This is a genomic window from Streptomyces sp. NPDC012935, assembly GCF_042900345.1.
Lineage (GTDB): Bacteria > Actinomycetota > Actinomycetes > Streptomycetales > Streptomycetaceae > Streptomyces.
The window spans coordinates 282,426-338,830 of sequence record NZ_JBIBBC010000008.1 but is presented as its reverse complement, the minus strand read 5'-3'; the positions used below and the strand labels follow the sequence as shown (position 1 = coordinate 338,830).

Below are 56,405 nucleotides of genomic sequence, written 5' to 3'. Positions count from 1 at the left end.
CGTCGTCGATGATCACCTTCGTGATCAGCGGGACGACCGCCATGACGGCCATTCCGGCGAGGGAGGAGCCGAGGGCGAGGATCACGTCCTTGCGGTAGCGCCAGGCATAGCCCCACAGCCGTCGTGCCCATCCCCGTTGCACTGCCACGCCGGTGCCCTCCGTTCGTCCTGATCTACCGGAAGGCACCAACGCCGACGAGCGTCGATTTCATCCCGCCGCAACAAAGCAGGGGGCGGTGCGCTCAGATACGTACGCGCAGCTGGTAGAACCGGGTCGTCTGTACGGCGTTCTGGTTGTCGTCGCTGACCAGCAGCACCTTCAAGCGATCGCTCGTACGGCCCGCGATCGCCATCCCCTCGATGTTGTCGAGGAGCGGGTTCGGCTGGGGCTGCTTGGCGGTCGCTCCCAGTGACGGGCAGTTCACGAGGTCGGCGAGGAGCGTCTTCCTGATCAGGCGTACGCCGTCCTGGCCGGTGAGCTTCTCGACCCCGCTGGTGTCCGTGGCGCGGCGCGGGTCGGCCAGGTAGAGGCGGACCGTGTTGCCGACGCCGGCGGTGAAGCCGCGCTCCAGGACGAGGAGGCGGCCGTCGGGGGTCGCCTGGACCTCGGGGACACCGAGGCCGGTGTCGGCGCGGTAGGCGTACTGGCGGCCCGGCTCGAAGTGGCCGCCCTTGATCCGGTTCCAGGTCTGGAAGCGGACGATGTCGGCGCTGTCGCCGGTCAGGGCGTACTCCATCGACGCGAGCAGGGTGCGGCCGCCGGGGAGGAGGGTCAGGCCCTCGAAGGTGCCGTTGGGGACGGCGCGGCCGGCCGGGGCGACCCTCAGCGCGTCCGGCACGGGGAGGCGGTCCAGGATCCGGCCGTCACGGGAGTAGCGGCGGACGGAGGGCTCGGTCTCCGAGGAGATCAGCCGGGTGCCGTCCCGGTCGATGACGAGGCCCTCGGAGTCGAGGGCGGCGCCGCTCTCGTCGGCGAGCGGGACGACCCTCTGCGGCGCGAGCGTCCTGCCGTTCAGGCCGAAGAGGGAGGAGCGGTCGGAGAGGGCCGCGAGGGAGCCGTCCCGGTCCACGGCGAGCGCGGAGAAGTTGCCGACGAAGGTGCCCTCGTACGTCGTCTTGTCGAGCGCGTCCTCGAAGCGGTCGATGGAGACGGAGGGCGAGCAGGCGTGGCGGCCCGGCGAGGTGGCGTGGGCGTTCGCGGGGCCGGCGGCGGTGAGGCAGGTGGCCGCCGCCAGGCCCGCGGTGGCGGTCGCGAGTACGGTTCTCAGGCGCATGGGGGTCACCGTAGGGCGGGTCGGTGACGGTGGGGAGACGGGCAGGCGTCAACTGCCGGACGCGGTCAGATTGTTGTGGATGGCCTTGTGGATGGCCTTGGCGACGCCCTGAATGGTCGTGATGCCGTCCTTCATCGTGCTGTTGTCATGGGTGAGCACCGTGATCACATAGTCGTGGCCGGCGCCCTTGAAGGTGCCGACGCTGTGCACCCGCCAGCCGTGGGTGGCCCGTGGCAGCCAGCCGTTCTTGACCGCCACGCTGCACCCGGACGGCACTCCGTACGTGGTGCCCCAGCGCTGCGCCGGGACGACCTGCCCCATCAGCTTCAGGATGTAGGCGCGGGCGTTGTCGCTGAGCACCGTGTTCCTTGCGGTGAGGAGCTTGAGCAGCTTCATCTCGTCCGTGACCGTGATCCGGGTCAGGCCCCAGTGGCCCTTCGCGCCGGGCCTGGTCTGGTTCATGCCGGCGGCGGCGAGGAACGCCTTGATCTTCGTCATGCCGAGCTGCTTCCAGAGCGTGCTGGTCGCGGCGTTGTCCGATTTGGTGATCACGGCTTTGGCCAGGGATGCGTTGCGCGCGGAGAGGGAGCGGTTCTGCGCCTTCGCGTCCCACAGCAACACGGCGAGGACGGTGACCTTGACGACGCTGGCGGAGTCGAAGGCCGTGGCGGGCCGGAGGGTGCAGGTGGTGTCGGTGACCCGGTCGTGGAGGCCGATCGCGATGGTGCCCTTGCGGCGCACGAGTGCGGCGGTGATGTCCTCCTTCAGCTGATCGGCGAGGCCCGCCTGGGCGGACGTACAGCTGACGGTCCGCGTGCTCGCCGCGGTGGCGGGGCCGGCGCCGGCGACCGACGCCATACCGACGACGGCACTCAGCCCTGCCGCGACGACCGCTCTCGTCGCTCTGGCGCGTCCGGAAGCTCCACGCGGCTTCTCGATCGTTGTCCCGTGAGTCATGTCGTGCTGACCAACGAGCGGGCGGGCAAGCCGTACGCTCCGATTGCGCGCCCGTTCCGGAACCGATCCGGATCGGCAGCGGCTGCCTCTGCCTCTGCCTCTGCCTCTGCCTCTGCCTCTGCCTCTGCCTCTGCCGACCCTCCACGTCTCGTGGCTGCCGACTCGAAGGAACGCGCAGTTCCTCGGCGCTAACGCCGCCACCGCACCCCGTGCAGCCGCAGCCGGTGAATCTCCCACCAGGCCACCGCCGTCACCGACACCGGGCCACCGAGGAACGCACAGACCGCGAGCGGCACCGGGCCCGGCGGGAGACCGCCCGCCGACAGGCCGAGGAAGGCGAACACCCAGACCAGGACGGTGGTGACCACCGCGGGCAGGCCCACATGCAGGGCGGACAGGTTGAAGGCGTGGCGCAGCGCCGGGCCGGAGGCGAAACAGAGAAAGAAGATCACCCACCAGAACGGCGCCCAGCACACGAACATCACGAAGGCCCAGAGCAGCACGTTGGCGCCGCCGGGCAGCAGCCCCATCCCCTCGGCCGCCGCCGTGAACAGCAGCGGCACCAGCGTCCAGGCACCGAAGTACCACAGAGCCGACCGGACGGCCGGCCACAGCTGCGTCCGCATGGCCCGCCGCGTCCCGGAGCCGGCCGCCAGGAAGAGCAGCGCCACCACCGCCGCCGCAGTCAACAGCGCCAACCAGGGCGCGTACAACAGCCGTAGCAGGACCTGCGCCGGCGCCTCCTCCAGGTCCTCCCAGCCACCGAACACGGCCAGCAACACCGCCGACATGGCGAGGGCCACCCAGGCCCGCACCCGCTGCACCCGGCGCACCTGGGGGTCCTCGACGTGCCCTTCCGGGCGTACGGGGAAGACCCGGCGGGCGATACGGCGGGCCGTACGGGCCAGTTGGTAGCCGACCAGCAGCGGCACGGTCAGCCACCACAGGCACGGGAGGAACAGCACCAGCACCACCCCGGGGGACACCCGCTCCCGCCGTCCCCGCAACACCTCACCCAGCGGCGGCCATTCGTCCTCACGCAGCCGTCGCCACAGCGGCGTGTAGGGCCGCGGCGGCTCGTTCATGGGCCGCCGCCCGCCGTTCGGCGACGGCCCGGACGGGCGGCGTGCGTCGATGCTCATGGCGTCCCTTCAACGGTCCCGGTAGGGGACGTGCCCCGGCCCGGCCGCGGTTCCCGACCGGAGAGGGAGGATTCAAAGGCAAGGTCAAGGTCCCGCACAGCCCGCACCCACCCCCGCCGCACACCATGCGCGGGTGACATCAGCCACCGATCCTCACCCCCACACGACCGTGACCCCCGACGTGCCGGCCCCGCCCCCGCCCGTGGCGCCCCCGGGCAAGGCACCGCGCTGGTCACTCCCCGCGCTGATCGCGATCCTGATCCTGGCGGCGGTGCTGTATTCCTGGAACCTGTCCGGGTCGAGCCTCAACAGCTTCTACAGCGCCGCCGTGCTGAGCGGCACGCAGAGCTGGGAGGCGTGGTTCTTCGGCTCGCTGGACGCGGGCAACTTCCTCACCGTCGACAAGCCGCCGTTCGCCCTGATGGTCATGGGCCTGTCGTGCCGCGTGTTCGGTTACGGCACCTGGCAGATGATGCTGCCGATGGTCCTGGTCGCGCTGGCGACGATCTGGATCGTGCACGCCTCGGTGAAGCGGGTGTGGGGCCACGGCGCGGCGACGGTGGCCGCGCTGGTCCTGGCCCTGACCCCGATCACGGTCGCCATCAACCGTGACAACAACCCCGACACCCTGCTGGTGTTCCTGATGGCCGGCGGCGCGGCGCTCGCCCTGCGGGCCGTCCACAACGGCAGGCTGCTGCCGCTCGTCGGCTCCGCGGTCTGCTTCGGCCTCGCCTTCAACACGAAGATGCTCCAGGGGTACATCGCGCTGCCCGCCGTCTTCGCGGTCTACCTGTACGCGGCGAAGCCGAAGCTCGTGAAGCGGGTCGTCAACCTCCTCGTCGCGGGCGTCGCTCTCGCGGTCTCCAGCTTCTGGTGGGCGGCGGCGGTGTCGCTCGTCCCGGCCGACGACCGCCCCTACATCGGCGGTTCGACGGACGGGACGGCCTGGGACCTGATCATGGGCTACAACGGCCTGGGCCGGATCCTCGGCGGCGAGGGCAACGGCGGAGGCGGCGGTGGCGGCGGAGGTGGCGGCTTCTCCGGTACCGCAGGGCTCGGCCGCCTCTTCAACGACATCCTCGGCGGCCAGATCTCCTGGCTGATCCCGTTCGCGGCCATCGCCTGCATCGGCGGCCTGGTGCTGTGCGGCCGCGCCCCGCGCACCGACCTCACCCGTGCCGCGCTGCTGCTGTGGGGCGGCTGGACGGCCCTGCACTACCTGACCTTCGCTCTGGCCGAGGGCACGATGCACCCGTACTACACGACCGCGCTCGCCCCCGGCATCGCGGCCCTGTGCGGGGGCGGCGGTGTGATGCTGCTGCGCTCGTTCCGCGCCGACAAGCGGTGGGCGTGGGTGCTGCCGGCGGGGCTGGGCATCACGGCGCTCTGGGCTGTCGTACTCCTGAGGCGGGCCTCCGGCTGGAACACCTGGCTGTGGCCGGCGATCGCCGTCGTCATGGCGCTGGCGATCGTGGGACTGCTCGTCTTCCGGTCCGCGTCCGGGACACGGGCACGGCTGCTGGCGGCATCCGTGGTGGCGGCGGTCGTCGCGGCCGTGGCGGGCCCGGCGGCGTACGCCTGGTCGGTGCCGTCCGGTTCGGGCGGCGGCATGGGCGGCACGAACCCGACGGCCGGGCCCTCGACGGGGAGCGGCTTCGGCGGTGGTCCCGGTGGCGGCGGTGGCGGCGGTGGCGGCGGCCGGGGTGGCTTCCCGGGCGGCGGGACCGACGTGCCGGGGGGCGCGCTGCAGGGCCAGAACGGCCAGGCCGGTGCGCGCCAGGGCCAGAACGGCGAGATGCCGGGCGGCGGGGGCGGCCAACTCCCCGGCGGACAGGGCGGGCAGAGCGGGCAGGGCTCCGGCGGCAACGCCGGGGCGGCCGGTGCGCCACCGGGGGGCACCGGCGGCAATGCGGGTACGGCCGACGGCGGTACCGGAACCGGCAACGGCACGGGCGGCCGACCAGGCGCCACGGCCGGTGGCGGCGGCATGGGCGGCGGTAGGGGCGGCGGCGCGAGCAGTGAGCTCATCGCCTATCTCGAGAAGCACCGGGACGGCGCCAAGTGGCTGCTGGCGGTGTCGAGTTCGCAGAGCGCGGCCCAGCTGATCGTCAGCAGCGGTGAGCCCGTCATCTCCATGTGGGGCTGGTCCGGCAGCGACAAGGCGATGACCCTGGCCAAGCTCAAGGAGCTGGTGAAGAAGGGTGAGCTGCACTACATCCAGCTCGGTGGCGGCGGCATGGGCGGCGGTCCCGGCGGCGGCTCGACCCTCTCCACCGAGGTGACGGAGTGGGTGCAGAAGAACGGCACGGCGGTGAAGGAGAGCGAGTACAGCAAGAGCTCGACCTCCGACTCCGATTCGGACGACAGCAGTACGTCCACGGAGTCGTCGATCTACCGTCTGGACCCGTCGGACGTCAGCTGACCCCGACCCGCTCCGCACTCAACGGCCCCCGGCCCACCCGCCGGGGGCCGTTCCGGCGCGTCAACTCGCGTAGACAAGCCCCGATTTGCCGTTTCACGTCACCCAATGGACACGTGCAAGCCCTCGACATGACCACATGTCCATGTCACTCTCCCGTTTGCCGCCTCCATTCAACCCGCGTAGATGGGACCCCCACATGTCGGCGACACACATAAGCCGCAGCCGCTGGAAGTCCGTGGCGCTCACCACGGCCGCCGTTCTGGTCGGCCTCACCACCCCGGCACTCACCGCCGCTCCGGCCGCCGCGACGACGACGGAGTACGACGACACGTACTACGCCGACGCGATCGGCAAGACCGGCACGGCCCTGAAGGACTCGCTGCACGAGATCATCAGCGACCAGACCACGCTCTCGTACTCGGCCGTCTGGAACGCCCTGAAGGTCACCGACCAGGACCCGAACAACAGCAACAACGTGGTCCTGCTCTACAGCGGCATCTCCCGCAGCAAGTCCCTCAACGGCGGCAACACCGGGAACTGGAACCGCGAGCACGTGTGGGCCCAGTCCCACGGCGACTTCGGCACCTCCGCCGGACCCGGCACCGACCTGCACCACCTGCGCCCCGAGGACGTGCAGGTCAACAGCATCCGCGGCAACAAGGACTTCGACAACGGCGGCAGCAGCTTCACCAACTCCGGCGGCAGCCTGACCGACTCGAACTCCTTCGAGCCGCGCGACGCCGTCAAGGGCGACGTGGCCCGCATGATCCTCTACATGGCCGTCCGCTACGAGGGTGACGACAGCTGGCCCGACCTGGAGGCCAACGACTCCATCAACGGCAGCGTTCCCTACCACGGCCGCCTCTCGGTCCTGAAGCAGTGGAACGACGAGGACCCGCCGAACGCCTCGGAGGAGCGCCGCAACGAGGTCATCTACGACAGCTACCAGGGCAACCGCAACCCGTTCATCGACCACCCGGAGTGGGTCGAGTCGATCTGGTAGGCCACCGGGCGTACCACCTGTGCAGCGGAGTGACCTGCGCCGATCCGATGCCGTTGACCCGGCCATGAAGAAGATCAGCGCGCTCGCCGCGCTCACCATGGCAGCCCTCGTACTCGCCGCCCCGGCCCACGCCGACGACGGCGACCGGGGACGTATCACCCTCGCCGGCTACTCCAGCGCCGGCCTCTGCAAGAAGGCGCTCGCGCTCGTCCCCTGGGCCGTACCGTTGACCGGCCCCGCGGTGGACGACGCCTGCTCCAACCGCGACCACGTCTACGATTCGCGCGACGACCGCTGAGGCGTCACGTCGCCAGGTGCGTGGGCGCGAACATCCGCAGGACCGCCGGGAGTACGACCACCGACGGGCCAGGGGTCTGAAGCGCCTTCGTCAGATCCGCCTCCAGTGTCTCCGGGGTCGTACGGACCCCGGGGACGCCGAAGGACTCGGCCAGGGCCACGTAGTCGGGGCGGGTCAGCTCCGTCGCCGTGGCCTCGCCGAAGGCGTCCGTCATGTACTCGCGCAGGATGCCGTAGCCGCCGTCGTCGACGATCAGCCAGGTGACCGGCAGGTCGTACTGCCTGGCCGTCGCCAGCTCGGCGATCGAGTACAGGGCCCCGCCGTCGCCGGACACCGCGAGCACCGGGAGGGTCGGGTCCGCGGCGGCCGCGCCGAGTGCCGCCGGGAAGCCGTAGCCGAGGCCGCCGGCGCCCTGGGCGGTGTGCATGTGATTGGGGCCCTTGGCGTCGAAGGCCGACCAGGCCCAGTAGGCCAGGATCGTCATGTCCCAGAAGGACGGGGAGTCGGCGGGGAGCGCCTTGCGGACGGACGCCAGCACGTCCTGTTCCAGGGTGAGTTCCTGGGCGGCGATGCGGTCGGCGACCTTCGCGAGGACGGCTCGTACCCGCTCGGACGCGGTGGGGTCCGTGCGCTCCGTCACCGTCTCCAGCAGCGCCTGCAACGCGAGCCGCGCGTCCGCGTGGATGCCCAGTGCGGGATGGTTGGACTCCAGCTTGCCGAGGTCCGCCTCGATCTGGATGACCCGACCCCGCGGCTTGAACGTGTGGTAGTTCGAGGAGAGTTCGCCCAGCCCCGAGCCGACGACAAGCAGTACGTCGGCGTCCTCCAGGAAGTCCGTCGTGTGCCGGTCCTCGATCCAGGACTGGAGGGACAGCGGGTGCGTCCAGGGGAACGCGCCCTTGCCGCCGGGGGTCGCGACGACGGGCGCCTGAAGCGTTTCCGCCAGCTGCCGCAGCTTGCCCGAGGCGTCCGCCCGCACCACTCCCCCGCCCGCGATGATCGCCGGGCGCTCGGCGTGGGACAGCAGGTGGGCGGCCACCGCCGTCAGTTCGGGGCGGGGCGGCAGCTCCTCGGGGAAGGCGTCGCCACCCGTCACCACCGGGACCGACGTCTCGGCGAGCAGCACGTCCTGCGGGATCTCCACCCACACCGGGCCGTGCGGGGCCGTCAGCGCCGACTTCCAGGCCGCCTCGATCGCGGAGGGGATCTGGGACTGGGTGCGGACCGTGTGGACCGACTTCACCACGCCCCTGAACGAGGCCGCCTGGTCCGGGAGTTCGTGCAGATAGCCGTGCCTGCCGCCACCCAGCCCCGCCGTCGGGATCTGGCTGCTGATCGCCAGCACGGGCGCCGACGCCGCGGCCGCCTCCTGCAGCGCGGCCAGCGAGGTCAGCGCACCCGGGCCCGTCGACAGCAGCAGCGGGGCCGCCTCGCCCGTGATCCGGCCGTACGCGTCGGCCGCGAACCCGGCGTTGTTCTCCACCCGCAGCCCGATGTACCGCAGGTCGGAGCGGCGCAACGCGTCGAACATGCCGAGCGCGTGCTGGCCGGGCAGCCCGAAGACCGTCGTCGTGCCGAGCGCCGCCAGCGTCTCCACGACCAGGTCCCCGCCGTTGCGCCCGGCGGGAGGATTCAGTGCAGCGTCGATCTGCGCCTGAGTCGGGCGGAGTACCAGGTCGTGGTCGTGAGTCACTTCGCTTCCGAGTCCTTCCGGGCCGCCGCGATCTGGCGGGACATGATCGTGGTGAGCTCGTACGCCGTGTGGGACGCGGCCACCGACGTGATCTCGGCGTGATCGTACGCGGGCGCCACCTCGACGACGTCCGCCGAGACCAGGTTGCAGGACGCGAGGCCCCGCAGGATCTCCAGCAGCTCGCGCGAGGTCATGCCGCCGGCCTCGGGGGTGCCGGTGCCGGGCGCATGGGCCGGGTCGAGGCAGTCGATGTCGATGGAGATGTACAGCGGGCGGTCGCCGATGCGCTGGCGCAGCTGGTCGGCCACCTCGTCGGCGCCGCGGCGGTAGACGTCCGCCGAGGTGACGATGCCGAAGCCCATCTTCTCGTCGTCGGTCAGGTCCTGCTTGCCGTACAGCGGACCGCGGATGCCGACGTGGGAGAGCGCCTCGGTGTCGAGGATGCCCTCCTCCACCGCCCGCCGGAACGGGGTGCCGTGGGTGTACTCCGCACCGAAGTACGTGTCCCAGGTGTCGAGGTGGGCGTCGAAGTGGAGCAGGGCGACCGGGCCGTGCTTCTTGGCGACCGAGCGCAGCAGCGGCAGCGCGATGGTGTGGTCGCCGCCGAGCGTCATCAGGCGGGCGCCGCTGCCGAGCAGGTCGTCGGCGGCCGCCTCGACGGTCTCCACGGCCTCGTTGATGTTGAACGGGTTCACGGCGATGTCGCCGCCGTCCGCCACCTGCGCGAGGGCGAAGGGGGAGGCGTCCTGCGCCGGGTTGTACGGGCGCAGCAGCCGGGACGCCTCGCGGATCGCGTTGCCGCCGAAGCGGGCGCCCGGCCGGTACGAGACGCCCGAGTCGAACGGTACGCCGACCACGGCGACGTCGGCGCGGCCGACCTCGTCGAGGCGCGGGAGCCGGGCGAAGGTCGCGGGACCGGCGTACCGCGGGATGCGGGAGGAGTCGACGGGGCCGCGGGGCGTCTCGTTGCTGCTCATGAGGAAATGCCTTCTTTCCTACGCTTCATCGCGTATGCGGGATATCTGCCTATGACTCTACTGGTGAGCCGGCACAGGTTCGGACACGAGTTCGGGATCCCGCCCGGCGAGGCGCTCACGCCAGGCGTCGAGTACGGCCGCGTCGGTCGGCTTTGTCATCAAGGAGACGGCGATGTACACGGCGAGGGAAGACAGCAGGCCGTAGTAGACGGGCTCGTTGGCGAGAATGCCGTAGGTCGCCATCAGGGCGATGACGGCGAGACCGCCGACCGCGACGGCGGCGAGCGCACCCTGGGCCGTACCCCGCTTCCACAGCAGTCCGCCGAGGATCGGGACGAGGAGTCCGCCGACGAGCAGGTTGTACGCCACCGTCAGCGCCTCGACGACGTTGTTGAGCGCGATGGCCGTACCGATCACGGCGAGGCCCATGATGAGGATGAAGACGCGGTTGCCCTGCACCTCGTCCCGCTCACCGGTCGTGATTCTCCCCCGCAGCCGTGACCAGATGTCGTTGTTGGCGACGGTCGCGCAGGCGATGAGCGCCCCGGAGGAGGTGGACATTACGGCCGCGAGGGCGGCGGCCAGCACCAACCCGCGCACGCCGACCGGGAGTTCGTCCTTGACGATGGTCGCGAAGGCGTCGTCCGGGCTGCCGAGCTTGGGATAGAGCACCTTGGCCGCGGTACCGATGACGGCGCCGGCGAGGGCGTAGGCGAGACAGTAGGTGCCCGCGACGGTGCCGCCCCACTTGGCGGTCTTGTCGCTGCGGGCGGTGAACACGCGCTGCCAGATGTCCTGCCCGATCAGCATGCCGAAGGTGTAGATCAGGACGTAGGTGAAGATCGTCTCGCCGCCGATGCCGAGCGGGTCGAAGTACTCGGTGGGCAGCTGGGCCTTCATCTCGCTGAACCCGCCGGCCTTGACCACGGCGATGGGCAGGAGCAGCAGGAGCACGCCGACGGTCTTCACCACGAACTGCACCATGTCGGTGAGCGTGATCGACCACATGCCACCGAGCGTCGAGTAGGCGACGACGATCGAGCCGCCCAGGATGATCGCGACGGTGCGGTTCATGTCGAACAGGACGTCGAAGATCGTGGCGTACGCGATGGTCGACGTGGTCGCGAGCATGAGGGTGTACGCCCACATGACGACGCCGGAGATGACGCCGGCCCGGCCGCCGTAGCGCAGGTCGAGCATCTCGGAGACGGTGTACACCTTCAGGCGGGCGATGCGCGCCGAGAAGAACACGGAGAGCGCGAGCAGCCCGAGGCCGATGGTGAACACCATCCAGGCGCCGGAGAGGCCGTACTGGTAGCCGAGCCCGACACCGCCGATGGTGGACGCGCCGCCGAGGACGATCGCGGCCATGGTGCCGGAGTACATCGTCGGCCCGAGCCGGCGGCCTGCGACCAGGAACTCGCTCTTGGACTTGGCACGGCGCATGCCCCACCAGCCCATGGCCAGCATGCCGGCCAGATAGACGACGATGACTGCGTAGTCGACGGCCACAGAGACCTCCCTCAATCGGACACTCGAAATTCGGACACTCGAAGTCGCCGGCGGGTGACAGGGGTCGACACTAGGTGGCCGGAAAGCGACTGCGAAGTGTACGTTTCATCCATCTGCGGTTGCGCGACTGAAGGAAACATCCACATGCCGGAGCCGGCCGTTCCGCCCACTCCTCCCGTGCCGCTCTCCGCGCTGCTGGCCAGAGAGGATCTGGCCCTGCGCCGGATCGCCGGACCGGCCGACGCGGACACGGTGATCCACTGGGCGCACACCTCGGAAATGGCCGATCCCTTTCCCTACCTTCTGGGCGGCGAGCTGCTGCTGACGGCGGGCGTCCACGTCCCGGAGGCGGCGGGCTCGGGCACGTACTTCGACGACTACGTGTCGCGGATCGTCGCGGCGGGCGGCGCGGCCCTCGGCTTCGGGCTCGCCCCCGTGCACGACACGGTCCCGCGTGCCCTGGTGGCGGCGTGCGACGCCTACGACCTCCCGCTCCTGGAGGTCCCGCCGCAGACCACCTTCTCCGGCGTGGCCCGCGCGGTCTGGCAACTCATGGCCCAGGCCCGCCACGCCGAACTGCGCCGCGTGACGGAGGCCCAGCAGAGCCTTGCGGCAGCGGCGTCCCGCCCGGACCCGGTACGCGCCGTCCTGCGGCAGCTGGCCCAGCGCGTGGGCGGCTGGGCAGTGCTGTACGGGCCGGAGGGGGCGGTGATCGGGGAGGCGGGGCGCTCGGCGCCGGGGGGTGCGGTGCGAGGGGCCCTGGCGGAGCTGGCGGGGGTGGTACGGCCGGTGGCGCCGACATCGGGCGGCGAAACCGCGCGGCAGCCGTCCGCCACGCAGGTCACGCGAGCGACGCCGTACCCGCAACCCACGACCACCGGCCCGGACTCCCCCCGATCAACCAGCGACCCGCAAGCCACCCGACCGACCGGCACCCCGGACACCGCGCGAGCGTCCGCAGGCCCGCAAGCCACCCAGCCGACCACCGGCCCGCGAGCCGCCCCGACCACCGCCGGCCCGCAAGCCACCCGGCCGCCCGGAGCCCCGGACGCCGGGCGGGCGGGCGGTCGCGGTTCCGTAGGGCAGGCCGGCCGCCTCGAAGCCCCGCGTCCGGGCTCCGGGTCACCCGCCACCCCCTCCTCCGCCTCGGACACCATCGCGGGCACCCACCTCTCCGCCTACGCCCTCGGTACCGGGCAGGGCTTCGTTCTCGGTGTCGCCGCCCCGCGCCGGGACTCCGGCGATCACACCATCGCCTCCGTCGCCGCCGTGCTCCTCTCCCTCCTCACCGGCGAGCACCAGAGCGGCTCGGGAGCGGCCCGCTCGTCCGCGCTGGTACGGCTGCTGCTGGGGGCCGAGCCGGAGGCGGTGGCTCCGCTGCTGGGTGCGGAGCGCTGGCTGGTGGTTCACGGCAGTCCGGACACCCAGCCCTGCGACCCCGTGGCCGCCTCCGCGCTGGGCGCGGCCCTGGGCTCCCCGCTGGTCGACCTGGCGCCGGACGTCGTACGCGTCCTCGCCCCGGCGGACCGCGAACCGGCCCCGCAGCCGGGCTGGACCCTGGGCGTCAGCGCCCCGGCGACCGCGCAGGACTGGCCGGCTGCAGACACCCAGGCGGCGCGGGCCCTGTCCAGGGCGAGGGCCACGCGTACGCCCCTGTTCCGGCACGGCACCCAACGCCCGGCCCTCACCGACCTGCTCGCCCCCGACGAGGCCGAGGCCCACGCCCGCGACCTCCTCGCGCCGCTCACCGCCCCGCTCACGGAGACCCTGCGCACCTGGCTCTCCCTGCACGGCAGCTGGGACCGCACGGCCGTTGCCCTGTCCGTCCACCGCAACACCGTCCGGCAGCGGATCGCCCGGTGCGCGGCGCTGCTGGAGACGGACCTGGACGACCCGGACGTACGGATGGAACTGTGGTTCGCCCTACGCCGGATCGAGCCATGATCCGCAAGTGACCCGCGTCGCACGCGCCCCGGACGCGGCCGTTCCAGCAGTTGTCTGCCTCACAATGGGAACCATGCCGATACCCGGGACACCCAGCCGCGCCGAGCTTGTCGACCACCTCGTCAGAACCCGAATCGCGGGCGACGTCGCCACTCCCCGCGAGAACAACCTCTCCCACTACCGCAAGCTGGCGAACGGCGACCGCCACTACTGGCTCGGCCTGGAGCTCGGCGACCGCTGGTCCGACGAGCAGGACGTGCTCGCGGTGATGGCGGAGCGCGTCGGCGTGAACGACGACGCGGAGCACCGCCACGGGCAGGACACCATCGACCCCGAGCTGACGGTGGCCGCGCTGGAGCGCATGGCGGCCCGGCTGCGCAAGGCGGCGGACGGCGGCCAGCGGGTCCTGTTCGCGACCGGCCACCCGGGCGGCCTGCTGGACGTCCACCGCGCGACGGCGGACGCCCTGCGCACGGCGGGCTGCGAGATCGTCGTGATCCCGGACGGCCTGCAGACCGACGAGGGTTACGTCATGCAGTTCGCGGACGTCGCGGTCCTGGAACACGGCGCCACCCTCTGGCACACCCACTCCGGGGAGCCGATGAAGGCCATCCTGAGGGGACTTGAGCGCGAGGGCCGTCCGCTGCCGGACCTGGTCGTCGCCGACCACGGCTGGGCGGGCTACGCCGGACAGCACGGGGTGGACTCCATGGGCTACGCGGACTGCAACGACCCGGCGCTGTTCCTCGCGGAGGCGGAGGGGACGGTTCAGGTGGTGGTACCGCTGGACGACCATGTGGTGAGCCCGCGCTACTACGACCCGATGACTGCGTTCCTGCTGGCGGAGGCGGGGCTCGGCTAGAACGGGCAGGGGGCCTCGTGCTGTTGCGCAACGTCACACCGGACGACGTCGACGCCTACGTCCGCATGCGCTGCGATCCCGTCATGATGGCGGACCTCGGCGGACCCCTTCCGCGCGAGGGCATCCGGGACAAGGTCCTGCGGGACGCCCGGGAGGCGGCGGCGGATCTCGCCTGGATCAAGATGATCGTGCCGGCGCCGGACGTGCCCGACGTGGTGGCGGGGAACGTGACCCTCTGGTCGTACGACACGGACGACGGGCCCGTCTCCGAGATCGGCTGGATGGTCCTGCCGGAGTTCCAGGGCCGGGGACTGGGAAAGCGTGCTGTCCGGGCCCTCCTCGAACAGGCCCGGGACGAGGACCGCTGGGGTGTCGTGCACGCCTTCCCGGCCACGGGGAACGGAGCCTCGAACGGCATCTGTCGCTCGCTCGGCTTCCGGTTGCTCGGCGAACGCGAGGTGACGTTCGCCGACCGGGTCCTGCGAAGCAACCACTGGACCGTCGACCCTCGCGTCGATCTGGCCTGACGTCAGGGCTGCCGGGCGGGGCGCGGGCGGGTCACCGCGGGATGCGGACCACGCCCTCCTGGATGACCGACACCGCCAACTGCCCGTCCTGGGTGTAGATGCGGGCCTGCCCGAGGCCGCGCCCGCCGTGCGCCGACGGCGACTCCTGGTCGTACAACAGCCACTCGTCCGCGCGGAACGGGCGGTGGAACCACATCGCGTGGTCCAGTGAGGCGCCGACCACGTCACCGACCGCCCAGCCGCCCCGCCCGTGCGCGAGCAGCACGGAGTCGAGGAGGGTCATGTCGGAGACGTACGTGGCGAGTACGACGTGGAGCAGGGGGTCGTCGGCCAGTTTGCCGTTGGTGCGGAACCACACCTGGGAGTGCGGTTCGCGGGGCTCGCCGAACCTGCCGTACGGCGGCTCGTCGACATAGCGCAGGTCGACCGCCTCGCGCGCCTCCAGGAACTTCTCCACCACCGCCGGATCGAGGTGGCCGTAGTCCCGCAGCCGCTCCTTCGAGGTGGGCAGCGTCGCCGGGTCGGGCGCGGGGGGCATGGGGGCCTGGTGGTCCATCCCCTCCTCGTACAGCTGGAAGGAGGCGGACAGCGCGAAGATCGGCTTGCCGTGCTGCACCGCGACCACCCTGCGGGTGGTGAAGGAGCGGCCGTCACGCATCCGGTCGACGTTGTAGACGATGGGCGCGCCCGGGTCCCCGGCGCGCAGGAAGTACGCGTGCAGCGAGTGGGCGTGGCGGTCCTCGGGGACCGTACGCCCGGCCGCGACGAGCGCCTGGGCCGCGACCTGTCCGCCGAACACGCGCGGGACGACGGCGGACCGGGACTGGCCGCGGAATATGTCCTCCTCGATCTGCTCCAGGTCGAGCAGATCGAGGAGTCCCTGTAGTGCCTGGTTCATGGCACCTTTTCTACTGGCAGGTAATTGCGCGGACTTTGCGAGTCCGTGTCCTACAGGCCCATGTCCTTCGCGATGATCGACTTCATGATCTCGCTGGTGCCGCCGTAGATCCGGTTGACGCGGTTGTCCGCGTACAGGCGGGCGATCGGGTACTCGTTCATGAAGCCGTAGCCGCCGTGCAGCTGGAGGCAGCGGTCGATCACGCGGTGCGCGACCTCGGTGCAGAAGAGCTTCGCGGAGGCGGCCTCGGCGGGCGTCAGCTCGCCGGCGTCCAGGGCCTCCAGCGCGCGGTCGGCGACCGCCTCGGCGGCGTCGACCTCGGCCTGGCAGGCGGCCAGCTCGAACTTGGTGTTCTGGAAGGACGCGACGGACTTGCCGAAGACGGTGCGGTCCTGCACGTACTCCTTGGCGAACCGGACGGCGGCCTTGGCCTGCGCGTAGGCACCGAAGGCGATGCCCCAGCGCTCGGAGGCGAGGTTGTGGCCGAGGTAGTAGAAGCCCTTGTTCTCCTCGCCGAGGAGGTCCTCGACCGGGACCTTCACGTCGACGAACGCCAGCTCGGCGGTGTCGGAGGTCTTCAGGCCGAGCTTGTCCAGCTTGCGGCCGACGGAGTAGCCCTCGGACTTGGTGTCGACGGCGAACAGGGAGATGCCGTGGCGGCGGTCCTCGGCGCTGGGCGCGTCGGTGCGGGCGCAGACGATCACGCGGTCGGCGTGGACGCCGCCGGTGATGAAGGTCTTGGCGCCGTTGAGGACGTAGTGCGTGCCGTCCTCGCTCAGCTTGGCGGTGGTCTTCATGCCCGCGAGGTCGGAGCCGGTGCCCGGCTCGGTCATCGCCAGCGCCCACATCTCCTCACCGGAGACGAACTTCGGCAGGAACCGCTTCTTCTGCTCGTCGGAGGCGAGCATCTTGATGTACGGCAGGCCGAGCAGCACGTGCACGCCGGAGCCGCCGAACTGGACGCCCGCGCGGGCGGTCTCCTCGTACATCACGGCTTCGAACTTGTACGAGTCGATGCCGGCGCCGCCGTACTCCTCGTCGACGCGGATGCCGAAGACGCCGAGCTCGGCGAGCTTGTAGTAGAAGTCGCGGGGCGCCTGGCCCGCCGCGAACCACTCGTCGTAGACCGGGACGACCTCGGCCTCGATGAAGGCGCGGATGGTCTCCCGGAACGCCTCGTGATCCTCGCTGAACACCGTACGGCGCACCGCCGCCACCTCCACACGTCCATGTCTAAGCGCTTGCTCACTCAACCGTACCGGCGGGTATCCACAGGCGTCCAGGGGTCAAGGTCCGTAACGCTCGTCACTCCAGGACCGCCCTAGGGGCGCTTCCCGAAACCGGACCCGGCCGGCCGCCGCCGCTGTCCCCGCCCGGCCCGCAGCAGCCGTACGCCCACGAACCCCAGGGCCGCCACGGCCACGATCACCAGGATCGCCTTGGAGTACAGGCCGACCAGGTCGGTGACCTCGTGCCAGCGGGCGCCGAGGGCGTAGCCGGCGGCGATGAAGGCGGTGTTCCAGATGAAGCTGCCGGCCGTGGTCAGGGCGAGGAACACAGGGAGCCGCATGCGTTCGACTCCCGCCGGGATCGAGATCAGACTGCGGAAGACGGGCACGAAACGGCCGAAGAACACGGCCTTGGTGCCGTGCCGGAGGAACCAGGCCTCGGTCCGTTCCACGTCGGCGGCCTTCACCAGCGGCAGCCTCGCCGCCACCGCGATCAGCCGGTCCCGGCCCAGGAGGGCGCCCAGCAGGTAGAGGGCCAGTGCGCCCGCCACCGAACCTGCCGTCGTCCAGGCGACGGCGCCGACGACGCCCATCCGGCCCTGGCTCGCCGTGAACCCCGCCAGCGGCAGGATCACCTCGCTCGGCAGCGGCGGGAAGAGGTTCTCCAGGGCGATGGCCAGTCCGGCGCCGGGGCCGCCCAGCTTCTCCATCAGGTCGGCGGCCCAGCCGGCGACTCCACCGACGGCCGCCTCGGACGCAGCAGCAATGATCATGCGGGCCACTTTACGAACTCTTGACCTAAGGGCGGTATGAGGAGGGCCTCATATCCGGCTGTGGGGACCCGCACAGAAGGGGACCCGCCGCACAGAAAGAGTGCGGTTGTCCGCAGGGCGCCGCCCCGGCCGCCTTGGCCAGCCCGACCCGTCGTGACCGGATTCACCGAGCGCCGGCTCCACCTCGCCGCCGGGCTGCTGCTGGGCGGCCTGACGGCGATGGCCGAGCTCGCCTGCGCAGGCCGATGGCCCGGCGCCCTTCCTCCGTCCCCGCGAGCGCGCTGCGCCTCGCCGCCCCGGAGCGGCGCCGCCTCGCGGTCCCCGACCCGCCGCACGGGCTCACGCCGCGGGAGCGCGACGTCCTGACGCCGACGGCGCAGGGCTGCACCAACGCGGCCATCGCACAGCAGCTCCATGTCTCACAGATCGCCGTCGAGAAGCACCACCACGCGACCTTCGACAAGTGCGGCCTGGCCGGCACGACCGGATACAGCCGCCGCGTCCTCGCCGTACTGCGTCACCTGAGCGCCCCGGCCGAGGGGTGGCGCAGGCAGCCGTACGGCTCACTCCACCCCGGCCGCCCCGAACGCCCCTCGCGCCATCCGGTGCAGCAGCACCGCCGTGACCCCGCGCCCCGGCAGCGCCCCCGGCCGCCCCAGGTGCGGCGTCGAGTTCAGCAGCCCGAACACCGAGTGCACGGCCGACCGGGCAGTCGGCTCCGTGAGGTCCGGGTACACCTTGCGCACCACCTCGACCCACAGCTCGACGTACTGGCGCTGGAGCTGGCGTACGAGCTTGCGGTCGCTGTCGCGCAGGCGGTCCAGCTCGCGGTCGTGCAGGGTGATGAGGGGACGGTCGTCGAGGGCGAAGTCGATGTGGCCCTCGATGAGCGAGTCGAGCACCGCCTCCGGCGGCACGCCGTCGGCCTCCGTGAGGCGCCGCTTCGCGCCGGTCAGCAGCTGGCCGCTGATGCCGACCAGCAACTCGGCGAGCATCGCGTCCTTGCCGGCGAAGTGCCGGTAGAGACCGGGGCCGCTGATGCCCACGGCGGCGCCTATCTCGTCGACACCGACGCCGTGGAATCCACGCTCGGCGAAGAGCCGCGCGGCCTCCTTGAGGATCTGTTCGCGGCGGGTCGGGGCGTCGGTTCTGGTGGCCATGGAAGCAATTCTAGACAGGGAGGTTAGCGGTCGTTAACCTGAAGGAAATGCGTTAACGCTCATTAACTGGTCGACCACTGGGTGAGGGGACCGCACGATGCACGAGGCACCGGAGCTTGCGAGCGCGGCAGATCCCGCGTCTCAGGCCTGGCAAGCCAATGAGGAGGCCCACCGGGCGCTCGTGGAGGAGCTGCGCGGCAAGCTCGCCGCCGCCCGTCTGGGAGGCGGCGAGAAGGCCCGCGTCCGGCACACCACGCGCGGGAAGCTGCTGCCGCGCGACCGCGTCGACGCCCTCCTCGACCCCGGCTCGCCCTTCCTGGAGCTCGCTCCGCTCGCGGCCGACGGCATGTACGACGGGCAGGCCCCGGCCGCCGGCGTCATCGCCGGTATCGGGCGGGTCAGCGGGCGCGAGTGCGTGATCGTCGCCAACGACGCCACGGTCAAGGGCGGGACGTACTACCCGATGACCGTGAAGAAGCACCTGCGCGCGCAGGAGGTGGCCCTGGAGAACCGCCTGCCGTGCCTCTACCTCGTCGACTCCGGCGGCGCCTTCCTGCCCATGCAGGACGAGGTCTTCCCGGACCGGGAGCACTTCGGGCGGATCTTCTACAACCAGGCCCGGATGTCGGGCGCCGGCATCCCGCAGATCGCCGCCGTGCTGGGCTCGTGCACCGCGGGCGGCGCCTACGTGCCCGCCATGAGCGACGAGGCCGTCATCGTCCGCAACCAGGGCACGATCTTCCTCGGCGGCCCCCCGCTGGTGAAGGCCGCCACCGGTGAGGTCGTCACGGCGGAGGAGCTGGGCGGCGGCGAGGTCCACTCCCGGGTGTCCGGCGTGACCGACCACCTCGCCGAGGACGACCCGCACGCGCTGCGGATCGTGCGGAACATCGTCGCGACGCTCCCCGCGCGCGGCAGCCTGCCCTGGGAGGTCACTCCCGCCACGGAACCGAAGGTCGACCCCTACGGCCTCTACGGCGCGGTCCCCGTCGACTCCCGCACCCCCTACGACGTACGCGAGATCATCGCGCGCGTGGTCGACGGCTCCCGCTTCTCGGAGTTCAAGTCCGAGTTCGGCCAGACCCTCGTCACCGGCTTCGCCCGTATCCACGGCCACCCGGTCGGCATCGTCGCCAACAACGGCATCCTGTTCTCCGAGTCCGCCCAGAAGGGCGCCCACTTCATCGAGCTGTGCGACCAGCGCGGCATCCCGCTGGTCTTCCTGCAGAACATCTCCGGCTTCATGGTCGGCAAGGACTACGAGGCGGGCGGCATCGCCAAGCACGGCGCCAAGATGGTCACGGCGGTGGCCTGCACCCGCGTGCCGAAGCTGACGGTCGTGGTCGGCGGGTCGTACGGCGCCGGGAACTACTCGATGTGCGGCCGCGCGTACTCCCCCCGCTTCCTGTGGATGTGGCCGGGCGCCAAGATCTCCGTCATGGGCGGCGAACAGGCCGCCTCCGTCCTCGCGACCGTCAAGCGGGACCAGTTGGAGGCACGGGGCGAGGACTGGCAGGCCGCGGACGAGGACGCGTTCAAGGCGCCGATCCGGGAGCAGTACGAGCGCCAGGGCAACGCCTACTACGCGACGGCCCGCCTCTGGGACGACGGCGTGATCGACCCGCTCGAGACCCGTCAGGTGCTGGGCCTCGCCCTGACCGCCTGTGCCAACGCGCCCCTGGGTGACCCCCAGTTCGGCGTCTTCCGGATGTGAGGGGGACTGTGCAGATGACGCAGACCATGTTCGACACGGTCCTCGTGGCCAACCGCGGCGAGATCGCCGTGCGCGTGATCCGTACGCTCCGCTCGCTGGGCGTGCGCTCGGTGGCCGTCTTCTCCGACGCGGACGCCGACGCCCGGCATGTCCGGGAGGCCGACACGGCGGTACGGATCGGTCCGGCGCCGGCCGCAGAGAGCTATCTGTCGGTGGAGCGGCTGCTGGAGGCGGCGGCCCGCTCCGGCGCCCAGGCCGTCCACCCCGGATACGGCTTCCTCGCGGAGAACGCCGGCTTCGCGCGCGCCTGCGCCGACGCCGGGCTGGTCTTCATCGGACCGCCCGCAGACGCCATCTCGCTGATGGGCGACAAGATCCGGGCCAAGGAGACGGTGAAGGCGGCCGGCGTCCCGGTCGTCCCGGGTTCCAGCGGCAGCGGGCTGACGGACGCCCAGCTCGCCGACGCCGCCCGCGAGATCGGCATGCCCGTGCTGCTCAAGCCGTCGGCCGGCGGTGGCGGCAAGGGCATGCGGCTGGTGCGGGACGCGGCCGTGCTGGGCGACGAGATCGCCGCCGCCCGCCGTGAGGCCCGCGCCTCCTTCGGTGACGACACGCTTCTCGTGGAGCGGTGGATCGACCGGCCCCGGCACATCGAGATCCAGGTCCTGGCCGACGGCCACGGGAACGTGGTCCACCTCGGGGAGCGCGAGTGCTCCCTGCAGCGGCGGCACCAGAAGATCATCGAGGAGGCGCCCAGTGTGCTGCTCGACGAGACGACCCGGGCCGCGATGGGCGAGGCGGCCGTACAGGCGGCGCGCTCCTGCGGGTACCGGGGCGCGGGCACGGTGGAGTTCATCGTGCCGGGCAGCGACCCCTCCTCGTACTACTTCATGGAGATGAACACCCGCCTCCAGGTCGAGCACCCGGTCACCGAGCTGATCACCGGACTCGACCTGGTGGAGTGGCAGCTGCGGGTGGCGGCGGGCGAGCCGCTGGCCTTCGCGCAGGAGGACGTACGGCTCACCGGGCACGCGGTCGAGGCCCGGATCTGCGCCGAGGACCCCGCGCGCGGGTTCCTCCCCTCGGGCGGCACGGTCCTCAGGCTGCGTGAGCCCCAGGGCGACGGCATCCGCACCGACTCCGGGCTCAGCGAGGGAACCGAGGTCGGCAGCCTGTACGACCCGATGCTGTCCAAGGTGATCGCGTACGGCCCCGACCGGGCCACGGCGCTGCGCAAGCTCCGGGCGGCTCTCGCGGAGACGGTGACGCTGGGCGTGCAGACGAACGCCGGGTTCCTGCGGCGGCTGCTCGCGCATCCGGCGGTCGTCGCGGGCGAGTTGGACACCGGGCTGGTCGAGCGCGTGGTGGACGACCTGGTCACCGCGGACGTACCCGACGAGGTCTACGAGGCGGCGGCGGCCGTACGGCTGGAGGCGCTGCGGCCGACGGGCGGCGGCTGGACGGACCCGTTCTCGGTGCCGAGCGGCTGGCGGCTCGGCGGGACCCCGAAGCCCGTCGGCTTCCCCCTGCGGGTGCAGGAGCCGGTGGAGTACGCCCCGCGCGGCTCCGCCACCGTTGCCGGAGACCGCGTGTCGGTGACCCTGGACGGCGTCCGGCACACCTTCGACCTCGCCGCCCTGCCGGACGGCACCTGGCTGGGCCGGGAGGGCGACGCCTGGCACGTGCGCGACCACGACCCGGTCGCCGCGTCCCTCACCGGAGCCGCGCACTCCGGCGCCGACTCCCTCACCGCGCCGATGCCGGGGACGGTCACCGTCGTGAAGGTGGCCGTCGGGGACGAAGTGGCCGCCGGGCAGAGCCTGCTGGTCGTCGAGGCGATGAAGATGGAGCACGTCATCTCCGCCCCGCATGCCGGCACGGTCGCCGAACTGGACGTCACACCCGGCACGACGGTCGCCATGGACCAGGTCCTGGCGGTCATCACCCCGGCGGAGGAGGACCGATGACGCTGCCGATGACGGTGCCTGCCGCGGACCTGCCCGCCCGGGTCCGCATCCACGAGGTCGGGGCGCGCGACGGCCTGCAGAACGAGAAGTCGACCGTGCCGACCGAGGTCAAGGCGGAGTTCGTGCGCCGCCTCGCCGAGGCGGGGCTGACGACGATCGAGGCCACCAGCTTCGTCCACCCCAAGTGGGTGCCCCAACTGGCCGACGCGGAGCAGCTGTTCCCGCTCGTCAGCGACCTCCCGGTGGCGCTCCCCGTCCTGGTCCCCAACGACCGCGGCCTGGACCGCGCCCTGGCCCTCGGCGCCCGCCGGGTCGCCGTCTTCGCCAGCGCCACGGAGTCCTTCGCCAAGGCCAACCTCAACCGGACGCTCGACGAGTCCCTGGCGGTCTTCGAGCCGGTCGTGGCCCGCGCCAAGGCCGAGGACATCCATGTCCGCGGCTATGTCTCCATGTGCTTCGGCGACCCCTGGGAGGGCGCGGTCCCGGTCCACCAGGTGGTCCGCGTGTGCAGGGCGCTGCGGGACATGGGCTGCGACGAGCTCAGCCTGGGCGACACGATCGGCGTCGCCACGCCCGGGCATGTGCGGGAACTGCTCTCCATGCTCAACGAGGAGGGTGTTCCCACGAACGTCATCGGCGTCCACTTCCACGACACCTACGGCCAGGCGCTCGCCAACACCTACGCCGCCCTGGAGCACGGCGTCACGACCGTCGACGCCTCGGCCGGCGGCCTCGGCGGCTGCCCCTACGCCAAGTCCGCCACCGGCAACCTCGCCACCGAAGACCTCGTGTGGATGCTGCGGGGCCTCGGCATCGACACCGGAGTCGACCTCGACCGCCTAGTCGCCACGAGCGCGTGGATGGCCGAGCAACTGGGCCGACCCAGCCCTTCCCGCACCGTACGAGCCCTGTCCCACAAGGAGCAGTGAACAGCCATGGACCACCGTCTCTCCCCCGAACTGGAGGAACTCCGCCGCACGGTGGAGGCGTTCGCCCACGATGTCGTGGCGCCCAAGATCGGCGACTTCTACGAGCGTCATGAGTTCCCGTACGAGATCGTGCGGGAGATGGGCCGCATGGGCCTGTTCGGCCTGCCGTTCCCCGAGGAGTACGGCGGCATGGGCGGTGACTACCTGGCGCTCGGCATCGCGCTGGAGGAGCTGGCCCGCGTGGACTCCTCGGTCGCCATCACCCTCGAGGCGGGCGTCTCTCTCGGCGCGATGCCGATCCACCTGTTCGGCACGGACGCCCAGAAGCGGGAGTGGCTGCCCCGCCTCTGCTCCGGCGAGATGCTCGGCGCCTTCGGCCTGACCGAGCCCGACGGCGGCTCGGACGCGGGCGCGACGCGCACCACGGCCCGCCTGGACGAGTCGACGAACGAGTGGGTGATCAACGGCACCAAGTGCTTCATCACCAACTCCGGTACGGACGTCACCGGCCTGGTCACGGTCACGGCGGTGACGGGCCGCAAGCCGGACGGCAAGCCGCTCATCTCGTCCATCATCGTCCCGTCCGGGACGCCCGGCTTCACGGTCGCGGCCCCCTACTCCAAGGTCGGTTGGAACGCCTCCGACACCCGTGAGCTGTCCTTTGCGGACGTCCGCGTCCCGGCGGCCAACCTCCTGGGCGAGGAGGGCCGTGGCTACGCCCAGTTCCTGCGCATCCTGGACGAGGGCCGCATCGCCATCGCGGCGCTCGCGACCGGCCTGGCGCAGGGCTGTGTGGACGAGTCGGTGAAGTACGCCAAGGAACGCCACGCCTTCGGCCGCCCCATCGGCGCCAACCAGGCCATCCAGTTCAAGATCGCCGACATGGAGATGAAGGCCCACACGGCCCGCCTGGCGTGGCGCGACGCGGCGAGCCGCCTGGTCGCAGGCGAGCCCTTCAAGAAGGAGGCGGCGCTCGCGAAGCTGTACTCCTCCACGATCGCCGTGGACAACGCCCGTGACGCCACCCAGGTCCACGGCGGCTACGGCTTCATGAACGAGTACCCGGTGGCCCGGATGTGGCGCGACTCCAAGATCCTGGAGATCGGCGAGGGCACGAGCGAGGTGCAGCGGATGCTGATCGCGCGGGAGTTGGGGCTGGTGGGCTGAGTCCCACCGCCGGACGGGCCCGCTGCCCCGGGAGCCTCAGCTCTCTTCGACGATCCAGCGGGCCCCGTCCGGGGAGGACACGCACGGTGTGCCGGGAAGCCGGACCGTGACGAGCAGACCGCCGGCGGGGCGCGGGGCGAGGTCGAGGGTCCCGTCGTGGGCGCGGACGATGCTGTGCACGATGGCCAGGCCGAGGCCGACGCCGGGGTGTTCGTCGGTGCGTACGCGTTCCGTGCCGCGCCGGAAGGGTTCGGTGAGGGTCGGGAGCAGTTCCGGTGGGAGCGGCGGGCCCGTGTTCTCGACCCGCAGCACGCTCGTGTCGCCGTGTGCCTCGGTGTGGACCGTCACGGTGCCGCTGGCGGGGAGGTTGTGGACGACGGCGTTCTGGACGAGGTTCGTCACCATCCGCAGCAGGAGCTCCGCGGAGCCGCCGGTCCGTGCCGCCCCGCCGGTGACGTCGAGCGTGGTCCCGCGCTGTTCGGCGAGGGGGAGCAGCGTTTCGGCGGCCTCTTCGGCGACGAGGGAGAGGTCGACGCTCTCGCGGCCGACGTTCCCCCGGTCGCTGCGGCTGAGCAGCAGCAGGGCCTCGGTGAGATCGATCGCCCGCGTATTGGCCGCGTGCAGGCGTTCGATGAGTTCGCCCCGGTCCCGGGTGGGGTCCTTGCGGGCGACGTCGAGGAGCGTGCGCGAGATGGCCAGCGGGGTGCGCAGTTCATGGGAGGCGTTCGCGGCGAACCTCTGCTGCTCGGCGACGTGCGACTCGAGTTGTCCGAGCATCGAGTCGAACACGTCGGAGAGTTCACGGAACTCGTCCCGGCGTCCCTTCATGCGGATCCGGTGGGACAGCGACCCGTTCCCGGCCCTCCGTGCCGCGTCCGTGATCTGGGTGAGCGGTGCCAGCATCCGGCCGGCGAGGATCCATCCGCCTACGAGGCCGAACACGAGCAGGAGGCCCATCGCCACGGCCGCGGCGGGGGCGAACGTGCGCACAAGCAGGTAGCGGTTGGGCGAGGCCCCCAGTAGGCCCTGGGAGTTGTCGGGCACGTAGCGCAACAGGAACCCCCACACCACGGCCAGCAGGAGAGCGCCGGCGACGGCGAGGAACCCGGCGTAGCTGAGGGTGAGTTTCAGTCGGGCGCTGAGCCCTGGGCGCCTATTCATGCGGGGGACTGCTGTCGATCCGGTAGCCGACGCCGGGCACCGTGGCGATGATCCACGGTTCGCCGAGCCGTTTGCGCAGTGCGGAGACGGTGATGCGCACGGCGTTGGTGAGGGGGTCGGCGTTCTCGTCCCAGGCCCGTTCGAGCAGCTCTTCGGCACTGACGACCCCGCCCTCGGCGGCCACGAGGACTTCGAGGACGGCGAACTGTTTGCGGGTGAGCGCGACGTAGCGTCCGTCGCGGAAGACCTCCCGGCGGAAGGGATCGACCCGCAGGCCCGCCATCTCGCGGACCGGGGGCCGGGCGTACGCGCGCCTGCGGTCGAGCGCCCGCAGCCGCAGGACGAGTTCCCGGAGCTCGAACGGTTTGGTGAGGTAGTCGTCGGCGCCGATCCCGAACCCGGAGGCCTTGTCGTCGATCCGGTCGGCAGCGGTGAGCATGAGGATCGGGATGCCGCTGCCGGAGGCGACGATGCGCCGGGCGACCTCGTCGCCGGAGGGACCGGGGATGTCGCGGTCGAGGACCGCGAGGTCGTAGGAGTTGACGCCGAGCAGTTCCAGGGCGGTGCCGCCGTCGCCTGCGATGTCGGCGGCGATCGCCTCCAGCCGTAGACCGTCACGGACGGCTTCGGCCAGGTCGGGCTCGTCCTCCACGATCAGTACGCGCATGTGCGGAGCCTAGGCAGCGGAACGTATCGCCGACGTATGGTCCGGCGGCGTCTGTGCCGAAGTGCGCCACCAGCGGCGCGAGGCCAGCGCGGCCAGCACGGCGCCGGCGGCGTTGACGAGGACGTCGTCCACGGACGACACCCGGTCCAGGCGCAGCACGTACTGTGCGGTCTCGACCAGGACCGAGCAGCCCGCCCCGAGCGCCAGGATCCGCGGCACGGACGCCAGCGCCGCGAACCGCATCGGGGCGAAGAACCCCAGTGACGCGAAGACCAGCAGGTTGCCGACGATCCCGAGCGGCCCCATCGTGACCAGGTCCCGCAGCGGTACCAGGCTCACCCGGGCGGGGGCGATGCCGGGCGCGGCGCCCGGCATCATGGTCAGCCACAGGAACGGCACGGTCCCGTGGACCATGCCCACCTCGGCCAGCGACTTCCGCCAGGCCGACGTGACCCCGGCGGCACGCCGAAGGCGCGTCAGCGCCCACGCCACCAGCATGGCCAACGGCAGCGCGACCAACGTCATGAGCACCACACCGTTGAACGTGTCGAAGCAGCCATGCCACCGCCCCGCCATGCACCTCGGAGCGGACATCATGAGCGGCCCCCGCACGACGAACAGGGCGCCCGCGACGCCGAGGACCGCCAGACCGAGGGACACGATGCTGCGGGTGCGGCGAGGGGGTGCCGACAGGGTTGCGTTGGAGTCCATGCCCCCATTGGAGACGGAGGGCCCGTTGCCATGGCGTATGCGATTTTCGATACGCCCGCGATACCCGCGATCGGGTTTCAACAAGCCCTCAATGCAAGGAGGTTGAGGCCTGTTGAGTTAGGTACGCATCTCTCAGCACACGCACAGCTTCGATCACAAGGCCCCCACCCCTGGGAGATCAGCTCAGGTTAGGCTAACCTACCTTCGAATTGTCCGGCCGGTGATCAACCCTGTTCGAAAGCAGCGTACCCATGTCCAACGCAAGAGCCACCCACCTCACCCGTCGCGGCATCCTCGCCGCGGGCGGCGCCCTCGGCCTGGGCGCCGTGCTCGCAGCCTGCGGGGACGACGACGCGAAAAACGGTGGCTCGGACGAGGCCACGACCGCTGCCAAGTCCGGCCCCTGGGCGTTCAAGGACGACCGCGGCACCACCGTGAAGCTCGACAAGGTCCCCACCAAGATCGTGGCCTTCGTCGGTGTCGCCGCCGCCCTCCACGACTACGGCATCGAGGTCAAGGGCGTCTTCGGCCCGACCAAGACGCAGGACGGCAAGGCCGACGTCCAGGCCGGCGACATGGACGTCAGCAAGCTGACCGTCTTCGGCAACGTCTGGGACCAGTTCAACGTCGAGGAGTACGCGGCGTTCGCCCCCGAGGTCCTCATCTCCACGACCTTCGACAACGCGGGCACCCTCTGGTACGTCCCTGAGGCCTCCAAGGACAAGATCGCCAAGCTCGCTCCGAGCGCCGCGATCTCCGTCTACGACCGTCCGATCACCCAGCCGCTGCAGAAGATGTGGGAGCTGGCGGAGTCCCTCGGCGCGGACATGAAGGCCGACAAGGTCACCCAGGCCAAGAAGGACTTCGAGGCCGCCGCGGAGCGTCTGCGCAAGGCCGCCAAGGCCCGCCCCGAGATCAAGGTGATGGCCGGTTCCGCGAGCCAGGACATCTTCTACGTCTCCGGCACGAACCTCTCCATCGACCTCGAGTACTTCAAGTCCCTCGGCGTGAAGTTCGTCGAGCCGCCGGAGAGCGCCAAGAAGGAGGGCGGCGGCTGGTTCGAGAGCCTCAGCTGGGAGAACGTCGACAAGTACCCGGCCGACATCATCATGATGGACGACCGCTCCTCGACGATCCAGCCGGCCGACATCTCCGAGGCCACCTGGAAGAAGCTGCCCGCGGTGAAGGCCGGCCAGGTCATCGCCCGCTCCCCCGAGCCGATCCTGTCCTACGACAAGTGCACGCCGCTGCTGACGAGCCTTGCCGAGGCGATCGAAAAGGCGAAGAAGGTCGCCTAGCCAAGGGCCCCTTGAGGTTGCGGGGCGACTGCGGGTCCGTTGTGGCTGGTCGCGCAGTTCCCCGCGCCCCTAAAAGCAGGTCGGATCCCCTGACGTCGATTCGGGAGTTACCCCCATGACCACCGCTGTCGCCGCCCCGTTCCGTTTCTTTTCCCTTCAGGTCGTACGGACGCGGCGGCTCGGGCCGTCCATGGTCCGGGTCACCTTCGCCGGGAGCGATCTGCACGCCTTCCACTCCGACGGGCACGACCAGTCCCTGTCGCTGTTCCTGCCGCACCCGGGCCAGAGCGAGCCGCAGGTTCCCCTCGAGCTCGGCGACGGCTGGTGGCAGGGATGGCGTGAACTCCCTGACGACGTCCGCGCCGTGATGCGGTCGTACACCCTGCGCGCGCTTCGCCGGGACCCCGACGAGATCGACATCGACTTCGTCCTGCACACCCCCGCCGGGCCCGCCTCGCACTGGGCCGCCCGCGCCACCGCCGGTGACCGGGTCCTGCTGCTCGGTCCCGCCATCGCCGACAACCGCGCGATCCGGTTCCGGCCGCCGCAGGACACCGACCTGGTCGTCATCTGGGGCGACGACACCGCCGTACCCGCCGTCTCCGCCATCCTCGAAACCCTGCCCGCCGGCACCCGCGCCCGGGTGTGGCTGGAGGTGCACGACGCCGGGGACGTCCAGGACCTGGCGACCGAGGCCGACGCCGAGATCACCTGGCTGGTGCAGGAGGACGGCCTCGCTGCCGTCCGCACCGGCGAACTGCCGCCCGCCGAGCGTCCGTACGTCTGGATCGCCGGTGAGTCCGGCCGTGTGAAGGCGTTGCGCCGGCACTTCGTCGGTGAGCGCGGGATCGACCGGCGCCGGGTGACGTTCGTCGGCTACTGGCGCCAGGGGATGACCGAGGAACAGCTGCGCGCCGCCGAGTAGTTACCGCTGGGAGCCACGTGATCACAGTCACGGTCGAGGCTGCCCTGAGTTCGCGTCACTTAGGTTAGGCTAACCTAAGTTCACACACGCATCCCCCGCACCCCGCACCACACGGCCCGTCCCCACCGGAGGACCTCCCCATGCGCTCGCACCTGCTCAATGACACGACCGCGGAGCAGTACCGCCGCTCCGTGACCGAAGGTATAGAGCGGGTGGCAGCCAAACTCGCCGCCACCGACCGTCCGTTCACCGGTGTCACCGTCGACGCCCTCGCCCCGACCATCGACGCGATCGACCTCGACCAGCCGCTGCACGACCCCGCCGCGGTCCTCGACGAGCTGGAGGACGTCTACCTCCGGGACGCGATCTACTTCCACCACCCCCGCTACCTCGCCCACCTCAACTGCCCGGTCGTCATCCCGGCCGTGCTCGGCGAGGCGATCCTCTCCGCCGTCAACTCCTCCCTGGACACCTGGGACCAGTCGGCCGGCGGCACCCTCATCGAGCGCAAGCTCATCGACTGGACGACCGCCCGAATAGGCCTCGGCGAGAACGCCGACGGTGTCTTCACCTCCGGCGGCACGCAGTCCAACCTCCAGGCACTGCTGCTGGCCCGCGAGGAGGCGAAGACCGACTCCTTCGCCAAACTGCGTATCTTCGCCTCCGAGGTCAGCCACTTCAGCGTGAAGAAGTCGGCGAAACTGCTCGGCCTCGGCCAGGACGCGGTGGTCTCCATCCCCGTCGACCACGACAAGCGCATGCAGACCGTCGCGCTCGCCCATGAGCTGGAGCGCTGCAAGAAGGACGGCCTGGTCCCGATGGCCGTCGTCGCCACCGCCGGCACCACCGACTTCGGCTCCATCGACCCGCTGCCCGAGATCGCCGAGCTGTGCGAGCAGTTCGGCACCTGGATGCACGTCGACGCCGCCTACGGCTGCGGTCTGCTCGCCTCCGTGAAGTACCGGGGCCGAATCGACGGCATCGAGCGCGCCGACTCCGTCACCGTCGACTACCACAAGTCCTTCTTCCAGCCGGTCAGTTCCTCGGCCGTGCTGGTCCGGGACGCCTCGACGCTGCGCCACGCCACCTACCACGCGGAGTACCTCAACCCGCGCCGTATGGTCACCGAGCGCATCCCCAACCAGGTCGACAAGTCCCTGCAGACGACCCGCCGTTTCGACGCCCTCAAGCTGTGGATGACCCTGCGCACCATGGGCGCCGACGGCATCGGGCAGCTCTTCGACGAGGTCTGCGACCTGGCGGTGGAGGGCTGGAAGCTGCTGGCCGCCGACCCGCGCTTCGACGTCGTGGTCGAGCCGACCCTGTCCACCCTGGTCTACCGCTACATCCCGGCGGCCGTCACCGACCCCGCCGAGATCGACCGCGCCAACCTGTACGCCCGCAAGGCCCTGTTCGCCTCCGGCGACGCGGTGGTAGCGGGCACCAAGGTGGGCGGCCGCCACTACCTGAAGTTCACCCTGCTCAACCCCGAGACGACGACCGACGACATCGCCGCCGTCCTCGACCTGATCGCCGGCCACGCCGAGCAGTACCTGGGAGAGTCCCTTGACCGCGCGTCCTGAAAACCCGACCAGAACCCATGACTTCGTGGGGATCGGGCTCGGCCCGTTCAACCTCGGCCTCGCCTGCCTGACCGAGCCGATCGACGAGCTCGACGGCGTCTTCCTGGAGTCGAAGCCGGACTTCGAATGGCACGCGGGCATGTTCCTGGACGGTGCCCACCTCCAGACCCCGTTCATGTCGGACCTGGTCACGCTGGCCGACCCGACCTCGCCGTACTCCTTCCTGAACTACCTCAAGGAGAAGGGCCGGCTGTACTCGTTCTACATCCGGGAGAACTTCTACCCGCTGCGGGTCGAGTACGACGACTACTGCCGCTGGGCCGCGAACAAGCTGAGCAGCATCCGCTTCAGCACGACGGTCGCCGAGGTGACGTACGAGGAAGACCTGTACGTCGTGACGACGACCGCCGGTGACACCTACCGCGCCCGTCACCTGGTCCTCGGCACCGGCACCCCGCCCTTCATACCGGAGGCCTGCCAGGGCCTGGGCGGTGACTTCATCCACAACTCCCGCTATCTGCAGAACAAGGCGGAGCTGCAGAAGAAGGAGTCGATCACGCTGGTCGGCTCCGGGCAGTCCGCCGCGGAGATCTACTACGACCTGCTCAGCGAGATCGACGTCCACGGCTACCGGCTGAACTGGGTCACCCGCTCCCCGCGCTTCTTCCCGCTGGAGTACACCAAGCTCACGCTGGAGATGACCTCCCCGGAGTACGTCGACTACTTCCGCGAGCTGCCGGAGGCGACCCGCTACCGCCTCACCGCCGAGCAGAAGGGCCTGTTCAAGGGCATCGACGGCGACCTGATCAACGAGATCTTCGACCTGCTCTACCAGAAGAACCTCGGCGGCCCGGTCCCCACCCGGCTGCTCACCAACTCCTCGCTGAACGGCGCGGCGTACGAGAACGGTACGTACACCCTGTCCTTCCGCCAGGAGGAGCAGCAGAAGGACTTCGACCTCCAGTCCCAGGGCCTGGTCCTGGCCACCGGCTACAAGTACGCCGAGCCGGAGTTCCTCGCGCCCGTCAAGGACCGGCTGGTCTACGACTCCCGGGGCAACTTCGACGTCGCCCGCAACTACGCCGTCGACGTCACCGGCCGCGGCGTCTTCCTGCAGAACGCCGGCGTCCACACGCACAGCATCACGAGCCCGGACCTGGGCATGGGCCCGTACCGCAACGCCTACATCATCCGCGAGCTGCTCGGCACCGAGTACTACCCGGTCGAGAAGACGATCGCGTTCCAGGAGTTCTCCGTATGAGCACCACAGACATCGGCACGTTCACCGTCCGCCCGCTCGACCCCCTGAAGGACGCCGAGCTGCTGCACCGCTGGGTCACCGACCCCAAGGCGGCCTTCTGGATGATGCAGGACGCGAAACTCCAGGACGTCGAGCGCGAGTACATGCGCATCGCGGCGCACGAGCACCACCACGCGTACCTCGGCCTGCACGACGGCGAACCGGCCTTCCTGATGGAGAAGTACGACCCCCGGTACGTCGAGCTGGTCGGCCTGTACGACCCCGAGCCCGGCGACGTCGGCATGCACTTCCTGGTCGCCCCCACCGACCGCCCGATCAGCGGCTTCACCAGGGCCGTCATCACCGCCGTGATGGACGAGCTGTTCGCCGACCCGCACACCCGCCGGATCGTCGTGGAACCCGACGTGGGCAACAAGGCCGTGCACGCGCTGAACGAGGCCGTCGGCTTCGTGCCCGAACGTGAGATCGACAAGCCGGAGAAGCGCGCGCTGCTGAGCTTCTGCACACGCGCACAGTTCCTGGCCGCCCGAGGAGTAGCTGTATGACCCTGTCCGACGCCGTAGCGCATCTGTCCCCCCACCGCTGGGCGCGGGCCAACCGCCTCCTGATCCGCAAGGGCCTCGCCGAGTTCGCCCACGAGCGGCTCATCACGCCGGAGGCCACCGGCGCCGGCGAGTACGTCGTGCGCAGCGACGACGGTCTGACGCGGTACACCTTCAAGGCGGTGATCCGGGCCCTCGACCACTGGCAGGTCGACGCCGACTCGATCACCCGCCACCGGGACGGCGCCGAACTCCCGCTCGCCGCCCTGGACTTCTTCATCGAGCTGCAGAAGTCGCTGGGCCTGAGCGACGAGGTCCTGCCGGTCTACCTGGAGGAGATCTCCTCCACCCTCTCCGGCACCTGCTACAAGCTCACCAAGCCGCAGGTCCCGGTCGCCGAGCTGGTGAAGAGCGGCTTCCAGGCCATCGAGACCGGCATGACCGAGGGCCACCCCTGCTTCGTGGCCAACAACGGGCGGCTCGGCTTCGGCATCCACGAGTACCTGTCGTACGCCCCCGAGACCGCGAGCCCCGTCCGGCTGGTCTGGCTGGCGGCGCACCGCGACCGGGCGGCCTTCACGGCCGGTGTCGGCATCGAGTACGAGTCCTTCGTCCGGCAGGAGCTGGGCGAGGAGACCGTCGAGCGCTTCAACGGCGTCCTGCGCGACCAGGACCTCGACCCCGCCGACTACCTCCTGATCCCCGTCCACCCCTGGCAGTGGTGGAACAAGCTCACCGTCACCTTCGCCGCCGAGGTCGCCCGCAGGCACCTCGTCTGCGTCGGCGAGGGCGACGACGAGTACCTGGCCCAGCAGTCGATCCGGACCTTCTTCAACCGGTCCAGCCCCGAGAAGCACTACGTGAAGACGGCCCTGTCCGTCATCAACATGGGCTTCATGCGCGGCCTCTCGGCGGCGTACATGGAGGCGACCCCGGCCATCAACGACTGGCTCGCCCAGCTCATCGACAACGACCCGGTGCTGCGGGACACCGGCCTGTCGATCATCCGCGAGCGCGCCGCCGTCGGCTACCGGCATCTGGAGTACGAGGCGGCGACGGACCGCTACTCGCCGTACCGCAAGATGCTGGCGGCCCTGTGGCGCGAGAGCCCGGTCGCGTCCCTGAAGGAGGGGGAGTCGCTGGCCACGATGGCCTCCCTCGTCCACGTCGACGACGAGGGCGCGTCCTTCGCGGGTGCGCTGATCGCGCAGTCGGGGCTGACGCCGGTGGAGTGGCTGCGCCGCTACCTGAAGGCGTACTACACCCCGCTGCTGCACAGCTTCTACGCCTACGACCTCGTCTTCATGCCGCACGGCGAGAACGTCATCCTGGCCCTGAAGGACGGCGTCGTCGAGCGCGCGATCTACAAGGACATCGCCGAGGAGATCGCGGTCATGGACCCGGACGCGGTGCTGCCGCCGACGGTCGAGCGGCTGCGCGTGGAGGTCCCCGAGGACAAGAAGCTCCTGTCCATCTTCACGGACGTCTTCGACTGCTTCTTCCGCTTCCTCGCCGCGAACCTCGCGGCCGAGGGAATCCTGGCGGAGGACGACTTCTGGCGTACGGTCGCCGAGGTCACCCGGGACTACCAGCACTCGGTGCCCGAACTCGCCGACAAGTTCAAGCAGTACGACATGTTCGCCCCCGAGTTCGCGCTGTCCTGCCTCAACCGCCTCCAGCTGCGCAACAACAAGCAGATGGTGGACCTGGCGGACCCGGCGGGCGCCCTCCAGCTGGTGGGCAACCTGAAGAACCCGATAGCGGGCCTGTAGCCCACGGCCCCACAAGGACAGACGGGCACCCCGGGGTACGGTCCCCCGGGGTGCCCGTCGGCGCATCTAAGGGGCCTCGGCGGCGACGCCCTCAAGGGGCGCGGGGAACTGCGCGACCAGCCCCCGCCGGGCCCGCAGACGAAGAACCACCCTCACGCCGAAGGCCAAGGCACCTGAGGCGACCGATAGAACCCGATCCCCAACGCCTCCCACCGCTCAGCCTGCGCAGCAAGCCGCCCCTTGTAGGCATCCCAGTCATGCGTGGAAGCCGGCGACCAGCCCAGCTCGGCCACCCCGGGCAGCCTCGGGAAGGCCATGTACTCGAGGTCCGCGGACTTGGTGAGCGTCTCCGTCCACATCGGCGCCTCGACACCCCGGATCGCCGAAGCGGGCGCCCCGGGAAGGTAGGTGCCGGGATCCCAGTCGTACGACCGCTTCACCTCGACCAGACCGGCCCAGTCCAGCCCCAGCGGGGTGTCCGCCGTGTACTTCATGTCGAGGTAGATCCGGTCGGCCGGGGACAGCACGATCCCCGTCCCGTTCTGCGCGGCCTTGGCGACCTGCGCCTTCTCCTCGGCACTCGTACCGTCCAGCCCCCAGTACTGCGCCACCGCCCCCCGCGAGGGGGTCGCCCCGGTCAGCTGGTGCCAGCCGACCACCGTCTTGCCGTACTTGGCGACGAGCGGCTGCACGCGGTCCATGAACTTCACATAGTCCTCGTGGCTGGTCGAGTGCGCCTCGTCCCCGCCGATGTGGAGGTACTTGCCCGGCGTGAGCGCGGCGAGCTCGCGGATCACGTCGTCCACGAAGTCGTACGTGATGTCCTTGCCCACGCACAGCGAGCTGAAGCCGACCTCGGTACCGGTGTAGAGCGGGGGCGCGACGCCGTCGCAGTTCAGCTCGGCGTACGAGGCGAGGGCGGCGTTGGTGTGGCCCGGCATGTCGATCTCGGGGACGACCTCCAGGTAGCGGGAGGACGCGTACCGGACGATCTCCTTGTAGTCGGCCTTGGTGTAGTGGCCGCCGGGGCCGCCGCCGACCTGGGTCGAGCCGCCGTACGTCGCCAGTCGCGGCCAGGAGTCGATGGCGATGCGCCAGCCCTGGTCGTCGCTGAGGTGCAGATGCAGTTTGTTGATCTTGTAGAGGGCGAGCTGGTCGATGTAGCGCTTGACCTGGTCGACGGTGAAGAAGTGCCGGGAGACGTCCAGCATCGCGCCGCGCCATCCGTAACGCGGGGTGTCCTGGATCGTGCCGCCCGCGACCAGCCAGGGGCCGGGCTGCACGGAGTCCTTCTCGACGGCCGCCGGGAGTAGCTGGCGCAAGGTCTGCACGCCGTGGAAGAGACCTGCGGGCGCCGCGGCGGTGATGGTGACGCCGCCCCGGTCGCTGTCCAGCCGGTAGCCCTCGGCGCCGAACGAGCCCTTGGCCAGGCGCAGTCGGATACCGCCGCCGCCCTGGGCGGTGACCGGGAGGCTGTAGCCGGTGGAGGGGCGCAGGACGGACGCGAGGTACTCGCCGATGCGGCGGCTCTCACGGGAGTCGTCCACGCGGATACGGGTGCCGCGGGTGATCTTGTAGGGCGATCCGCCCGGGGCGACCGAGGCGGGCGCGGGGACCACCCGGTCGAGCGGGGTGGACGATGCGGCCGGCGCGGGCGCGGCCCCGGTGACGCAGACGCCCATCGCGACCAGCAGCAGGGAACCGAGAAGGCGCAGTGTTCTGTGTCTCACCAAACCGTGTCTCACAAAACCGTCCCTTCCATGAGCCGTTGAGCTCCAAGAGGTCTGGACCACTCTCTCGTGAGACTGGTGGAACAATCCACCCCATGGCGGAAATCATCCAGAAGGACGGCACGTGGGTCTTCGACGGCGACGCACTGCGGCTGACTCCCGGGCGGGACAAGAACGTCAGCCTGTTCCGCAAGACGCTGGGTGAACTGGTCGTCCCCCTCGGGGCGTTGGCGGGGGTCTCCTTCGAGCAGGGCAAGAAGGCCGGACGACTGCGACTGCGGCTGCGCGACGGCGCCGACCCGCTGCTGCACGCCACCGGCGGCCGGCTCACCGAGCCCCACGACCCGTATCAGCTGATCGTCGAGTCCGACCGCTACGGCGTCGCCGAGTACTTCGTGGACGAGGTGCGCAACGCCCTGCTGCTCGACCAGGTCCCGGCCGACCCGGTCGACGCCTATCTGCTGCCGGGCCCCGCCGTGCCCCTGTCGGTCTCCGCCGGGGACGGCACCGCGACCTTCGACGGCGAGAACATCCGCCTGGAGTGGAACTGGAAGACGGAGGACGCCAAGGCCGCCGCCGGCAGCCGCTCCCTCACGGTCACCGACATCACGGCCGTGGAGTGGCATCCGGCGGCAGGCCTGGAGAACGGCCACCTCCGTTTCACCGTCCGGAACGCGCCCACCAAGGCCCCGCCCAAGTACGACCCGAACGCGGTGGAGCTGTGGGGCTTCAAGAAGGACCCGCTGATGGCCCTGGTCGCGGCGGCGGTCCAGGCACGCCTCCCGCATCCGGCCAGGGCCACCGGCACGGAGGTGGCGGACGCCCGACCGGAGCTGCCTTCCCCTCCGGTCGCAGCCGCCGAGGACGATCACGACGCCCTCCTGCGCCGCCTGCGCGAACTCGGCGAGCTCCATCGCACGGGCGTGCTGACGGACGAGGAGTTCACCTTGGCCAAACAGGCGGTTCTCAAGCGGATGTAGCGGACCTGCCGGGCCCTACGCGGGCCTACTTGGCCCGGCGGGCCACCGTGAAGTGGTCGATCCGGTCACCGGTCTCGGCGATGCCCTGGACCTTCAGGGTGGCGTAACGGCCCCGCGGGGCGGGCTGGACGTCCACCCGCAGGAACGAGTAGTTGAGGTAGCGCACCCGCGACCAGGCGACCGTCTCGTTCTGCTTGCCCTCCTTGAGGTTCACGAAGGACGCAACGGAGTCGACCTCGTTCTCGTGCCCCTCGTAGGAGTCCGGAGCGCTGAACGCGTACAGGCTGCGGCCCGCCGCACCCGCGGTCACGTACACCACGCCCTCGGTCTCGGGGTACGCCGTGCCGCCGATCTCCAGCTTCTTCGTGACCTTGTCGCCCTTGATCACGTCCGTGCGCTCGTACTGGTGGTTGTGGCCGTTGATGACCAGGTCCACCTGGTACTTCTCGAACAGCGGCACCCACTCCTGGCGCACACCCCCCTCCGAGGCGTGCGCGGTGGAGGTGCAGTACGCGCAGTGGTGGAAGAACACGACGACGAAGTCGATGTCGTGGGCCGCCCGGAACTTCTTCAGCTGCGCCTCGAACCACTTGGTCTGCGTGCCGCCGGAGATACCGAGGTTGGCGGGGATCTCGTACGACACGTCGTTCGGGTCGAGCGAGATGACCGCGGTGTTGCCGTGGACGAAGGAGTACACGCCCGGCAGGTTCTTCCGATCCGGCCCGTTGTCGGGGAGCGTGAAGCGGGCCTCCTCGCCGCCGTAGCCGTTGGGCGAGTACCAGGCCTCCATGTCGTGGTTGCCGTAACTGACCATCCACGGGACCGACTTGGCGACCGACTCGGTCTGGGCCAGGAACTGGTCCCACACCCGCGAGTCGAAGCCGGTGTCGGCCGGCTTGCCCTGGCCGGCCGGGTCCGCGTACGCGATGTCACCGGCGTGCAGGTGGAACGCCGGGTTCTGGCCCAGGAGCAGACTGTCGTTGGCGAGACCGTGGTAGCTGACGCCCTGGTCGCCGAAGGCCGTGAAGGTGAACGGCTCCTTGCGGTCGGGCGCGGTGGTGAAGGTGCCGAGGGTGCCGAGCAGGTGCGACTCGGCGGGGTCGAAGCCCTGGTGGCCGACGCCGTAGTAGTACGTGCGGCCCGGGCGCAGGTGACTGAGCCTGGCGTGGACGTAGTACTGCGTGTGGTCGGCACTCGCCCCGACGCCGGCCGGGGTGTGGAGAGTGCGGACCTCGGCCTCGATCTTGCGGGAGAGGTCCCAGGGGTGGGGGCCGATCCGGACGAACGGCTTCTTCACGGCGACCGGGACCTGCCACGAGACGGTCATCTCGGTGCGCGCGTCGTTGCCGTAGGCGAGGTGGCGGCCGAAGGGGGCGACGAGGGCGCCGTCGACGGTCTCGGTGCGCGGGGCCGTCCGCGTCGGCACGGCGGCCTGGGCGGTGGCGCCGGGTACGAACGCGCCACCCGCGACGGCGCCCAGCGTGACGGCGCCGCCTCTGATCATCGTGCGCCGCGAGAACTTGGCGCGCAGGTACTCGTGCTGCTCGGCCATGCTCATGCGCTCGGCCAGCTGCTGGGGTACTCCCATGCGAGGAATGTCCATGGCGTCCGAAACTCGTCCCCTCAGGCAACGAGATACGGGCCGCGGTATGGACGGCTCCGGAACAGGCCCCCATGAGACCCTCAATGTTCTTCCAAGGAGCTTCAACAGGAGATTGCCAGCCGATTACCAGGCAGCTGCCCGAAATCGGGCAGGATTCTTGCGAAGCGCTCCCTCATACCCCAGGATCTACCGAGTGCACGACGACCTTGTTGATCACCTGACCCGCAGCACGCCCCTCAGCCGGGGCGAGGCACTGCGGGTGATCCAGGACGTGCTCGCCTACTTCGACGAGACGACCGAGGAGGTCGTCCGTCGCCGCCACCGCGAGCTCCAGGCCCAGGGCCTGGTGAACGCGGAGATCTTCGAACGGATCGAGGCGGACCTGAAATACCGGGCGGTGGCACCACCGGAGCTCACGCTCCGCCAGCTGCGCCGCATCGTCTACGGCTAGGGATACCTATATATATGTGCGGAATCGTCGGATACATCGGGAAGCGTGACGTGGCGCCCCTGCTGCTGGAGGGCCTGCAGCGCCTGGAGTACCGCGGCTACGACTCGGCCGGCGTGGTCGTCTCCTCCCCGAAGGCGCCCGCCCTGAAGATGGTCAAGGCCAAGGGCCGGGTGCGCGACCTGGAGGCCAAGGTCCCGGCGCGCTTCAAGGGCACGACCGGCATCGCCCACACCCGCTGGGCCACCCACGGCGCCCCTTCCGACGTGAACGCCCACCCGCACCTGGACGCCGAGGGCAAGGTCGCCGTCGTCCACAACGGCATCATCGACAACGCCTCCGACCTGCGCCGCAAGCTGGAGGCGGACGGCGTCGAGTTCCTCTCCGAGACCGACACCGAGGTCCTCGTCCACCTGATCTCCCGCTCGCAGGCGGAGAAGCTGGAGGACAGGGTCCGCGAGACGCTGCGCCTCATCGAGGGCACCTACGGCATCGCGGTCCTGCACGCCGACTTCCCGGACCGCATCGTCGTCGCCCGCAACGGCTCCCCGGTCGTCCTCGGCATCGGCGAGAAGGAGATGTTCGTCGCCTCGGACATCGCGGCCCTGGTCGCCCACACCCGGCAGATAGTGACGCTGGACGACGGCGAGATGGCCACCCTCAAGGCCGACGACTTCCGCACCTACACGACGGAGGGCACCCGTACGACGGCCGAGCCCACGACCGTCGAGTGGGAGGCCGCCTCCTACGACATGGGCGGCCACGACACGTACATGCACAAGGAGATCCACGAACAGGCCGAGGCCGTGGACCGCGTCCTGCGCGGCCGCATCGACGACCGCTTCTCCACCGTGCACCTCGGCGGTCTCAACCTGGACGCCCGCGAGGCCCGCAAGATCCGCCGCGTGAAGATCCTCGGCTGTGGCACCTCGTACCACGCCGGCATGATCGGCGGCCAGATGATCGAGGAGCTGGCCCGCATCCCCGCGGACGCCGAGCCCGCCTCGGAGTTCCGCTACCGCAACGCGGTGGTGGACCCCGACACCCTCTACATCGCGGTCTCCCAGTCCGGCGAGACCTACGACGTCCTCGCCGCCGTCCAGGAGCTGAAGCGCAAGGGCGCGCGGGTCCTGGGCATCGTGAACGTGGTCGGCTCCGCGATCGCCCGCGAGGCCGACGGCGGCATCTATGTGCACGCCGGCCCCGAGGTCTGCGTGGTCTCGACGAAGTGCTTCACCAACACGACGGTCGCTTTCGCCCTGCTGGCCCTGCACCTGGGCCGCACCCGCGACCTCTCCGTCCGCGACGGCAAGCGCATCATCGAGGGCCTGCGCAAGCTGCCCGCCCAGATCGCCGAGATCATGGAGCAGGAGGGCGAGATCGAGAAGCTGGCCCAGCAGTACGCCGAGGCCCGCTCGATGCTCTTCATCGGCCGCGTCCGCGGCTACCCGGTCGCCCGCGAGGCCTCCCTCAAGCTCAAGGAGGTCTCCTACATCCACGCCGAGGCCTACCCGGCCTCCGAGCTCAAGCACGGCCCGCTGGCCCTGATCGAGCCGGCCCTCCCCACGGTCGCGATCGTCCCCGACGACGACCTCCTGGAGAAGAACCGCGCCGCCATGGAGGAGATCAAGGCCCGCAGCGGCAAGATCCTCGCGGTGGCCCACCAGCCCCAGGAGAAGGCCGACCAGACGATCGTCGTCCCCAAGAACGAGGACGAACTCGACCCCATCCTGATGGGCATCCCCCTCCAACTCCTCGCCTACCACACGGCCCTGACCCTGGGCCGAGACATCGACAAGCCGCGCAACCTCGCCAAGTCGGTAACGGTCGAATAGCCGGCCCAGGGGCGCGGGGAACTGCGCGACCAGCCCCCACGCACCCGCAGAGGCCAACGAAACAGCGACGAACCCCCCGTGATGCCACCACTAACGGGGGGTCCGTCATTTCGCCGGGGAGCCGCCCAACTCCCCAGCCGGCGCAGCTAACCGGCGGCCGTCACGCCCCGGCCCGCAGCGCGTCGAGGAACTACGGTCGGCCAGTGCGCGAGAGCCGCAGTCGCGGCGTACCAGGCCACCGCACCCGCGGCGACGGCGAACCAGCCGCCCACCTTGGTGAGCCCGTCGTTGTCCGCGAAGCCGGCGATGGCCATGAGCAGCAGGGACACGAAGAACAACCCGTACGCGGCCTGACCGAGCTGGTCGCCCCCGGCGAGGGTCAGCGTCAGCGCCACGAGGGCGAACAGCAGCAGGAACAACCCGGCCGCGTTGGCGGACACCTGATTGTCGGCAGAGACGGCCCACGTGAACCACAGGGCGCCGAGCGCCACGAACGCGGTCCCGTTCGCGGCGTCACGGTCGCGCAGGGCCATCAGGCCGGCGACGAAGAGGGCAATGCCGCCCACGTACTGGGCGATTGATACGGCGTCAGCAGCCGACACGCCGTCGATCACATCGGCGTACCCCAGGCCGAAGGCCAACAGGGTGACGCCGAGGGCGAGTCGGCCGACCACGGTGGTTATTCCGCTTCCCGCAGAGACGTCGTTGTCCACGGCGGGCTCCCTTCATGCATGTGCGGTTGTGCAGTGAGCGATATATGCCCTTCACAAAGGCACAAACACCTCTACGCGCGAGTAAGTTCACGCATTGCAAGAAGGTGACCGACGTCCCGAACGGCTCATCTCACCTGGGACAACGGCGAGTTACGGAATGACAACGACGGGACGCTTGGCCCGCTTCGCGAGCCGCCCGGCGACGGAGCCGAAGATCCGTCCGACGATGCCGTGCGTGGAACCGACGACGATCGCGTCCGCCTCGTACTCCCGCCCGACCTCTTCGAGCTCGTGGCAGATGTCCCCGCCGCGCTCCACGAGGATCCAGGGCACCTCGGCGAGATACTCCGCGCACGCGAGTTCGAGGCCGAGCACCTCGGTGCGGTGGTCCGGCACATCGACGAAGACCGGCGGCTCGCAGCCCGCCCACACCGTGGTGGGCAGCCGGTTGGCGACGTGGACGATGATCAGGCCCGACCCGGAGCGGTGAGCCATACCGATGGCGTACGCGAGGGCGCGCTCACTGGAGGTGGAGCCGTCGAAGCCGACGACGACGCCGTGCTTGAAAGCGGGATCGCAGGAATGGCGTGACTCTTCCGCCGCCAGGGGCTCGGCCGCCGTGGGGTCGGCGACGGGCCGCTTGCGGTCCGCGGGTTCGAAGAATTCGTGACCGGCCATGGCTGTCTCGGCGTATTGATCCTTTATGGGTGGGCCCGCGAGCGGAGCTCGTTGACGGATGCAGCATGTGCGGCGGAGCTGTGTCCGGGAATGGTCTTCCCAACCCCATACCCCAAGGGTACGGCGGCACGCCTCCTTAGCCCAGATCCCCGCTCTCGGTCCGTGCGGGTTCCAGGGAGCATGCACGAGGGTGCGCCCGTAACGCAATGGTTGCTGCGGTGTACAGGCGGTTTGCACAGGGTTCAACTTCATCCGTCACCGGACGGCCGCCTACCGGCGCGTACCAGTGACCGACCGCTCGCACCCGCGTTGATCACCACGAGCCACCGCCCAGGGAGCCCAGGGAGCACGCACCCAATGTCCGCACCCCGCACACCCACCGAGGACAGCGTCACCGACGTGGTCCGCTGGGCGGCCTTCAGCTGCGTCCTCGTCCCCGTGGTGCTCCTCTGGTACGGCACCTCGCTCGCCGGCGCCGCCGGCACCGCCTTCGGTCTGGCCGCCGTGACGGCCGTGTGCCGCCTGCTGCTGCGCCAGTCGGAACGCGGCGCGGCACGCCTGAAGGCCGGGGAACAGTTCGGCCCGACGCCCCGGCGCCGCGGACGTCATCACAGGACCGGAACAGGGGCACATAGAGGCGGACGTCACACTGGGGGAAATACACCGGTCGGTTGACCGGTTTCCGCGCACAGGCACGTTGCTTTTCAGCCAACTTCTGGCGCGCATGCATCCCCCACCCAGAACACCCCCCAACCCCCGTTCCACCTGCACGGAAAGGGCCTCAGGGGCCCTGCGCACCCTACGTGGATTGGCCACTGCGACAAGGCGCACTTCCCTGCACGGCCCGTGAGTGCAACGCTTCGTGATCGAATGCTTCACGCCAAGTTGCCAAGTCGACAATCTACCGAGTGCCGAACCGGCCACTCAGGCGTGACGCGACACAGTAGATTCGATCTTGACTGTCTACGGCGGGGGACTCGTGCAGGACCGAGGGGAAACGTGCAGGAGCGACACAACCGAGGAGCCGCGACCACCGAGGGGGGCTTAGCAGTATGAGCCACGACTCCACTGCCGCGCCGGAAGCCGCGGCCCGGAAACTTTCCGGGCGACGCCGCAAGGAGATCGTCGCGGTGCTGCTGTTCAGCGGCGGCCCCATCTTCGAGAGTTCCATACCACTGTCGGTGTTCGGTATAGACCGCCAGGACGCCGGCGTGCCGCGCTACCGCTTGCTGGTGTGCGGCGGCGAGGAAGGCCCACTGCGGACCACAGGGGGCCTGGAACTCACCGCACCACATGGCCTGGAGGCGATCTCGAGGGCGGGCACGGTCGTAGTACCGGCCTGGCGCTCGATCACTTCGCCACCGCCCGAGGACGCGCTCGACGCACTGCGCCGGGCACATGAGGAAGGCGCCCGCATAGTCGGGCTGTGCACCGGCGCCTTCGTCCTCGCCGCGGCGGGCCTGCTGGACGGCCGCCCCGCGACGACACACTGGATGTACGCACCGACGCTGGCCAAGCGCTATCCGTCGGTGCACGTGGATCCGCGAGAACTCTTCGTGGACGACGGCGACGTACTGACGTCGGCGGGCACGGCGGCCGGCATCGACCTCTGTCTCCACATCGTGCGGACGGACCACGGCAACGAGGCGGCCGGGGCCCTGGCCCGCCGCCTGGTGGTCCCGCCGCGCCGGACCGGCGGTCAGGAGCGCTACCTCGATCGATCTTTACCAGAGGAGATCGGCGCCGACCCGCTGGCCGAGGTGGTCGCCTGGGCGCTGGAGCACCTGCACGAGCAGTTCGACGTCGAGACGCTGGCGGCCCGCGCGTACATGAGCCGCCGCACCTTCGACCGCCGCTTCCGCTCGCTGACCGGGAGCGCACCACTGCAGTGGCTGATCACCCAACGGGTGCTGCAGGCACAGCGGCTGCTGGAGACGTCGGACTACTCGGTGGACGAGGTGGCGGGCCGCTGCGGCTTCCGCTCCCCGGTGGCACTGCGCGGCCACTTCCGCCGCCAGCTCGGTTCGTCGCCGGCCGCGTACCGGGCGGCGTACCGTGCGCGCCGTCCGCAGAGTGACCGGCCGACGGACACGGAGCACACGGTCGGCCCGGGCGCGGCGTCCTCGGGCCCGCCGCCCGGCCCGTACGCGGAGGGCGGCCCGGTTCCGCCCCAGACCCGCCGCACCCCGGCGCCCGTAGGCCCGCCCGCTCCTTCGGAGAACGGGCGCGAGCTGTACATCGGAGGCCGGGCGACCCTGCCGGGCCAGCGCAGCGGAGCGTGACCTCACGACGCCGGACGGGCATCTCAGCCCGTCCGGCGTTCGCGCACGCCCACTGCGACGCGGGGCACCCAAAGGCGGACGTCAGCCTTAGGGTGGTCGCATGAACGATCGCATGGTGTGGATCGACTGCGAGATGACCGGCCTCTCGCTGTCCGACGACGCGCTCATCGAGGTTGCCGCCCTCGTCACCGACTCCGAGCTGAACGTCCTCGGCGAGGGAGTGGACATCGTCATCCGCCCGCCGGACGCGGCGCTGGAGACGATGCCGGAGGTGGTGCGTCAGATGCACACCGCGTCCGGACTGCTCGACGAACTCGCCGGCGGCACGACGCTGGCGGAGGCCGAGGAGCAGGTCCTGACGTATGTCCGCGAGCATGTGAAGGAGCCCGGCAAGGCGCCTCTGTGCGGCAACTCCGTCGGCACTGACCGCGGCTTCCTGCTGCGCGACATGCCGACGCTGGAGGACTACCTCCACTACCGGATCGTCGACGTCTCGTCGGTCAAGGAGCTGGCCCGGCGCTGGTACCCGCGCGCCTACTTCAACAGTCCCGAGAAGAACGGCAACCACCGCGCCCTCGCCGACATCCGCGAGTCGATCGCCGAACTCCGCTACTACCGCGAGGCCGTCTTCGTACCGCAGCCCGGCCCGGACTCGGACACCGCGAAGTCGATCGCCGCGAAGCACGTTCTGCCTGCTCAGTAGGAGTCCAGGAGGGGTGCGAGGGGGCGGCTCGGGGACGCCACGAAAAGCTGTGCGCGAGCACCCCTTCGGACCCTGTACACTTTTTCTCGGCCGGTCGGGGATTCCACGGAAGACATCGCCGGTCATGGTGGGTGTAGCTCAGCTGGTAGAGCACCTGGTTGTGGTCCAGGATGCCGCGGGTTCGAGTCCCGTCACTCACCCTGAGCAGTCAGCCGGTGACCTCGACACAGAGGTCACCGGCTGATCGCGTTCTGCGGCACCGACAGGACCCGGCACGCTGAGGCGAGTTGAGAGGACCCCCGTGCTGACCGAACCGATCCGCACGCCCCGCATGGATCTCCTCCCCCTCCGGGCCGACCACGCGGCGGAATTGGCCCCGGCCCTGTCCGACCCGGCCCTGCACACCTTCATCGGCGGCTCGCCGCTCTCACCCGAGGCCCTGCGAGCCCGCTACGAACGCCTGGTCGCCGGCTCCCCGGACCCCTCCATCTCCTGGTGCAACTGGGTCCTGCGCCTGCGCACGGACTCCCGCCTCATCGGCACGGTCCAGGCCACGATCAGCGATTCGACCGCGGAGATCGCCTGGGTGGTGGGCACCCGGTGGCAGGGTCGCGGTTACGCCCGCGAGGCGGCGCAAGGGCTGGTGGCGTGGCTGCGGCAGCGGGCCGCCATGCCCTGCGCACATACCGCCGCACCTCGGATCCGCACGGTCGTGGCCCACATCCACCCCGACCACCTCGCCTCCGCCGCCGTGGCCAGGGCCGCGGGGCTGATCCCGACGGACGAGGAGCAGGACGGCGAGACCAGATGGCGACGGGTGCTACGCCCCTGAGGTCACCAGCGCGTGCCGTCACCCGCCTCTGACGTCGCCATGCGCGTGCCGTCACCGGCCCCTGACGTCACCATGCGCGTGCCGTCACCGGGCCCCTGATGTCACCACGCCCCCGACATCGGCGCACCACCGGACCGCCCGCTACGACGAGGCCCGCGCCACCAGTTCCGTGGCCAGCACCACCTGTCTCCTCTCCAACCCCCGTGACACCGCCGGACGGCGGTCCGCGATCTCGGCGAGGAGGAGGTCGATCATGCGGCGGCCCATCTCCTCGATGGGCTGGCGGACGCTGGTGAGGGGCGGGTCCATGTGGCGGGCGATGGCGGAGTCGTCGTAGCCGACGAGGGCGACGTCGTCGGGGATGCGGCGGCCCATCTCACGCAGGGCATGACGGGCGCCCGCCGCCGTCACGTCCGACCCCGCGAAGACCGCGTCCAGGTCGGGGCAGCGCGCGAGAAGGGCCTCCATCGCGCGCCGGCCGCCCTCCTCCGTGAAGTCCCCGGGCTCGATCAGCTGCTCGTCCACGCCGGCCCCCGCGTCACGCAGGGCGTCGCGGTAGCCGTCGACGCGGCGCTGGGCGCCGTAGACGTCGAGGCGGCCGGTGATGTGGGCGATCCGGGTGCGGCCGTGGGCCACCAGGTGCTCCACGGCCGAGCGGGCACCGCCGTAGTTGTCCGAGTCCACCGAGGTCAGGGTCTCGGCGGCCGAGCGCGGGCCGCTGATCACGGCCGGGATCTCCAGCTGGGACAGCAGGTCCGGCAGGGGGTCGTTCGCGTGGACCGAGACCAGCAGGACGCCGTCGACGCGGTGCGCCGCCAGGTACTGGGCCAGGCGGCGGCGCTCCTTGTCGCTGCCCGCGAAGATCAGCAGCAACTGCATCTCGGTGTCGGCGAGTTCGGCGCCGACGCCCTTCAGCATGTCCGAGAAGTACGGTTCCGCGAAGAAGCGAGTCTCCGGCTCGGGCACGACCAGGGCGATCGCGTCCGTGCGGTTCGCGGCCAGGGCGCGGGCCGCCGTGTTGGGGACGTAGCCGAGTTCCGCCACCGCCGCTTCCACCGCCGCGCGGGTCGCGTCGCTGACCCGGGGCGAGCCGTTGATCACCCGGGAGACGGTGCCGCGGCCCACCCCTGCGCGGGCCGCCACCTCTTCGAGGGTGGGCCGCCCGCCGCTCCGGCCCCGCGCTCCGTGGGTTGCCATGGGCTCCGCCTTCCCGCCGTTGTCTTTGCGCCGGCCTGGAATTTAACAGTCCTGCCAGGGAGAGTGACCGTTGCTGCGGGTCGGCGCCCACAGACTCCGGACGGGCTCAACTTGGTCCAGTTAACGGCCCGATAACTGAACGCAGAACTCCGCGTCCGCTCCCTTGACACCCCCGCCCGGACCGACGACCCTTCAACACATCACCTGTGGGAGCGCTCCCACAGTACCTGACACATACACATCCCGCACGTTCCCCGCCCGAGCCGCAGCGAGAACAATGAACGGGCCCAACAGTGCAGTTGGCCGGGGGGTCGGCACGTCAGGCAACAGGAGGACGCAATGCGCACGAGTACCCGCGGGTCCCGCCGGGTGATGGCCCTCGCGGTCGCAGCCGCGCTGACGACAGGGCTGCTCGCCGGCTGCGCCGAGGACTCGGACGACGGCTCTTCGGGCGAAGGGGGAGGCAACGGCGGCGGCGGCAAGACCACGCTCACCATCGGCACCTTCGGTGTCTTCGGCTACAAGCAGGCCGGCCTCTACGACGAGTACATGAAGCTCAACCCCGACATCACCATCAAGGAGAACGTCACCACCCGTACCGACGTCTACTGGCCCAAGACCCTGACGCGCCTCCAGGCCGGTTCCGGCACCGACGACATCCAGGCGATCGAGGTCGGCAACATCACCGAGGCCGTGCAGACGCAGGCCGGCAAGTTCGTGGACCTCGGCAAGGAGGTCGACAAGTCGCAGTGGCTGGACTGGAAGAACGCCCAGGCCACCACCAAGGACGGCAAGCTGATCGGGCTCGGGACGGACATCGGCCCCATGGCGATCTGCTACCGCAAGGACCTCTTCGAGAAGGCCGGTCTGGAGACCGACCGCACCAAGCTCGCCGAGCAGTGGAAGGGCGACTGGGGCAAGTACGTCGACCTCGGCAAGGAGTACATGAAGAAGGCGCCCAGCGGCACCAAGTTCGTGGACTCCGCCTCCTCCGTCTACAACGCGGCCCTCGGCGGCGAGGTCGAGCGGTACTACGACAAGGACGGCAACGTCGTCTGGGACAAGTCCGCGGGTGTGAAGAAGGCCTGGAACGTCGCCATGGAGGTGGCGACCAGCGACATGTCGGCGAAGCTGAAGCAGTTCGACAAGCCGTGGGACCAGGGCTACGCCAACGGCACCTTCGCGACGGTGGCCTGCCCGGCCTGGATGATCGGTTATATCCAGGAGAAGTCCGGTGATTCGGGCAAGGGCAAGTGGGATGTGGCGGCGGCGCCGACCGCGGCCAACTGGGGCGGTTCGTTCGTCGGCGTGCCGACGGCGAGCAAGAACCAGAAGGAAGCCATCAAGCTGGCGAAGTGGCTGACCGCGCCCGAGCAGCAGGCGAAGGTCTTCGCCAAGCAGGCCAGCTTCCCGTCGACCCCGTCGGCGTACTCCGGTCTGAAGCCGGCGACCGCGACGCAGGCGTACTTCTCCAACGCCCCGATCACCGACATCTTCTCCGCCTCCGCCGAGACCATCCCGACCCAGTACCTGGGCGCCAAGGACCAGCCGATCGGCACCGCGATCACCGACATCGGCATCCTTCAGGTCGAGCAGAAGGGCAAGTCCGCCGACGAGGGCTGGGACGCGGCCACCGCGGAGATCAAGGACGTGCTCGGCCAGTGACCAGCTCCAAAGAGGCCCTCGCGCATCCCGCGTCGAGCGCCGACGCCGCGCCCGGTGACCAGCCGGGCGCGGCCGGCCGCGCGCACGGTCGCGGTACGCCGCCGCCGGGGAGCAGTTCCTGGCGGAGCAGGCTGTACCGCTGGGACATGAAGGCGTCGCCGTACGCGTTCATCGCCCCCTTCTTCATCGTCTTCGGGGCGTTCTCGCTGATCCCGCTCCTGTATACGGCCTGGTACTCGCTGCACAACGTGCAGCTGGCGAACCTGGACGGCCAGTCCTGGGCGGGCCTGGACAACTACCAGAACCTGCTGTCCTCGGACTTCTTCTGGAACGCCCTGTGGAACACCTTCACCATCGGTGTGATCTCCACGGTGCCCCAGCTGCTGATGGCGATCGGCCTGGCGCACATGCTCAACTACAAGCTGCGCGGCTCGACCGTGTGGCGGGTCGTGATGCTCACCCCGTACGCCACGTCGGTGGCAGCGGCGACGCTGGTGTTCGTGCTGCTGTACTCGTGGGACGGCGGCATGATCAACTGGCTGCTGGAGTTCGTCGGTATCGACCCGGTGAACTGGCGTGAGTCCGACTGGGGTTCACAGTTCGCGGTGTCGTCGATCGTGATCTGGCGCTGGACCGGCTACAACGCGCTGATCTACCTCGCCGCCATGCAGGCGATCCCGGCCGACCTGTACGAGTCGGCGGCCATCGACGGCGCCAACCGCTGGCAGCAGTTCATCCATGTGACGATCCCGCAGCTGCGGCCGACGATCCTGTTCACGGTCGTCGTCTCGACGATCGGCGCGACCCAGCTCTTCGGTGAGCCCCTGCTGTTCGGCGGGGTGAGCGGCTCGAAGGGCGGCTCCGAGCACCAGTACCAGACGCTCGGTCTGTACATGTACGACCAGGGCTGGATCATCGGCAACCTCGGCAAGGCGTCCGCGATCGCCTGGTCGATGTTCCTGATCCTGCTGATCGTCGCCGTGATCCAACTGCTGGTGTCCCGACGGCTGAGGAAGTCCCAATGACAACAAGTGAACTGACGACTCCTCAGGCAGCGACGCGAAAGGTACGACAGCCCCGGAGCCCCCGAGTGATGGGCGCGGGCAAGCAGCTGCACGCCGGCCCGCTCACCTACGTCGTCCTGGCCGTCTTCGCACTCGTCTCGCTGGCCCCGCTGGTGTGGACGGCGATCGCGGCCTCGCGCACGGACCGACGGCTCGCGGAGACGCCGCCGCCGCTGTGGTTCGGCGGGAACCTGTTCAAGAACATGGACCGGGCGTGGGAGGAGGCCGGGCTCGGCAAGGCGATGTTCAACACCATGTTCGTCGCGGGCACCATCACCATCAGCACGGTGCTGTTCGCCACGCTGGCCGGTTTCGCCTTCGCCAAGCTCCGCTTCCGGTTCTCCGGCGTCCTGCTGCTGCTGACGATCGGCACGATGATGATCCCGCCGCAGCTGGCGGTCGTACCGCTGTATCTGTGGATGGCGGACCTCGGCTGGTCCAACCAGCTCCAGACGGTCATCCTGCCGACGCTGTGCACGGCCTTCGGTACGTTCTTCATGCGGCAGTACCTGGTGCAGGCGCTGCCGAGCGAGCTGATCGAGGCCGCGCGAGTGGACGGCGCGAGCAGTCTGCGGGTCGTCTGGCACGTGGTGTTCCCGGCCGCCCGGCCCGCGATGGCCGTCCTCGGCCTGCTGACCTTCGTGTTCGCCTGGAACGACTTCCTGTGGCCGATCATCGCCCTGAACCAGGAGAACCCGACCGTCCAGGTCGCCCTCAACTCCCTCGGCACCGGCTACGTCCCCGACCAGGCGGTGATCATGGCGGGCGCCCTGCTCGGCACGCTGCCACTGCTGATCGCCTTCCTGCTGTTCGGGAAGCAGATCGTGGGCGGCATCATGCAGGGCGCGATCAAGGGCTGACGTCCGGTCAGATCGCCTGCGACGTACGTCTCCTGGGGCCGGGTCATCGCCGCCTCGGCCCCTCTCCCCTTCTCCTTGTCACCTCCCCTCTCCACATCTCCCCCCTCCTCATCCCCCTCCCCTCCTACCCGTCGGTCTCCACGACCCCCTATGGGAGCGCTTCCATGCCTGAACCCATGACCTCCGTGTCGTTTCCGCCCGCCTTCCTCTGGGGCGCCGCGACGTCCGCGTACCAGATCGAGGGGGCGGTGCGGGAGGACGGCCGTACCCCGTCGATCTGGGACACCTTCAGCCATACGCCGGGGCGCACCGCCGGCGGCGAGCACGGTGACATCGCTGTCGACCACTACCACCGCTACCGCGACGACGTGGCGCTGATGGCCGAGCTCGGCCTCACCGCGTACCGCTTCTCGATCTCATGGTCGCGCGTGCAGCCCACGGGCCGGGGCCCGGCGGTCCAGCGGGGTCTGGACTTCTACCGCCGACTTGTGGACGAGCTGCTCGCGCACGGCATCAAGCCGGCCCTCACCCTTTACCACTGGGATCTGCCGCAGGAGCTGGAGGACGCGGGCGGCTGGCCGGAGCGCGACACGGCGTACCGGTTCGCCGAGTACGCGCAGATCGTCGGCGAGGCGCTCGGTGACCGCGTGGAGCAGTGGATCACGCTGAACGAGCCGTGGTGCAGCGCGTTCCTGGGCTACGGGTCGGGCGTGCACGCGCCGGGCCGTACGGAACCTGCGGCCTCGCTGCGGGCGGCCCACCACCTCAACCTCGCGCACGGCCTGGGAACCTCGGCCCTGCGTTCGGTGATGCCGGCCCGCAACTCGGTGGCGCTCAGCCTCAACTCCTCCGTGGTCCGGCCGCTTTCACAGGATCCGGCGGATCTGGTGGCGGCCCGGAAGATCGAGGACCTGGCCAACGGGATCTTCCACGGCCCGATCCTGCACGGTGTCTACCCCGAGACGCTCTACGCTGCGACGGAGCTGGTGACGGACTGGTCGTACGTCCTCGACGGTGACCTCGCGGCGATCAACCAGCCGCTCGACGCCCTGGGCCTGAACTACTACACCCCGGCGCTGGTGTCGGCGGCCGAGACCGACGTCAGCGGCCCGCGGGCGGACGGCCACGGGGCGAGCGAGCACTCGCCGTGGCCGGGCGCCGACGACGTGCTGTTCCACCAGACTCCCGGTGACCGCACGGAGATGGGCTGGACCATCGACCCGACCGGCCTGCACGAGCTGATCATGCGCTACTCCCGGGAGGCCCCGGGCCTTCCCCTCTACATCACCGAGAACGGCGCCGCCTACGACGACAAGCCCGACCCCGACGGCCGCGTGCACGACCCCGAGCGCATCGCCTACCTCCACGGCCACCTCTCCGCGGTCCGCCGCGCGATCGCCGACGGCGCCGATGTCCGCGGCTACTACCTGTGGTCCCTGATGGACAACTTCGAGTGGGCGTACGGGTACAGCAAGCGGTTCGGGGCGGTGTACGTCGACTATTCGACGCTCGCCCGGACGCCGAAGTCCAGTGCGTACTGGTACGGGGAGGCTGCTCGGACGGGGACGTTGCCGGCGGTGGAACCGGAGATCTAGACGGATGAGCCCCGGCCGGGTGGGGGGGAAGACCGGCCGGGGCGCGCCCCCGTGGGCTCGATGGAGCTGCGTGGTGGGTCAGTCGTGGGCGTCAGTTGTAGGCCGCGAACGCCTTCGAGAACGCGAACTTCTCCTGGAGGATCGAGCTGCACGTCGCGTCCGCCGCCGGCTTCTCGCCGCCCGCGCACTGCTTGTCCCGGGTCGCCGACCACATCGACAGCCAGCCGAGGCCCTTGGACTTGGCGAAGTTCACCAGCTGGGTGGCGTCGTCGACCTTGAAGATCTCGGTGACGACGTCGTTGACGCCGATCATCGGGGTGACGGCGACCGTCTTCCAGGCGGCGCTGTCGGAGAGCCCGAGCACGCTCTTGACCTGGGCCTGGGTGGCGGTGGCCGCCTGCTCGGCGTAGGTGCCCATGTCGTCGCTGTACGCGGGGCCGTAGTCCATCGCCATGATGTTGACGGTGTCGATCTGCACGCCGTTCTTCTTGGCGTCGGCGAGGAGGTCGACGCCGGGCTGGGTCAGGCCCTCGGGCATGACGGGGAGGGTGAAGGAGACGTCCAGGTCGGGGTGGTCCGCCTGGAGCTTGGCTATCGCCTGGGCGCGGCGGGTGTTGGCCGCCTTGTCCGGCAGGGCGCCGCCCTCGACGTCGAAGTCGACCTTGGTCAGCTTGTACGCGCTCACGACCTTCTCGTACGCCGCCGCCAGCGCGTCCGCCGAGGAGCAGGTCGTCGCCAGCTCGCTGCCGGCCGCGCCGCCGAAGGACACGCGGACGTCGCCGCCCTTGGCACGCAGGTCACCGATCTGCGCGGCCACCGCGTCGGTGCCGAGGTCGGTGACGCCGCCCCACTTCGGGGTGCAGCCGCCGCCGTCGGTGACGAAGGCGAGGTTGTAGTTCCTCACGCCGGTCGCCTCGGCGCTCGCGGCCATGTCGAAGGCCGGGTAGAGCGAGGTGTCGATGTACGGGGCGAAGCCGGCCGTGGCGGCATTTCCGGAGCCGGGGGTCTGCGAGGGCTTGGCGGTGGGCGTCGCGGACTGGGTGGGCGGCGCGCTCTGGGTAGGAGTGGCCGTCGGCTTCGGCGGGGCGGATTCGGTCGCCGTCGGGCGGCCGCTCGGCTCGGGTGTGGCGCTGTCGTCCGCGGAGCACTTCGCGTCGTCGATCAGACAGCCCGCCGGGGCGCCCGTGCCGTTGACGACGAAGCCGACCGTCACCGACTCGCCGGCGGCCAGGCCGTCCTTGTCCCACTTCGGCGGCGTCGCGGTGACGTGCTGCCCGCTCACGCTCGACTCGGCGTTCCACAGCGAGCTCAGCTTCGAGCCCGACGGCAGGTCGAACTCCAGCTTCCAGTCCTGCTGCGCCTGCCCGCTGTTGTTCGTGACGACGTACTGCGCGGTGTAACCCGTCGACCAGTCACTGGTCTTCGTGTACGCCGCCCCGATCCCGGCGGCCTGCGCGGTGCCGGTGAACACGAACGCGGCGCCGCCGACCACAGCCGCGGCGACGAGACCGCCGATCGCCTTGTTCCTGCCGCTGACCTTGCGCCGGTGCGTACTCATCGCGTGTCTGCCTTTGCTGTTCGGGGTGGGGGTGCGGCAGCACGCTAGCGATCTCGAATCGGGCAAAGCGCCTGATCCGGGCGGAGGTTGGGGACCTTAGGGTGCGCTTAAGGAAGGGATCGGGGACGGTTAAAGGTCGAGACCAATCTGCCCGGCCGGCGACGGCGAACCGAACCGCGGTGACCCCTGCGCACCGGCGCCCGCGCGTCCAGCTGGATCCAGATCCGCACCTCGGTCCCGCCGAGCACCGAAGAGCCGATCCGTACGTCCCCGCCCGTCGACTCCGCGAGCTGCCGCACGATGTCCAGCCCGAGCCCGGTCGACCCGGCGCTGCCCGAGCCGCGCCCGCGCGCCATCGCCGCTTCGGGGTCGGATATGCCGGGCCCGGCGTCCGAGACGAGCACGATCACCGCGTCCTCGCCGTTGTGCACGTCGACCGCGAACGCCGTGCCCTCGGCGGTGTGCCGGAAGACGTTGCCGAGCAGGGCGTCCAGCGCGGCCGCCAGATCCGCCCGGGCCACGGGTATCCGCACCGGCCGGTCCACGCCGGCCACCCGCACCTTGCGGCCCTCGTCCTCCGCCAGCGCCGACCAGAACGCCATACGCTCGCGCACCACCTCGGCCGCGTCGCACCCGGCGCCCGGACCCGCCGCCACCGTCTGCGGCTTGGCCTCCCGGGCCGTACGGATGATCGTGTCGACCTCGCGCTCCAGCTGGGCGACGGCGGCCCGGGTCTGCTCGGCGGCCGGGCCGTCCCCGAGCGAGGCCGCGTTCAGCCGCAGCACCGTCAGCGGTGTCCGCAGGCGATGGGACAGGTCGGCCGCCAGCTCACGCTCGTTCGCGAGGAGTTGTACGACCTGGTCGGCCATCGAGTTGAACGCGACGGCCGCCAGCCGCAGTTCGTTCGGCCCTTCCTCGGGCACCCGGGCGCCCAGTTTCCCCTCCCCCAGCTCGTGCGCGCCCTCGACCAGGCGCTGCGCGGGCCGCACCATCCGTACGCCGAGCCGGTCGGCGACCGCGACCGACCCGACGATCAGGGCGAGGCCGACCCCGGCGAGTACGGCCCAGGCCGTGGTGAGGCCGTTGGTGACCTCCGCCTCGGGGACGTACACCTCGACGACGGCGATCTCACCGGAGCTCAGCGCGACGGGCTGGAGCAGCGTGGACCCGCCCGCGACCTCGGTGGTCGAGGCGCGGCCCAGCCGTCGTACGGTCGCGATGTCCTCGGCGGCGGCGCGCTGCCGGCCGAGGTCGACGGCGGCCGCGTCACCGGAGGCCGGTATGTGCACGGCCATGCCCGCGTCCGAACCGGCCGATGCGACGACGCGCTCCAGCTGGTCCCGGTCGGTGGTGATGGACAGCGCCGGGGCGACGGCGGCGGCCTCGCGCTCTGCGTTGGAGAAGGCGCGGTCGCGGGCCATCTCCCTGATGACCAGACCCAGCGGGACGGCGAACGCGACCACGACCATGACGGTGACCGCCAGACAGACCTTGACCAGTGCCCATCTCATCGCGGCGGCTCCAGCTTCACGCCGACGCCCCGCAGGGTGTGCAGATAGCGGGGGCTGGCGGCCGTTTCGCCCAGTTTGCGGCGCAGCCAGGACAGATGGACGTCGATGGTCTGGTCGTCGCCGTACGACTGCTGCCACACCTCGGCGAGCAGTTCCTTGCGCGGGACGACGACCCCGGGCCGTCCGGCCAGGAAGGCGAGCAGGTCGAACTCGCGGCGGGTGAGGTCGAGGCTCGCGCCGTCCAACTCAGCCTGGCGGCGCAGCGGGTCGACGGTCAGGCCGCCTACGCGCAGCACGCTCGAGGGGGCCGCCTCGCCGCCGCTCGACCGGGCCCGGCGCAGGACCGCGGACATCCGGGCCGACAGGTGCTCCACCGAGAACGGCTTGGTCAGATAGTCGTCCGCCCCCGCGTTCAGCAGCCGGACGATCTCCGCCTCGTCGTCCCGTGCGGTGGCGATGATCACAGGTACGTCCGTGATGCCGCGCAGCATCTTCAGCGCCTCGGAGCCGTCCAGATCGGGCAGACCGAGGTCCAGGATGACCACGTCGAAACGGAAATGGGCGACCTCGCGCAGCGCCTCCAGTGCCGTACCGACGCTGCGCACCGTGTGGGTCGCGTCGGTCAGGTGCCGGATCAGCGCCGAGCGTACGAACTGGTCGTCCTCGACCACGAGCACACTTGCCATGCGCCGCACCGTACGCCATGCGCCCGAGCCCGGTCCGGGCCTGTGGACAACTCGCCCCCTGTGGACAACTCGGCATCCAGGGGCGCCCGTGCAGCAA

At 70.4% G+C, this 56,405-nt stretch carries 49 protein-coding genes, 1 tRNA gene and 1 pseudogene (1 of these 51 only partly in view); 29 read left to right on the top strand and 22 right to left on the bottom strand.

What is annotated here, in order from left to right; all coding sequences use genetic code 11:
- The 4 genes from ACFY5C_RS21885 to ACFY5C_RS21870 form a co-directional block, all read right to left on the bottom strand.
- A protein-coding gene (locus ACFY5C_RS21885; protein WP_389446578.1) for an ABC transporter ATP-binding protein crosses the window boundary here: on the bottom strand, positions 1-148 show its start. Its footprint begins 3,572 nt before the window's first position; the window shows 148 of its 3,720 coding nt (coding positions 1-148); the start codon lies at positions 146-148; the stop codon falls past the left edge of the window.
- A 94-nt stretch (positions 149-242) separates the two neighbouring features.
- Positions 243-1,274, bottom strand: a complete 1,032-nt coding sequence (locus tag ACFY5C_RS21880; RefSeq protein WP_389446576.1) for an esterase-like activity of phytase family protein — start codon at positions 1,272-1,274, stop codon at positions 243-245.
- 48 nt (positions 1,275-1,322) lie between these two features.
- Positions 1,323-2,132 carry a serine hydrolase gene (locus ACFY5C_RS21875; protein ID WP_389446575.1) on the bottom strand — a complete coding sequence of 270 codons (810 nt, stop codon included), beginning with the start codon at positions 2,130-2,132 and terminating at the stop codon, positions 1,323-1,325.
- Positions 2,133-2,419: 287 nt separating this feature from the next.
- Entirely contained in the window at positions 2,420-3,373 is a 954-nt protein-coding gene (locus tag ACFY5C_RS21870) for a hypothetical protein (RefSeq protein ID WP_389446574.1), read from the bottom strand.
- Positions 3,374-3,506: 133 nt separating this feature from the next.
- Here ACFY5C_RS21870 and ACFY5C_RS21865 point away from each other — a divergent pair, with 133 nt between their 5' ends.
- From ACFY5C_RS21865 to ACFY5C_RS21855, 3 genes are all read left to right on the top strand, one after another.
- Positions 3,507-5,795: an ArnT family glycosyltransferase gene (locus tag ACFY5C_RS21865; protein ID WP_389446572.1), complete on the top strand. Its 2,289-nt coding sequence runs from the start codon at positions 3,507-3,509 to the stop codon at positions 5,793-5,795.
- A gap of 196 nt (positions 5,796-5,991) precedes the next feature.
- Complete coding sequence (locus tag ACFY5C_RS21860; protein ID WP_389446570.1) at positions 5,992-6,798, top strand: endonuclease I family protein; 807 nt, start codon at positions 5,992-5,994, stop codon at positions 6,796-6,798.
- A 64-nt stretch (positions 6,799-6,862) separates the two neighbouring features.
- Positions 6,863-7,096, top strand: coding sequence for a hypothetical protein (locus tag ACFY5C_RS21855; protein ID WP_389446569.1), 234 nt, complete (start codon positions 6,863-6,865; stop codon positions 7,094-7,096).
- A gap of 4 nt (positions 7,097-7,100) precedes the next feature.
- On the opposite strand, the gene ACFY5C_RS21850 is transcribed toward ACFY5C_RS21855, so the two are convergent.
- The 3 genes from ACFY5C_RS21850 to ACFY5C_RS21840 are packed head-to-tail and all read right to left on the bottom strand — an operon-like array spanning position 7,101 to position 11,278.
- Positions 7,101-8,789: a thiamine pyrophosphate-binding protein gene (locus tag ACFY5C_RS21850; protein WP_389446567.1), complete on the bottom strand. Its 1,689-nt coding sequence runs from the start codon at positions 8,787-8,789 to the stop codon at positions 7,101-7,103.
- The gene (gene speB / locus ACFY5C_RS21845; RefSeq protein WP_389446565.1) at positions 8,786-9,766 is read right to left on the bottom strand and encodes an agmatinase; all 981 of its coding nucleotides are present in this window, start codon (positions 9,764-9,766) and stop codon (positions 8,786-8,788) included. The genes ACFY5C_RS21850 and speB overlap by 4 nt, the downstream gene beginning before the upstream one ends.
- 57 nt (positions 9,767-9,823) lie before the next feature.
- On the bottom strand, positions 9,824-11,278 hold the full coding sequence (locus ACFY5C_RS21840) for a sodium:solute symporter (RefSeq protein WP_389446563.1): 1,455 nt from the start codon (positions 11,276-11,278) through the stop codon (positions 9,824-9,826).
- 144 nt (positions 11,279-11,422) lie between these two features.
- On the opposite strand from ACFY5C_RS21840, the gene ACFY5C_RS21835 reads away from it, so the two are divergent.
- The 3 genes from ACFY5C_RS21835 (at position 11,423) to ACFY5C_RS21825 (ending at position 14,611) form a co-directional block, all read left to right on the top strand.
- Entirely contained in the window at positions 11,423-13,222 is a 1,800-nt protein-coding gene (locus tag ACFY5C_RS21835; protein WP_389446562.1) for a PucR family transcriptional regulator ligand-binding domain-containing protein, read from the top strand.
- 73 nt (positions 13,223-13,295) lie between these two features.
- Positions 13,296-14,084 carry a phosphatase gene (locus tag ACFY5C_RS21830; RefSeq protein WP_389446560.1) on the top strand — a complete coding sequence of 263 codons (789 nt, stop codon included), beginning with the start codon at positions 13,296-13,298 and terminating at the stop codon, positions 14,082-14,084.
- Positions 14,085-14,101: 17 nt separating this feature from the next.
- Entirely contained in the window at positions 14,102-14,611 is a 510-nt protein-coding gene (locus tag ACFY5C_RS21825) for a GNAT family N-acetyltransferase (protein ID WP_389446558.1), read from the top strand.
- Positions 14,612-14,642: 31 nt separating this feature from the next.
- Here the strand turns inward: ACFY5C_RS21825 and tesB are convergent, their stop codons facing one another.
- From tesB to ACFY5C_RS21810, 3 genes are all read right to left on the bottom strand, one after another.
- Complete coding sequence (gene tesB / locus ACFY5C_RS21820; protein WP_389446556.1) at positions 14,643-15,509, bottom strand: acyl-CoA thioesterase II; 867 nt, start codon at positions 15,507-15,509, stop codon at positions 14,643-14,645.
- A gap of 50 nt (positions 15,510-15,559) precedes the next feature.
- Entirely contained in the window at positions 15,560-16,717 is a 1,158-nt protein-coding gene (locus ACFY5C_RS21815) for an acyl-CoA dehydrogenase family protein (protein WP_048584058.1), read from the bottom strand.
- Positions 16,718-16,830: 113 nt separating this feature from the next.
- The gene (locus ACFY5C_RS21810; RefSeq protein WP_389446554.1) at positions 16,831-17,511 is read right to left on the bottom strand and encodes a DedA family protein; all 681 of its coding nucleotides are present in this window, start codon (positions 17,509-17,511) and stop codon (positions 16,831-16,833) included.
- Between the two features lie 323 nt (positions 17,512-17,834).
- Here ACFY5C_RS21810 and ACFY5C_RS21805 point away from each other — a divergent pair.
- A pseudogene (locus ACFY5C_RS21805) lies at positions 17,835-18,035 on the top strand (response regulator transcription factor); the annotation flags it as partial.
- Positions 18,036-18,074: 39 nt separating this feature from the next.
- Here ACFY5C_RS21805 and ACFY5C_RS21800 read toward each other — a convergent pair.
- Positions 18,075-18,671 carry a TetR/AcrR family transcriptional regulator gene (locus ACFY5C_RS21800; protein WP_389446552.1) on the bottom strand — a complete coding sequence of 199 codons (597 nt, stop codon included), beginning with the start codon at positions 18,669-18,671 and terminating at the stop codon, positions 18,075-18,077.
- A gap of 97 nt (positions 18,672-18,768) precedes the next feature.
- Between ACFY5C_RS21800 and ACFY5C_RS21795 the strand changes: the two genes are divergently transcribed.
- From ACFY5C_RS21795 to ACFY5C_RS21780, 4 genes are read left to right on the top strand one after another with little or no spacing between them, the layout of a single operon-like run.
- Positions 18,769-20,385, top strand: a complete 1,617-nt coding sequence (locus ACFY5C_RS21795; protein WP_389446550.1) for a carboxyl transferase domain-containing protein — start codon at positions 18,769-18,771, stop codon at positions 20,383-20,385.
- Between the two features lie 26 nt (positions 20,386-20,411).
- Positions 20,412-22,352, top strand: coding sequence for an acetyl-CoA carboxylase biotin carboxylase subunit (locus tag ACFY5C_RS21790; RefSeq protein WP_389446698.1), 1,941 nt, complete (start codon positions 20,412-20,414; stop codon positions 22,350-22,352).
- On the top strand, positions 22,349-23,281 hold the full coding sequence (locus ACFY5C_RS21785; RefSeq protein WP_389446548.1) for a hydroxymethylglutaryl-CoA lyase: 933 nt from the start codon (positions 22,349-22,351) through the stop codon (positions 23,279-23,281). The genes ACFY5C_RS21790 and ACFY5C_RS21785 overlap by 4 nt, the downstream gene beginning before the upstream one ends.
- A gap of 6 nt (positions 23,282-23,287) precedes the next feature.
- Positions 23,288-24,448: an acyl-CoA dehydrogenase family protein gene (locus ACFY5C_RS21780; protein WP_389446546.1), complete on the top strand. Its 1,161-nt coding sequence runs from the start codon at positions 23,288-23,290 to the stop codon at positions 24,446-24,448.
- Positions 24,449-24,484: 36 nt separating this feature from the next.
- Here the strand turns inward: ACFY5C_RS21780 and ACFY5C_RS21775 are convergent, their stop codons facing one another.
- The 3 genes from ACFY5C_RS21775 to ACFY5C_RS21765 are packed head-to-tail and all read right to left on the bottom strand — an operon-like array spanning position 24,485 to position 26,987.
- On the bottom strand, positions 24,485-25,609 hold the full coding sequence (locus tag ACFY5C_RS21775) for a sensor histidine kinase (protein ID WP_389446544.1): 1,125 nt from the start codon (positions 25,607-25,609) through the stop codon (positions 24,485-24,487).
- Positions 25,602-26,276, bottom strand: coding sequence for a response regulator transcription factor (locus tag ACFY5C_RS21770; protein WP_389446543.1), 675 nt, complete (start codon positions 26,274-26,276; stop codon positions 25,602-25,604). The genes ACFY5C_RS21775 and ACFY5C_RS21770 overlap by 8 nt, the downstream gene beginning before the upstream one ends.
- 9 nt (positions 26,277-26,285) lie before the next feature.
- Entirely contained in the window at positions 26,286-26,987 is a 702-nt protein-coding gene (locus ACFY5C_RS21765) for a VanZ family protein (RefSeq protein ID WP_389446541.1), read from the bottom strand.
- 251 nt (positions 26,988-27,238) lie between these two features.
- On the opposite strand from ACFY5C_RS21765, the gene ACFY5C_RS21760 reads away from it, so the two are divergent.
- The 6 genes from ACFY5C_RS21760 to ACFY5C_RS21735 all read left to right on the top strand — a co-directional run bounded on the left by ACFY5C_RS21760 (position 27,239) and on the right by ACFY5C_RS21735 (position 34,368).
- Entirely contained in the window at positions 27,239-28,285 is a 1,047-nt protein-coding gene (locus ACFY5C_RS21760; protein ID WP_389446539.1) for an ABC transporter substrate-binding protein, read from the top strand.
- A gap of 115 nt (positions 28,286-28,400) precedes the next feature.
- On the top strand, positions 28,401-29,210 hold the full coding sequence (locus ACFY5C_RS21755; protein WP_389446537.1) for a siderophore-interacting protein: 810 nt from the start codon (positions 28,401-28,403) through the stop codon (positions 29,208-29,210).
- A 140-nt stretch (positions 29,211-29,350) separates the two neighbouring features.
- Positions 29,351-30,793 (top strand): lysine decarboxylase DesA, encoded by a 1,443-nt coding sequence (desA, locus tag ACFY5C_RS21750; protein ID WP_389446535.1) that lies wholly within the window; start codon positions 29,351-29,353, stop codon positions 30,791-30,793.
- The gene (locus ACFY5C_RS21745; protein WP_389446533.1) at positions 30,777-32,054 is read left to right on the top strand and encodes a lysine N(6)-hydroxylase/L-ornithine N(5)-oxygenase family protein; all 1,278 of its coding nucleotides are present in this window, start codon (positions 30,777-30,779) and stop codon (positions 32,052-32,054) included. Before desA ends, ACFY5C_RS21745 begins: the two co-directional genes overlap by 17 nt.
- Entirely contained in the window at positions 32,051-32,599 is a 549-nt protein-coding gene (locus ACFY5C_RS21740; protein ID WP_389446531.1) for a GNAT family N-acetyltransferase, read from the top strand. The genes ACFY5C_RS21745 and ACFY5C_RS21740 overlap by 4 nt, the downstream gene beginning before the upstream one ends.
- Positions 32,596-34,368: an IucA/IucC family protein gene (locus ACFY5C_RS21735; RefSeq protein ID WP_389446529.1), complete on the top strand. Its 1,773-nt coding sequence runs from the start codon at positions 32,596-32,598 to the stop codon at positions 34,366-34,368. Before ACFY5C_RS21740 ends, ACFY5C_RS21735 begins: the two co-directional genes overlap by 4 nt.
- Before the next feature lie 152 nt (positions 34,369-34,520).
- Here the strand turns inward: ACFY5C_RS21735 and ACFY5C_RS21730 are convergent, their stop codons facing one another.
- The gene (locus ACFY5C_RS21730; RefSeq protein ID WP_389446697.1) at positions 34,521-36,050 is read right to left on the bottom strand and encodes a beta-N-acetylhexosaminidase; all 1,530 of its coding nucleotides are present in this window, start codon (positions 36,048-36,050) and stop codon (positions 34,521-34,523) included.
- A gap of 143 nt (positions 36,051-36,193) precedes the next feature.
- Here ACFY5C_RS21730 and ACFY5C_RS21725 point away from each other — a divergent pair, with 143 nt between their 5' ends.
- Positions 36,194-37,078 carry a DUF4429 domain-containing protein gene (locus ACFY5C_RS21725; protein WP_389446527.1) on the top strand — a complete coding sequence of 295 codons (885 nt, stop codon included), beginning with the start codon at positions 36,194-36,196 and terminating at the stop codon, positions 37,076-37,078.
- Between the two features lie 25 nt (positions 37,079-37,103).
- Here ACFY5C_RS21725 and ACFY5C_RS21720 read toward each other — a convergent pair whose 3' ends face one another.
- Positions 37,104-38,666 (bottom strand): purple acid phosphatase family protein, encoded by a 1,563-nt coding sequence (locus ACFY5C_RS21720; RefSeq protein ID WP_389446525.1) that lies wholly within the window; start codon positions 38,664-38,666, stop codon positions 37,104-37,106.
- 208 nt (positions 38,667-38,874) lie between these two features.
- On the opposite strand from ACFY5C_RS21720, the gene ACFY5C_RS21715 reads away from it, so the two are divergent.
- Together ACFY5C_RS21715 and glmS are read left to right on the top strand one after the other, a co-directional pair.
- On the top strand, positions 38,875-39,132 hold the full coding sequence (locus ACFY5C_RS21715; protein ID WP_328427477.1) for a hypothetical protein: 258 nt from the start codon (positions 38,875-38,877) through the stop codon (positions 39,130-39,132).
- 14 nt (positions 39,133-39,146) lie between these two features.
- Positions 39,147-40,964, top strand: a complete 1,818-nt coding sequence (gene glmS / locus ACFY5C_RS21710) for a glutamine--fructose-6-phosphate transaminase (isomerizing) (protein ID WP_389446524.1) — start codon at positions 39,147-39,149, stop codon at positions 40,962-40,964.
- A 146-nt stretch (positions 40,965-41,110) separates the two neighbouring features.
- Here glmS and ACFY5C_RS21705 read toward each other — a convergent pair whose 3' ends face one another.
- Entirely contained in the window at positions 41,111-41,677 is a 567-nt protein-coding gene (locus ACFY5C_RS21705; RefSeq protein WP_389446523.1) for a GPR1/FUN34/YaaH family transporter, read from the bottom strand.
- Between the two features lie 150 nt (positions 41,678-41,827).
- Positions 41,828-42,355, bottom strand: a complete 528-nt coding sequence (locus ACFY5C_RS21700) for a universal stress protein (RefSeq protein WP_389446521.1) — start codon at positions 42,353-42,355, stop codon at positions 41,828-41,830.
- Between the two features lie 357 nt (positions 42,356-42,712).
- Here ACFY5C_RS21700 and ACFY5C_RS21695 point away from each other — a divergent pair, with 357 nt between their 5' ends.
- From ACFY5C_RS21695 to ACFY5C_RS21675, 5 genes are all read left to right on the top strand, one after another.
- Positions 42,713-43,030, top strand: a complete 318-nt coding sequence (locus ACFY5C_RS21695; RefSeq protein ID WP_328881463.1) for a hypothetical protein — start codon at positions 42,713-42,715, stop codon at positions 43,028-43,030.
- A gap of 377 nt (positions 43,031-43,407) precedes the next feature.
- Positions 43,408-44,637 carry a GlxA family transcriptional regulator gene (locus ACFY5C_RS21690; RefSeq protein WP_389446519.1) on the top strand — a complete coding sequence of 410 codons (1,230 nt, stop codon included), beginning with the start codon at positions 43,408-43,410 and terminating at the stop codon, positions 44,635-44,637.
- Between the two features lie 100 nt (positions 44,638-44,737).
- Complete coding sequence (gene orn, locus ACFY5C_RS21685) at positions 44,738-45,340, top strand: oligoribonuclease (RefSeq protein ID WP_328881461.1); 603 nt, start codon at positions 44,738-44,740, stop codon at positions 45,338-45,340.
- Positions 45,341-45,467: 127 nt separating this feature from the next.
- Positions 45,468-45,540: transfer RNA gene (locus tag ACFY5C_RS21680), tRNA-His, on the top strand.
- A gap of 131 nt (positions 45,541-45,671) precedes the next feature.
- Positions 45,672-46,172 (top strand): GNAT family N-acetyltransferase, encoded by a 501-nt coding sequence (locus ACFY5C_RS21675; RefSeq protein WP_389446695.1) that lies wholly within the window; start codon positions 45,672-45,674, stop codon positions 46,170-46,172.
- Positions 46,173-46,313: 141 nt separating this feature from the next.
- Here the strand turns inward: ACFY5C_RS21675 and ACFY5C_RS21670 are convergent, their stop codons facing one another.
- Positions 46,314-47,369, bottom strand: coding sequence for a LacI family DNA-binding transcriptional regulator (locus ACFY5C_RS21670; RefSeq protein WP_389446517.1), 1,056 nt, complete (start codon positions 47,367-47,369; stop codon positions 46,314-46,316).
- A gap of 339 nt (positions 47,370-47,708) precedes the next feature.
- On the opposite strand from ACFY5C_RS21670, the gene ACFY5C_RS21665 reads away from it, so the two are divergent.
- From ACFY5C_RS21665 to ACFY5C_RS21650, 4 genes are all read left to right on the top strand, one after another.
- Positions 47,709-49,034 (top strand): ABC transporter substrate-binding protein, encoded by a 1,326-nt coding sequence (locus tag ACFY5C_RS21665; protein ID WP_389446515.1) that lies wholly within the window; start codon positions 47,709-47,711, stop codon positions 49,032-49,034.
- On the top strand, positions 49,031-50,059 hold the full coding sequence (locus ACFY5C_RS21660; RefSeq protein ID WP_389446513.1) for a carbohydrate ABC transporter permease: 1,029 nt from the start codon (positions 49,031-49,033) through the stop codon (positions 50,057-50,059). Before ACFY5C_RS21665 ends, ACFY5C_RS21660 begins: the two co-directional genes overlap by 4 nt.
- Entirely contained in the window at positions 50,056-50,958 is a 903-nt protein-coding gene (locus ACFY5C_RS21655; protein WP_389446511.1) for a carbohydrate ABC transporter permease, read from the top strand. Before ACFY5C_RS21660 ends, ACFY5C_RS21655 begins: the two co-directional genes overlap by 4 nt.
- Positions 50,959-51,122: 164 nt before the next feature.
- Positions 51,123-52,553: a GH1 family beta-glucosidase gene (locus ACFY5C_RS21650; protein WP_389446509.1), complete on the top strand. Its 1,431-nt coding sequence runs from the start codon at positions 51,123-51,125 to the stop codon at positions 52,551-52,553.
- Positions 52,554-52,644: 91 nt separating this feature from the next.
- Here the strand turns inward: ACFY5C_RS21650 and ACFY5C_RS21645 are convergent, their stop codons facing one another.
- From ACFY5C_RS21645 to ACFY5C_RS21635, 3 genes are all read right to left on the bottom strand, one after another.
- The gene (locus ACFY5C_RS21645; protein WP_389446507.1) at positions 52,645-54,111 is read right to left on the bottom strand and encodes a cellulose binding domain-containing protein; all 1,467 of its coding nucleotides are present in this window, start codon (positions 54,109-54,111) and stop codon (positions 52,645-52,647) included.
- A 107-nt stretch (positions 54,112-54,218) separates the two neighbouring features.
- Positions 54,219-55,622 carry a sensor histidine kinase gene (locus tag ACFY5C_RS21640; RefSeq protein WP_389446505.1) on the bottom strand — a complete coding sequence of 468 codons (1,404 nt, stop codon included), beginning with the start codon at positions 55,620-55,622 and terminating at the stop codon, positions 54,219-54,221.
- On the bottom strand, positions 55,619-56,308 hold the full coding sequence (locus tag ACFY5C_RS21635; protein ID WP_362382853.1) for a response regulator transcription factor: 690 nt from the start codon (positions 56,306-56,308) through the stop codon (positions 55,619-55,621). The genes ACFY5C_RS21640 and ACFY5C_RS21635 overlap by 4 nt, the downstream gene beginning before the upstream one ends.
- Positions 56,309-56,405 lie beyond the last annotated feature (97 nt).

Excerpts from the sequence above, each read along its gene's own strand:
- ACFY5C_RS21880 (WP_389446576.1), bottom strand. The coding sequence starts at position 1,274 with ATGCGCCTGAGAACCGTACTCGCGACCGCCACCGCGGGCCTGGCGGCG.
- ACFY5C_RS21875 (WP_389446575.1), bottom strand. The coding sequence starts at position 2,132 with ATGGCGTCGGTCGCCGGCGCCGGCCCCGCCACCGCGGCGAGCACGCGG.
- ACFY5C_RS21870 (WP_389446574.1), bottom strand. The coding sequence starts at position 3,373 with ATGAGCATCGACGCACGCCGCCCGTCCGGGCCGTCGCCGAACGGCGGG.
- ACFY5C_RS21860 (WP_389446570.1), top strand. The coding sequence starts at position 5,992 with ATGTCGGCGACACACATAAGCCGCAGCCGCTGGAAGTCCGTGGCGCTC.
- ACFY5C_RS21855 (WP_389446569.1), top strand. The coding sequence starts at position 6,863 with ATGAAGAAGATCAGCGCGCTCGCCGCGCTCACCATGGCAGCCCTCGTA.
- speB (WP_389446565.1), bottom strand. The coding sequence starts at position 9,766 with ATGAGCAGCAACGAGACGCCCCGCGGCCCCGTCGACTCCTCCCGCATC.
- ACFY5C_RS21835 (WP_389446562.1), top strand. The coding sequence starts at position 11,423 with ATGCCGGAGCCGGCCGTTCCGCCCACTCCTCCCGTGCCGCTCTCCGCG.
- ACFY5C_RS21830 (WP_389446560.1), top strand. The coding sequence starts at position 13,296 with ATGCCGATACCCGGGACACCCAGCCGCGCCGAGCTTGTCGACCACCTC.
- tesB (WP_389446556.1), bottom strand. The coding sequence starts at position 15,509 with ATGAACCAGGCACTACAGGGACTCCTCGATCTGCTCGACCTGGAGCAG.
- ACFY5C_RS21810 (WP_389446554.1), bottom strand. The coding sequence starts at position 17,511 with ATGATCATTGCTGCTGCGTCCGAGGCGGCCGTCGGTGGAGTCGCCGGC.
- ACFY5C_RS21800 (WP_389446552.1), bottom strand. The coding sequence starts at position 18,671 with ATGGCCACCAGAACCGACGCCCCGACCCGCCGCGAACAGATCCTCAAG.
- ACFY5C_RS21795 (WP_389446550.1), top strand. The coding sequence starts at position 18,769 with ATGCACGAGGCACCGGAGCTTGCGAGCGCGGCAGATCCCGCGTCTCAG.
- ACFY5C_RS21790 (WP_389446698.1), top strand. The coding sequence starts at position 20,412 with ATGTTCGACACGGTCCTCGTGGCCAACCGCGGCGAGATCGCCGTGCGC.
- ACFY5C_RS21785 (WP_389446548.1), top strand. The coding sequence starts at position 22,349 with ATGACGCTGCCGATGACGGTGCCTGCCGCGGACCTGCCCGCCCGGGTC.
- ACFY5C_RS21780 (WP_389446546.1), top strand. The coding sequence starts at position 23,288 with ATGGACCACCGTCTCTCCCCCGAACTGGAGGAACTCCGCCGCACGGTG.
- ACFY5C_RS21775 (WP_389446544.1), bottom strand. The coding sequence starts at position 25,609 with ATGAATAGGCGCCCAGGGCTCAGCGCCCGACTGAAACTCACCCTCAGC.
- ACFY5C_RS21770 (WP_389446543.1), bottom strand. The coding sequence starts at position 26,276 with ATGCGCGTACTGATCGTGGAGGACGAGCCCGACCTGGCCGAAGCCGTC.
- ACFY5C_RS21765 (WP_389446541.1), bottom strand. The coding sequence starts at position 26,987 with ATGGACTCCAACGCAACCCTGTCGGCACCCCCTCGCCGCACCCGCAGC.
- ACFY5C_RS21760 (WP_389446539.1), top strand. The coding sequence starts at position 27,239 with ATGTCCAACGCAAGAGCCACCCACCTCACCCGTCGCGGCATCCTCGCC.
- ACFY5C_RS21755 (WP_389446537.1), top strand. The coding sequence starts at position 28,401 with ATGACCACCGCTGTCGCCGCCCCGTTCCGTTTCTTTTCCCTTCAGGTC.
- desA (WP_389446535.1), top strand. The coding sequence starts at position 29,351 with ATGCGCTCGCACCTGCTCAATGACACGACCGCGGAGCAGTACCGCCGC.
- ACFY5C_RS21740 (WP_389446531.1), top strand. The coding sequence starts at position 32,051 with ATGAGCACCACAGACATCGGCACGTTCACCGTCCGCCCGCTCGACCCC.
- ACFY5C_RS21735 (WP_389446529.1), top strand. The coding sequence starts at position 32,596 with ATGACCCTGTCCGACGCCGTAGCGCATCTGTCCCCCCACCGCTGGGCG.
- ACFY5C_RS21730 (WP_389446697.1), bottom strand. The coding sequence starts at position 36,050 with ATGGGCGTCTGCGTCACCGGGGCCGCGCCCGCGCCGGCCGCATCGTCC.
- ACFY5C_RS21725 (WP_389446527.1), top strand. The coding sequence starts at position 36,194 with ATGGCGGAAATCATCCAGAAGGACGGCACGTGGGTCTTCGACGGCGAC.
- ACFY5C_RS21720 (WP_389446525.1), bottom strand. The coding sequence starts at position 38,666 with ATGGGAGTACCCCAGCAGCTGGCCGAGCGCATGAGCATGGCCGAGCAG.
- glmS (WP_389446524.1), top strand. The coding sequence starts at position 39,147 with ATGTGCGGAATCGTCGGATACATCGGGAAGCGTGACGTGGCGCCCCTG.
- ACFY5C_RS21700 (WP_389446521.1), bottom strand. The coding sequence starts at position 42,355 with ATGGCCGGTCACGAATTCTTCGAACCCGCGGACCGCAAGCGGCCCGTC.
- ACFY5C_RS21695 (WP_328881463.1), top strand. The coding sequence starts at position 42,713 with ATGTCCGCACCCCGCACACCCACCGAGGACAGCGTCACCGACGTGGTC.
- ACFY5C_RS21690 (WP_389446519.1), top strand. The coding sequence starts at position 43,408 with ATGAGCCACGACTCCACTGCCGCGCCGGAAGCCGCGGCCCGGAAACTT.
- orn (WP_328881461.1), top strand. The coding sequence starts at position 44,738 with ATGAACGATCGCATGGTGTGGATCGACTGCGAGATGACCGGCCTCTCG.
- ACFY5C_RS21675 (WP_389446695.1), top strand. The coding sequence starts at position 45,672 with ATGGATCTCCTCCCCCTCCGGGCCGACCACGCGGCGGAATTGGCCCCG.
- ACFY5C_RS21670 (WP_389446517.1), bottom strand. The coding sequence starts at position 47,369 with ATGGCAACCCACGGAGCGCGGGGCCGGAGCGGCGGGCGGCCCACCCTC.
- ACFY5C_RS21665 (WP_389446515.1), top strand. The coding sequence starts at position 47,709 with ATGCGCACGAGTACCCGCGGGTCCCGCCGGGTGATGGCCCTCGCGGTC.
- ACFY5C_RS21655 (WP_389446511.1), top strand. The coding sequence starts at position 50,056 with ATGACAACAAGTGAACTGACGACTCCTCAGGCAGCGACGCGAAAGGTA.
- ACFY5C_RS21650 (WP_389446509.1), top strand. The coding sequence starts at position 51,123 with ATGCCTGAACCCATGACCTCCGTGTCGTTTCCGCCCGCCTTCCTCTGG.
- ACFY5C_RS21645 (WP_389446507.1), bottom strand. The coding sequence starts at position 54,111 with ATGAGTACGCACCGGCGCAAGGTCAGCGGCAGGAACAAGGCGATCGGC.
- ACFY5C_RS21640 (WP_389446505.1), bottom strand. The coding sequence starts at position 55,622 with ATGAGATGGGCACTGGTCAAGGTCTGTCTGGCGGTCACCGTCATGGTC.
- ACFY5C_RS21635 (WP_362382853.1), bottom strand. The coding sequence starts at position 56,308 with ATGGCAAGTGTGCTCGTGGTCGAGGACGACCAGTTCGTACGCTCGGCG.